Origin of the sequence: Streptomyces sp. NPDC089919 (assembly GCF_040684615.1) — a bacterium.
Classification (GTDB): Bacteria; Actinomycetota; Actinomycetes; order Streptomycetales; family Streptomycetaceae; genus Streptomyces.
On the sequence record NZ_JBFBGK010000007.1, the window covers coordinates 1 to 54,235 of the forward strand.

Annotated in this window: 51 protein-coding genes, 1 tRNA gene and 1 riboswitch; of the genes, 25 read left to right on the plus strand and 27 right to left on the minus strand. The window is 73.7% G+C overall.

The genetic code is table 11. The features are described 5' to 3' along the window. Nucleotides 1-293 precede the first annotated feature (293 nt). Both AB0O40_RS04945 and AB0O40_RS04950 read right to left on the minus strand, forming a co-directional pair. Nucleotides 294-899 carry a phosphoribosylanthranilate isomerase gene (locus AB0O40_RS04945; RefSeq protein WP_365035702.1) on the minus strand — a complete coding sequence of 202 codons (606 nt, stop codon included), beginning with the start codon at nucleotides 897-899 and terminating at the stop codon, nucleotides 294-296. A gap of 116 nt (nucleotides 900-1,015) precedes the next feature. Then, nucleotides 1,016-1,300 (minus strand): helix-turn-helix transcriptional regulator, encoded by a 285-nt coding sequence (locus tag AB0O40_RS04950; protein ID WP_365035704.1) that lies wholly within the window; start codon nucleotides 1,298-1,300, stop codon nucleotides 1,016-1,018. A 54-nt stretch (nucleotides 1,301-1,354) separates the two neighbouring features. On the opposite strand from AB0O40_RS04950, the gene map reads away from it, so the two are divergent. Together map and AB0O40_RS04960 are read left to right on the plus strand one after the other, a co-directional pair. Further along, a complete protein-coding gene (gene map, locus AB0O40_RS04955; RefSeq protein WP_365035706.1) occupies nucleotides 1,355-2,122 on the plus strand; it encodes a type I methionyl aminopeptidase in 768 nt (255 codons plus the stop codon). A 54-nt stretch (nucleotides 2,123-2,176) separates the two neighbouring features. After that, complete coding sequence (locus AB0O40_RS04960) at nucleotides 2,177-2,725, plus strand: alpha/beta hydrolase (RefSeq protein ID WP_365035707.1); 549 nt, start codon at nucleotides 2,177-2,179, stop codon at nucleotides 2,723-2,725. Between the two features lie 146 nt (nucleotides 2,726-2,871). Here AB0O40_RS04960 and groL read toward each other — a convergent pair whose 3' ends face one another. From groL to thrC, 4 genes are all read right to left on the minus strand, one after another. Further along, nucleotides 2,872-4,497 carry a chaperonin GroEL gene (groL, locus tag AB0O40_RS04965; RefSeq protein WP_365035709.1) on the minus strand — a complete coding sequence of 542 codons (1,626 nt, stop codon included), beginning with the start codon at nucleotides 4,495-4,497 and terminating at the stop codon, nucleotides 2,872-2,874. A 394-nt stretch (nucleotides 4,498-4,891) separates the two neighbouring features. Next, nucleotides 4,892-5,095 (minus strand): cold-shock protein, encoded by a 204-nt coding sequence (locus tag AB0O40_RS04970; RefSeq protein WP_005315736.1) that lies wholly within the window; start codon nucleotides 5,093-5,095, stop codon nucleotides 4,892-4,894. Between the two features lie 415 nt (nucleotides 5,096-5,510). After that, nucleotides 5,511-5,789, minus strand: coding sequence for a MoaD/ThiS family protein (locus AB0O40_RS04975; RefSeq protein WP_365035711.1), 279 nt, complete (start codon nucleotides 5,787-5,789; stop codon nucleotides 5,511-5,513). Between the two features lie 35 nt (nucleotides 5,790-5,824). Beyond that, nucleotides 5,825-7,102, minus strand: a complete 1,278-nt coding sequence (gene thrC / locus AB0O40_RS04980; RefSeq protein ID WP_365035713.1) for a threonine synthase — start codon at nucleotides 7,100-7,102, stop codon at nucleotides 5,825-5,827. A gap of 17 nt (nucleotides 7,103-7,119) precedes the next feature. After that, nucleotides 7,120-7,270: riboswitch (SAM riboswitch) on the minus strand. Between the two features lie 219 nt (nucleotides 7,271-7,489). Between thrC and AB0O40_RS04985 the strand changes: the two genes are divergently transcribed. Both AB0O40_RS04985 and AB0O40_RS04990 read left to right on the plus strand, forming a co-directional pair. Continuing rightward, the gene (locus AB0O40_RS04985) at nucleotides 7,490-8,443 is read left to right on the plus strand and encodes a glucosyl-3-phosphoglycerate synthase (RefSeq protein WP_365035715.1); all 954 of its coding nucleotides are present in this window, start codon (nucleotides 7,490-7,492) and stop codon (nucleotides 8,441-8,443) included. Between the two features lie 9 nt (nucleotides 8,444-8,452). After that, nucleotides 8,453-9,868 carry a trehalose-6-phosphate synthase gene (locus tag AB0O40_RS04990; protein WP_365035717.1) on the plus strand — a complete coding sequence of 472 codons (1,416 nt, stop codon included), beginning with the start codon at nucleotides 8,453-8,455 and terminating at the stop codon, nucleotides 9,866-9,868. Between the two features lie 180 nt (nucleotides 9,869-10,048). On the opposite strand, the gene otsB is transcribed toward AB0O40_RS04990, so the two are convergent. Then, nucleotides 10,049-10,894: a trehalose-phosphatase gene (otsB, locus tag AB0O40_RS04995; RefSeq protein WP_365035719.1), complete on the minus strand. Its 846-nt coding sequence runs from the start codon at nucleotides 10,892-10,894 to the stop codon at nucleotides 10,049-10,051. A gap of 143 nt (nucleotides 10,895-11,037) precedes the next feature. On the opposite strand from otsB, the gene AB0O40_RS05000 reads away from it, so the two are divergent. Next, nucleotides 11,038-11,307: a DUF3263 domain-containing protein gene (locus tag AB0O40_RS05000; protein ID WP_365035721.1), complete on the plus strand. Its 270-nt coding sequence runs from the start codon at nucleotides 11,038-11,040 to the stop codon at nucleotides 11,305-11,307. A gap of 28 nt (nucleotides 11,308-11,335) precedes the next feature. Here the strand turns inward: AB0O40_RS05000 and AB0O40_RS05005 are convergent, their stop codons facing one another. Next, nucleotides 11,336-12,613, minus strand: a complete 1,278-nt coding sequence (locus AB0O40_RS05005; RefSeq protein ID WP_365035723.1) for an extracellular solute-binding protein — start codon at nucleotides 12,611-12,613, stop codon at nucleotides 11,336-11,338. A gap of 195 nt (nucleotides 12,614-12,808) precedes the next feature. Between AB0O40_RS05005 and AB0O40_RS05010 the strand changes: the two genes are divergently transcribed. The 3 genes from AB0O40_RS05010 to AB0O40_RS05020 all read left to right on the plus strand — a co-directional run bounded on the left by AB0O40_RS05010 (nucleotide 12,809) and on the right by AB0O40_RS05020 (nucleotide 15,951). Further along, nucleotides 12,809-13,741: an ROK family protein gene (locus tag AB0O40_RS05010; protein ID WP_365035938.1), complete on the plus strand. Its 933-nt coding sequence runs from the start codon at nucleotides 12,809-12,811 to the stop codon at nucleotides 13,739-13,741. Then, entirely contained in the window at nucleotides 13,741-14,892 is a 1,152-nt protein-coding gene (nagA, locus tag AB0O40_RS05015) for an N-acetylglucosamine-6-phosphate deacetylase (RefSeq protein ID WP_365035725.1), read from the plus strand. The genes AB0O40_RS05010 and nagA overlap by 1 nt, the downstream gene beginning before the upstream one ends. A 132-nt stretch (nucleotides 14,893-15,024) precedes the next feature. Continuing rightward, nucleotides 15,025-15,951 (plus strand): 1-phosphofructokinase family hexose kinase, encoded by a 927-nt coding sequence (locus AB0O40_RS05020; protein WP_365035727.1) that lies wholly within the window; start codon nucleotides 15,025-15,027, stop codon nucleotides 15,949-15,951. Nucleotides 15,952-15,978: 27 nt separating this feature from the next. Here the strand turns inward: AB0O40_RS05020 and AB0O40_RS05025 are convergent, their stop codons facing one another. Together AB0O40_RS05025 and cdgB are read right to left on the minus strand one after the other, a co-directional pair. After that, complete coding sequence (locus AB0O40_RS05025) at nucleotides 15,979-16,962, minus strand: CBM35 domain-containing protein (protein WP_365035729.1); 984 nt, start codon at nucleotides 16,960-16,962, stop codon at nucleotides 15,979-15,981. An 80-nt stretch (nucleotides 16,963-17,042) separates the two neighbouring features. After that, complete coding sequence (gene cdgB, locus AB0O40_RS05030) at nucleotides 17,043-18,713, minus strand: diguanylate cyclase CdgB (RefSeq protein WP_365035731.1); 1,671 nt, start codon at nucleotides 18,711-18,713, stop codon at nucleotides 17,043-17,045. 354 nt (nucleotides 18,714-19,067) lie between these two features. On the opposite strand from cdgB, the gene AB0O40_RS05035 reads away from it, so the two are divergent. After that, a complete protein-coding gene (locus AB0O40_RS05035; RefSeq protein ID WP_365035941.1) occupies nucleotides 19,068-19,604 on the plus strand; it encodes a flavin reductase family protein in 537 nt (178 codons plus the stop codon). A 190-nt stretch (nucleotides 19,605-19,794) separates the two neighbouring features. On the opposite strand, the gene arfB is transcribed toward AB0O40_RS05035, so the two are convergent. Then, entirely contained in the window at nucleotides 19,795-20,223 is a 429-nt protein-coding gene (gene arfB, locus AB0O40_RS05040) for an alternative ribosome rescue aminoacyl-tRNA hydrolase ArfB (protein WP_365035733.1), read from the minus strand. Between the two features lie 188 nt (nucleotides 20,224-20,411). Between arfB and AB0O40_RS05045 the strand changes: the two genes are divergently transcribed. Beyond that, nucleotides 20,412-20,987: a TerD family protein gene (locus tag AB0O40_RS05045; protein ID WP_365035735.1), complete on the plus strand. Its 576-nt coding sequence runs from the start codon at nucleotides 20,412-20,414 to the stop codon at nucleotides 20,985-20,987. A 123-nt stretch (nucleotides 20,988-21,110) separates the two neighbouring features. Beyond that, a complete protein-coding gene (locus AB0O40_RS05050; RefSeq protein WP_365035737.1) occupies nucleotides 21,111-21,632 on the plus strand; it encodes a GNAT family N-acetyltransferase in 522 nt (173 codons plus the stop codon). 100 nt (nucleotides 21,633-21,732) lie between these two features. Here the strand turns inward: AB0O40_RS05050 and AB0O40_RS05055 are convergent, their stop codons facing one another. Both AB0O40_RS05055 and AB0O40_RS05060 read right to left on the minus strand, forming a co-directional pair. Then, nucleotides 21,733-23,097, minus strand: coding sequence for a M1 family metallopeptidase (locus tag AB0O40_RS05055; RefSeq protein WP_365035943.1), 1,365 nt, complete (start codon nucleotides 23,095-23,097; stop codon nucleotides 21,733-21,735). Between the two features lie 471 nt (nucleotides 23,098-23,568). Then, nucleotides 23,569-24,117 carry a heme-binding protein gene (locus AB0O40_RS05060; RefSeq protein ID WP_365035739.1) on the minus strand — a complete coding sequence of 183 codons (549 nt, stop codon included), beginning with the start codon at nucleotides 24,115-24,117 and terminating at the stop codon, nucleotides 23,569-23,571. A 435-nt stretch (nucleotides 24,118-24,552) separates the two neighbouring features. On the opposite strand from AB0O40_RS05060, the gene AB0O40_RS05065 reads away from it, so the two are divergent. The 5 genes from AB0O40_RS05065 (at nucleotide 24,553) to AB0O40_RS05085 (ending at nucleotide 29,524) form a co-directional block, all read left to right on the plus strand. Then, the gene (locus AB0O40_RS05065; RefSeq protein ID WP_365035741.1) at nucleotides 24,553-25,932 is read left to right on the plus strand and encodes a sensor histidine kinase; all 1,380 of its coding nucleotides are present in this window, start codon (nucleotides 24,553-24,555) and stop codon (nucleotides 25,930-25,932) included. Continuing rightward, the gene (locus tag AB0O40_RS05070; RefSeq protein ID WP_365035743.1) at nucleotides 25,929-26,552 is read left to right on the plus strand and encodes a response regulator transcription factor; all 624 of its coding nucleotides are present in this window, start codon (nucleotides 25,929-25,931) and stop codon (nucleotides 26,550-26,552) included. The genes AB0O40_RS05065 and AB0O40_RS05070 overlap by 4 nt, the downstream gene beginning before the upstream one ends. 43 nt (nucleotides 26,553-26,595) lie before the next feature. Next, a complete protein-coding gene (locus AB0O40_RS05075; RefSeq protein WP_365035745.1) occupies nucleotides 26,596-27,186 on the plus strand; it encodes a DUF6461 domain-containing protein in 591 nt (196 codons plus the stop codon). A 248-nt stretch (nucleotides 27,187-27,434) separates the two neighbouring features. Continuing rightward, nucleotides 27,435-28,946, plus strand: coding sequence for a M4 family metallopeptidase (locus AB0O40_RS05080; protein WP_365035747.1), 1,512 nt, complete (start codon nucleotides 27,435-27,437; stop codon nucleotides 28,944-28,946). A 77-nt stretch (nucleotides 28,947-29,023) separates the two neighbouring features. Further along, nucleotides 29,024-29,524: a hypothetical protein gene (locus AB0O40_RS05085; RefSeq protein WP_365035749.1), complete on the plus strand. Its 501-nt coding sequence runs from the start codon at nucleotides 29,024-29,026 to the stop codon at nucleotides 29,522-29,524. An 89-nt stretch (nucleotides 29,525-29,613) separates the two neighbouring features. Here the strand turns inward: AB0O40_RS05085 and AB0O40_RS05090 are convergent, their stop codons facing one another. Further along, on the minus strand, nucleotides 29,614-30,282 hold the full coding sequence (locus AB0O40_RS05090; protein ID WP_365035751.1) for a pentapeptide repeat-containing protein: 669 nt from the start codon (nucleotides 30,280-30,282) through the stop codon (nucleotides 29,614-29,616). 140 nt (nucleotides 30,283-30,422) lie between these two features. Here AB0O40_RS05090 and AB0O40_RS05095 point away from each other — a divergent pair, with 140 nt between their 5' ends. The 3 genes from AB0O40_RS05095 (at nucleotide 30,423) to AB0O40_RS05105 (ending at nucleotide 33,249) form a co-directional block, all read left to right on the plus strand. After that, on the plus strand, nucleotides 30,423-31,613 hold the full coding sequence (locus tag AB0O40_RS05095) for an FAD-dependent oxidoreductase (protein WP_365035753.1): 1,191 nt from the start codon (nucleotides 30,423-30,425) through the stop codon (nucleotides 31,611-31,613). 105 nt (nucleotides 31,614-31,718) lie between these two features. Further along, nucleotides 31,719-32,723 carry a zinc-binding dehydrogenase gene (locus tag AB0O40_RS05100; RefSeq protein WP_365035755.1) on the plus strand — a complete coding sequence of 335 codons (1,005 nt, stop codon included), beginning with the start codon at nucleotides 31,719-31,721 and terminating at the stop codon, nucleotides 32,721-32,723. Nucleotides 32,724-32,778: 55 nt separating this feature from the next. Continuing rightward, nucleotides 32,779-33,249 (plus strand): GNAT family N-acetyltransferase, encoded by a 471-nt coding sequence (locus tag AB0O40_RS05105; RefSeq protein WP_365035756.1) that lies wholly within the window; start codon nucleotides 32,779-32,781, stop codon nucleotides 33,247-33,249. Nucleotides 33,250-33,639: 390 nt separating this feature from the next. Here AB0O40_RS05105 and AB0O40_RS05110 read toward each other — a convergent pair whose 3' ends face one another. The 3 genes from AB0O40_RS05110 to AB0O40_RS05120 all read right to left on the minus strand — a co-directional run bounded on the left by AB0O40_RS05110 (nucleotide 33,640) and on the right by AB0O40_RS05120 (nucleotide 35,934). Continuing rightward, nucleotides 33,640-34,455, minus strand: coding sequence for an aminoglycoside phosphotransferase family protein (locus AB0O40_RS05110; RefSeq protein ID WP_365035758.1), 816 nt, complete (start codon nucleotides 34,453-34,455; stop codon nucleotides 33,640-33,642). After that, on the minus strand, nucleotides 34,455-35,111 hold the full coding sequence (locus tag AB0O40_RS05115) for a LysE family translocator (protein WP_365035759.1): 657 nt from the start codon (nucleotides 35,109-35,111) through the stop codon (nucleotides 34,455-34,457). Before AB0O40_RS05115 ends, AB0O40_RS05110 begins: the two co-directional genes overlap by 1 nt. Nucleotides 35,112-35,202: 91 nt before the next feature. Next, a complete protein-coding gene (locus AB0O40_RS05120) occupies nucleotides 35,203-35,934 on the minus strand; it encodes a thioredoxin domain-containing protein (protein WP_365035761.1) in 732 nt (243 codons plus the stop codon). 170 nt (nucleotides 35,935-36,104) lie between these two features. Here AB0O40_RS05120 and AB0O40_RS05125 point away from each other — a divergent pair, with 170 nt between their 5' ends. Next, a complete protein-coding gene (locus AB0O40_RS05125) occupies nucleotides 36,105-37,520 on the plus strand; it encodes an FAD-dependent oxidoreductase (RefSeq protein WP_365035763.1) in 1,416 nt (471 codons plus the stop codon). A gap of 78 nt (nucleotides 37,521-37,598) precedes the next feature. Here the strand turns inward: AB0O40_RS05125 and AB0O40_RS05130 are convergent, their stop codons facing one another. The 3 genes from AB0O40_RS05130 to AB0O40_RS05140 all read right to left on the minus strand — a co-directional run bounded on the left by AB0O40_RS05130 (nucleotide 37,599) and on the right by AB0O40_RS05140 (nucleotide 41,330). Beyond that, nucleotides 37,599-39,329, minus strand: a complete 1,731-nt coding sequence (locus AB0O40_RS05130; RefSeq protein WP_365035764.1) for a VCBS repeat-containing protein — start codon at nucleotides 39,327-39,329, stop codon at nucleotides 37,599-37,601. 165 nt (nucleotides 39,330-39,494) lie between these two features. Beyond that, nucleotides 39,495-41,186 (minus strand): VCBS repeat-containing protein, encoded by a 1,692-nt coding sequence (locus AB0O40_RS05135; protein WP_365035766.1) that lies wholly within the window; start codon nucleotides 41,184-41,186, stop codon nucleotides 39,495-39,497. Between the two features lie 70 nt (nucleotides 41,187-41,256). Then, nucleotides 41,257-41,330 (minus strand) — tRNA-Thr (locus tag AB0O40_RS05140). Nucleotides 41,331-41,513: 183 nt separating this feature from the next. On the opposite strand from AB0O40_RS05140, the gene ugpC reads away from it, so the two are divergent. The 3 genes from ugpC (at nucleotide 41,514) to AB0O40_RS05155 (ending at nucleotide 44,042) form a co-directional block, all read left to right on the plus strand. Continuing rightward, complete coding sequence (gene ugpC, locus AB0O40_RS05145; protein ID WP_365035768.1) at nucleotides 41,514-42,602, plus strand: sn-glycerol-3-phosphate ABC transporter ATP-binding protein UgpC; 1,089 nt, start codon at nucleotides 41,514-41,516, stop codon at nucleotides 42,600-42,602. A 218-nt stretch (nucleotides 42,603-42,820) separates the two neighbouring features. Beyond that, the gene (locus AB0O40_RS05150; protein WP_365035770.1) at nucleotides 42,821-43,234 is read left to right on the plus strand and encodes a hypothetical protein; all 414 of its coding nucleotides are present in this window, start codon (nucleotides 42,821-42,823) and stop codon (nucleotides 43,232-43,234) included. 43 nt (nucleotides 43,235-43,277) lie between these two features. Further along, complete coding sequence (locus AB0O40_RS05155) at nucleotides 43,278-44,042, plus strand: nucleotidyltransferase family protein (protein WP_365035772.1); 765 nt, start codon at nucleotides 43,278-43,280, stop codon at nucleotides 44,040-44,042. 98 nt (nucleotides 44,043-44,140) lie between these two features. On the opposite strand, the gene AB0O40_RS05160 is transcribed toward AB0O40_RS05155, so the two are convergent. Beyond that, nucleotides 44,141-44,974 (minus strand): hypothetical protein, encoded by an 834-nt coding sequence (locus AB0O40_RS05160; RefSeq protein WP_365035774.1) that lies wholly within the window; start codon nucleotides 44,972-44,974, stop codon nucleotides 44,141-44,143. Between the two features lie 235 nt (nucleotides 44,975-45,209). Continuing rightward, a complete protein-coding gene (locus tag AB0O40_RS05165; RefSeq protein ID WP_365035776.1) occupies nucleotides 45,210-46,778 on the minus strand; it encodes a DoxX family protein in 1,569 nt (522 codons plus the stop codon). A 174-nt stretch (nucleotides 46,779-46,952) separates the two neighbouring features. Between AB0O40_RS05165 and AB0O40_RS05170 the strand changes: the two genes are divergently transcribed. Beyond that, nucleotides 46,953-48,485 carry a hypothetical protein gene (locus AB0O40_RS05170; protein ID WP_365035778.1) on the plus strand — a complete coding sequence of 511 codons (1,533 nt, stop codon included), beginning with the start codon at nucleotides 46,953-46,955 and terminating at the stop codon, nucleotides 48,483-48,485. Between the two features lie 16 nt (nucleotides 48,486-48,501). After that, a complete protein-coding gene (locus AB0O40_RS05175) occupies nucleotides 48,502-49,149 on the plus strand; it encodes an NUDIX hydrolase (protein ID WP_365035780.1) in 648 nt (215 codons plus the stop codon). A gap of 65 nt (nucleotides 49,150-49,214) precedes the next feature. Here the strand turns inward: AB0O40_RS05175 and rlmB are convergent, their stop codons facing one another. From rlmB to AB0O40_RS05200, 5 genes are all read right to left on the minus strand, one after another. After that, a complete protein-coding gene (gene rlmB, locus AB0O40_RS05180) occupies nucleotides 49,215-50,171 on the minus strand; it encodes a 23S rRNA (guanosine(2251)-2'-O)-methyltransferase RlmB (RefSeq protein WP_365035781.1) in 957 nt (318 codons plus the stop codon). 98 nt (nucleotides 50,172-50,269) lie between these two features. Beyond that, nucleotides 50,270-51,667, minus strand: a complete 1,398-nt coding sequence (cysS, locus tag AB0O40_RS05185; RefSeq protein ID WP_365035783.1) for a cysteine--tRNA ligase — start codon at nucleotides 51,665-51,667, stop codon at nucleotides 50,270-50,272. Nucleotides 51,668-51,824: 157 nt separating this feature from the next. After that, nucleotides 51,825-52,322, minus strand: a complete 498-nt coding sequence (gene ispF / locus AB0O40_RS05190) for a 2-C-methyl-D-erythritol 2,4-cyclodiphosphate synthase (protein WP_365035785.1) — start codon at nucleotides 52,320-52,322, stop codon at nucleotides 51,825-51,827. Continuing rightward, entirely contained in the window at nucleotides 52,312-53,076 is a 765-nt protein-coding gene (ispD, locus tag AB0O40_RS05195; protein WP_365035787.1) for a 2-C-methyl-D-erythritol 4-phosphate cytidylyltransferase, read from the minus strand. Before ispD ends, ispF begins: the two co-directional genes overlap by 11 nt. Before the next feature lie 368 nt (nucleotides 53,077-53,444). Continuing rightward, nucleotides 53,445-53,927 carry a CarD family transcriptional regulator gene (locus tag AB0O40_RS05200; protein ID WP_003953493.1) on the minus strand — a complete coding sequence of 161 codons (483 nt, stop codon included), beginning with the start codon at nucleotides 53,925-53,927 and terminating at the stop codon, nucleotides 53,445-53,447. Between the last annotated feature and the right edge of the window lie 308 nt (nucleotides 53,928-54,235).

Sequence of the window (54,235 nt, forward strand, 5' to 3'; positions counted from 1 at the left end):
GGGCCGCGGCCGGGGGGGGCGGGGGGGGGGGGGCCGCCCCCCCCCCCCCCCCCCCGCGCCCCCCCCCCCCCCGGGTTCCGGGCCCGGGCCCGGCCGCTGCGCGGAGCCAGACCCCACCCCGCCCCTTCCCGAAACCGGTGGGCGGCCGCCCCCGGAGCCCCCGTACCGCCGCTCCGCGACGGTCGCCTCAAACGCCGGCGAGGCTGGGTAGCCGGGCGCAGCCCGGGCCCGCACCGCCGCTCCGCGACGATCGCCTCAAACGCCGGCGCGGCTGGTAAGGGGACGGCCGGCCGTCAGGACGTGCCGTGGGCTGCCCGCAGGAAGGCCGTGATCAGGGTCGGGTCCTTGACGCCGCGGGTGCTCTCGACGCCGCTGGAGACGTCGGCCCCCCACGCCCCCGTCACGGACAGGGCCTCGTGGACGTTGGCCGGGGTCAGGCCGCCGGCCAGGAGCCAGCGGCCGGCGGGCGGGGTGAACTCGGGCGAGGCCCAGTTCCACGGCTTGCCCGAGCCCGGGTCGGGCGCGTCGATGAGGAGCAGGTCCTCGCCGTACTCCCCGCACCGCGCCGCCGCCCGCGAGGTCGCCCGCAGCAACGTACGCCCCGGCGCCCGCAGCGCCTCGTAGAACTCCGGGCCCTCCTCACCGTGCAGCTGGACGCCCCGCAATCCGCTCTCCTCCGTCAGCCGCCGCACCTCCTCGACCGGCTGGCCGCGGAAGACGCCCACGGTCAGGACGTGCGCGGGCACCCGCTCGGCCAGCCGGCGCGCGGTGGCCGCGTCGGTCTGCCGGGGGCTGGCGGCGAAGACGAAGCCGACCGCATCGGCACCGTCGCGGACGGCCACGTCCACGTCGTGCTCGGTGCGCAGGCCGCAGATCTTGACGAAGGGTCGTTCGGTCACCACGGGCACGGGTCCAGTCATGAGCAGGGGCAGGAGTTCAAACCGGGGGTCACGGCCGGACCGGCACCGGCCGGACCGGCAGCGGTCAGGGCCGACACCGGTCAGGCCGACAGCGGTCAAGCCGACAGCGGTTCGGCCGGGGCCTCGTCGGCCGCCGCGGCCTCCGCCGCCGCCACCGCGAGCCGGTCGAGGGAGATGTCCAGGGCCGCGGCCAGGGCCGCGACCGTGAAGAAGGTCGGGGTCGGGGCGCGGCCGGTCTCGATCTTGCGAAGGGTCTCGGCGGAGACGCCGGCCGCCGCCGCGACGTCCGCCATGCTGCGCGCCCCGCGCGCCTGCCGCAGCAGCACGCCGAAGCACTCGCCGCGACGGCGCTCCCAGGGGGTCAAAGGGGTCCTCACCATGCCCGTGATACTAATACCGGTATTGTAATTGGGTCCAGGAGGGGAGCCACAGACATGGTGGAGATCAAGAACGACGCGGCGCTGGCCGCGATGCGCGAGGCCGGCCGGGTCGTCGCGCAGGCGCTGGCCGCCGTACGGGAGGCCGCCGCGGTGGGGGTCTCGCTGCGCGAGCTGGACGGGGTCGCGCGGGAGGTGCTGGCGAAGGCGGGGGCCACCTCCCCCTTCCTCGGCTACCAGCCGGCCTTCGCCCCGGTGCCGTTCCCGGGGGTCATCTGCACCTCCGTCAACGACGCGGTGGTGCACGGCGTCCCGACCGACTACCGGCTGCGGGACGGCGACCTGCTGGGCGTGGACTGCGGGGCCCTGCTCGACGGCTGGGCCGGGGACGCGGCGATCACCTTCAGCGTCGGCACCCCGCGCCCGGGCGACACCGAACTGGTCGCCGCCACCCAGCGGGCGCTGGACGCGGGCATCGCCGCGGCCGTGGTCGGCAACCGCACCGGGGACATCTCGCACGCCGTGGAGAGCGCGGCCACCGCGGCCGGTTGCGGGATGCCCGCCGACCTCGGCGGCCACGGCATCGGCCGGCAGATGCACGAGGAACCGCACCTGCCCAACCACGGCCGCCCGGGCCGCGGCCTCCGGCTCCGGCACGGCCTGGTCCTGGCGATCGAGCCGATGCTGATGGCGGGCGGCGGGGTGGACTACCGCACCGCCCCGGACGGCTGGACCCTGCTGACCACCGACGGCAGCCGGGCCGCGCACATCGAGCACACGGTCGCGATCACCGACGCGGGCCCGCAGATCCTGACCGCCCTCTGACCGCACTGTGAACACCCGTGCGGGCCCCGCAGCCCCCGGTGCCAGAATCCCGGCATGACTACGTTGATCATCCCCGGCTGGGGGAACTCGGGGCCCGGGCACTGGCAGACGCGCTGGGAGCAGGAGCTGCCGGACGCGGTGCGGGTCGGGCAGGCCGACTGGGACCTGCCGCAGCTCGACGACTGGGTGGCGGCCCTGGACGCGGCGGTCGCGGCCTGCGCCGAACCGCCGGTGCTGGTCGCGCACAGCCTGGGCTGCACCACCGTCGCCCACTGGGCGGCCCGCGGCCCGGCGGCCCCGGTGCGCGGCGCGCTGCTGGTGGCCCCGCCGGACGTGGACCTGGTCGACCAGCCCGAGCTGTACGGCTTCCGGCAGGTACCGAGGGAGCCGCTGCCCTTCCCCGCGGTGCTGGTGGGCAGCCGCACCGACCAGTGGATGGGCTTCGATCGGGCCGCCGGGTACGCCGCGTCCTGGGGCGCCGACTTCGTCGACGCGGGCGCGGTCGGGCACCTCAACACCGACGCCGGCTTCGGCCCCTGGCCCGCGGGCGAGGCCCTGCTCTCGGACCTGCTCGCCCGCACCGCCGAAACCCGTACCGCCTAAGGCCCGTACCGCCTGAGGCCCACCACCGGCCCGCGTACCCACCCAACGCCCGAGGGCGGTGTCCCTTCCGTCTCCGGAAGGGACACCGCCCTCGGGTACTGCTGCGGATCACCGATCAGCCGCCTCCGCGAGGAGCCAGGGGCCGATCAGAAGTCCATGTCACCGCCCGGCATGCCGCCCGGGGCCGCAGCGGCCTTCTCCGGCTTGTCGGCGATGACGGCCTCGGTGGTCAGGAACAGGGCCGCGATGGAGGCGGCGTTCTGCAGGGCGGAGCGGGTGACCTTCGCCGGGTCGATGATGCCCTCGGCGACGAGGTCGACGTACTCGTTGGTCGCGGCGTTCAGGCCGTGACCGGTCGGGAGGTTGCGCACCTTCTCCGCGACGACGCCGCCCTCGAGGCCGGCGTTGACGGCGATCTGCTTCAGCGGGGCCTCGAGGGCCAGCTTCACGATCGCGGCGCCCGTGGCCTCGTCGCCGACCAGGTCGGCCTCGAGCTTCTCGAAGACGTGACCGGCCTGGATGAGCGCCACGCCACCACCGGCGACGATGCCCTCCTCGACGGCCGCCTTGGCGTTGCGCACGGCGTCCTCGATGCGGTGCTTGCGCTCCTTGAGCTCGACCTCGGTCGCGGCACCGGCCTTGATGACCGCAACACCGCCGGCGAGCTTCGCCAGGCGCTCCTGCAGCTTCTCGCGGTCGTAGTCCGAGTCGGAGTTCTCGATCTCGGCGCGGATCTGGTTCACGCGGCCGGCGACCTGGTCGCTGTCACCGGAGCCGTCCACGATGGTGGTCTCGTCCTTGGTGATGACGACCTTGCGGGCGCGGCCGAGCAGGTCCAGACCGGCGTTCTCGAGCTTGAGGCCGACCTCCTCGGAGATGACCGTGCCACCGGTGAGGATGGCGATGTCGCCGAGCATGGCCTTGCGGCGGTCGCCGAAGCCCGGGGCCTTGACGGCGACGGACTTGAAGGTGCCGCGGATCTTGTTGACGACCAGGGTCGACAGGGCCTCGCCCTCGACGTCCTCGGCGATGATCAGCAGCGGCTTGCCGGACTGCATGACCTTCTCCAGCAGCGGAAGGAGGTCCTTCACGTTGCTGACCTTGGAGTTGACGATGAGGATGTACGGGTCGTCCAGGGACGCCTCCATACGCTCCATGTCGGTGGCGAAGTACGCCGAGATGTAGCCCTTGTCGAAGCGCATGCCCTCGGTGAGCTCGAGCTCCAGACCGAAGGTCTGCGACTCCTCGACGGTGATGACGCCTTCCTTGCCGACCTTGTCCATGGCCTCGGCGATGAGCTCGCCGATCTGGGTGTCGGCGGCGGAGATGGAGGCCGTCGAAGCGATCTGCTCCTTGGTCTCGACATCCTTCGCCTGCTCGAGCAGGGCGCCCGAGACGGCCTCGACGGCCTTCTCGATGCCGCGCTTCAGAGCCATCGGGTTGGCGCCCGCGGCGACGTTGCGCAGGCCCTCGCGGACCAGCGCCTGCGCCAGGACGGTCGCGGTGGTCGTACCGTCGCCGGCGACGTCATCCGTCTTCTTGGCGACTTCCTTGACCAGCTCGGCGCCGATCTTCTCGTACGGGTCCTCGAGCTCGATCTCCTTGGCGATGGAGACACCGTCGTTGGTGATCGTGGGGGCGCCCCACTTCTTCTCAAGGACGACGTTGCGACCCTTGGGGCCAAGGGTGACCTTGACGGCGTCGGCGAGCTGGTTCATGCCGCGCTCGAGGCCGCGCCGGGCCTCCTCGTCGAACGCAATGATCTTGGCCATCTGAAGTGGTCCTCCAGGACTGGGTTCCCCCCGTACGCCGCTGCGGCGTCAGGGGAATGTGGACTGCTCCGGACCGCGCCAGCGCCCGCGACGGACGGCCTGCGGGCCTTGCGGTTCCTTGCCCCGCAGGCTCGCGGGCCTCACCGACCCGATCCTCGTCTTTATCACTCTCACCCGGAGAGTGCTAACGCCAATGATTAGCACTCGACCCCCTCGAGTGCAAGCGGCTTGGACCACTCCTCGGACCCCTCCGGGGCCCGTCCCAGGTCAGGCCCCCGGGCCCCCGGCGACGCGCCCCGGCGCACGGCGGCCCGGACACGCACGAGGGGCCCGCGTCCCTGTCGGGATGCGGGCCCCTCGTGCGTTGATGCGTGCCGGTCGATCGCGCCGTGCGTCAGACGGCGAGCTTGACCATGTCCGCCTGCGGACCCTTCTGGCCCTGCGAGATCTCGAACTCGACTCGCTGACCTTCTTCAAGGGTGCGGTAGCCGTCCATCTGGATCGCGCTGTAGTGGACGAAGACGTCCGCACCACCGTCGACCGCGATGAAGCCGTAGCCCTTCTCCGCGTTGAACCACTTGACGGTGCCCTGAGCCATGCCTAACTCCCCTATTACTGGCCCTTGCGCGGGGCCGCACTTCGCGGACCCGGGTCAGACCCTGCGCCGTAACGCGCCGACCGCGGCTGAATGTATCTGCACCGACGCTGTCTGCAACAGGTCATTCCGACGAGAATTCAGGACAGGTGGGAATCCTTCAATAACCTGAAAATTCCCGGCATCCTCGGGCAAGTCGGGCCGGATAAATCGCGCCAACAGCCCATACGGTGCACGGACATTGACCCGATGTCGCCCCTGACGGGGGTCGCTCATATGCGCATGGCATGAATGGCGAAGGGGACTACCCCAACCCTACCGCGCCCAATCAACCAGAATCGCCCCCTCCGTTTATCCGGAGGGGGCGATTCAAATGCATATTCGGGGCCGGTGCAAACCCGGCCGCCGGGTGGCGGTATCAGCAGCCGCCCGCGACCGCGGGGATGATCGAGACGCCCGCGCCGTCCGGCGTCGACGTCTGCAGCCCGCCCTCGAAGCGCACGTCGTCGTCGTTCACGTAGACGTTGACGAAGCGGCGCAGCTTGCCGGCGTCGTCCAGGACGCGCGCGGCGATGCCCGGGTGGGACTTCTCCAGGGACTCGATGACCTCGGCGAGGGTCGCGCCCTCGGCGGGCACCTCGGCCTGGCCGCCGGTGTAGGTGCGCAGGATGGTGGGGATGCGGACGTTGACGCTCATGGGCTTGTCGCCTTCCTAAGGAGCTGGGGGTGGTGTCAGGAGGCCAGGCCGGCGGCGCGGAAGGCGTCCAGGCTCGGGCGGATGGTGGCGGTCTGGCCGGTGCCGGAGACCGCTTCCAGGGTCTTGAGGCCGTCGCCGGTGTTCAGGACGACCGTGGTGAGGGTCGGGTCCAGCCGGCCCTCCTCGATCAGCTTGCGGGTGACGCCCACGGTCACGCCGCCGGCCGTCTCGGCGAAGATGCCCTCGGTGCGGGCGAGCAGCCGGATCGCGTCCACGACCTGCTCGTCGTTGACGTCCTCGACGTAGCCGCCGGTGCGGCGGGCGATGTCCAGGACGTACGGGCCGTCGGCCGGGTTGCCGATCGCCAGGGACTTGGCGATGGTGTCCGGCTTCTGCGGGCGGACCACGTCGTGACCGGCCTTGAAGGCGGTGGAGACGGGCGAGCAGCCCTCGGCCTGGGCGCCGAAGATCTTGTACGGCTTGTCCTCGACCAGGCCGAGCTTGATGAGCTCCTGGAGGCCCTTGTCGATCTTGGTGAGCTGGGAGCCGGAGGCGATCGGGATGACGATCTGGTCGGGCAGCTGCCAGCCCAGCTGCTCGCAGATCTCGTACGCCAGCGTCTTGGAGCCCTCGCCGTAGTAGGGGCGCAGGTTGACGTTGACGAAGCCCCAGCCCTCGCCCAGCGGGTCGCCGATGAGCTCGGAGCAGAAGCGGTTGACGTCGTCGTAGTTGCCCTCGATGCCGACCAGCTCGCCGCCGTAGACCGCGGCCATCACGACCTTGCCCTGCTCCAGGTCGTGCGGGATGAAGACGCAGGACCGGAAGCCGGCGCGGGCCGCGGCGGCGCCGACGGCACCGGCCAGGTTGCCGGTGGAGGAGCAGGAGAGGGTGGTGAAGCCGAAGGCGCGGGCCGCCTCGACGGCGATCGCCACGACGCGGTCCTTGAAGGAGTGCGTCGGGTTGCCGGAGTCGTCCTTCACGTACAGCTTGCCGGTGACGCCCAGCTCGGCCGCCAGGTTGCGGGCGTCGACGAGCTTGGTGAAGCCGGGGTTCAGGTTGGGCTTGGCGGCCACGTCCGCGGGGACCGGCAGCAGCGGGGCGTAGCGCCAGATGTTCTCGGGGCCGGCCTCGATGCGCTTGCGCAGCGTCTCCGGGTCGCCCAGCGGCAGCTCGTACGCCACCTCGAGGGGGCCGAAGCACTCGGCACAGGCGAAGAGCGGGCCGAGCTCGAAGCGGGTGCCACACTCGCGACAGGACAGCGCGGTGGCGGGACCGAGGTCGACCGAGAGGGGGGTAGCAGACTGTGAAGCCATGATGGCGAGGCCCTTTCTCCTCATCTTCCCCACGGCGCACTTCGCCGCGAGACGGAATTGGCACCTTCCCTAGCCGGGGCCTCGCTGCTGTTGCGCAGATCGCGAGTACCGACTGGAGGGTTGCCGGGGCTTCAACGGGCCGTGTCCCTCTGCCCCTCTGGATGAGCGGTATGGCTCCGGGGGCCTTGCGGCGCACCCGGGCGTTTGTGCGCGGAACGACCCCGACATGCGACGGTCATCCGCGTTGTTCAAGACTGTAACCGAAGGGAAGGGCGGTTGAGACAGCCGTCCGAAACGCGAGATGGATGACGAATCGGGCGCCGGGCGGGGCCCGCGCGCCCGTGCGCATCCGTCCCGCACCCGATGCCGAGACAGGGAGTTCTGACCGTGCTGGATGAGGTGGAGCGCTGGCTGGCCGGCCGTTCCTGGTCGGCGGCCGACCGTACGCTCGACCAGCTGGTGGCGGCCAAACGGGCGAGCGGCAGCACCGTCAGCGTCGTGCTGCCCGCGCTCGACGAGGAGGCGACGGTCGGCGCGATCGTCGAGGTGATCCGGCGCGAGCTGGTCGAAGGCGTGCCTCTGGTGGACGAGCTGGTGGTGATCGACTCGGGCTCCACCGACCGGACGGCCGAGGTGGCCGCGAAGGCCGGCGCCCGGGTGGTGCACCGGGACGCGATCCTGCCGCGGATCCCGGCGCTGCCCGGCAAGGGCGAGGTGCTGTGGCGCTCGCTGCTGGTGACCACCGGGGACGTGGTCTGCTTCGTCGACGCGGACCTGCGGGACTTCTCCGCGCAGTTCGTGTCGGGGATCGTCGGCCCGCTGCTGACCGACCCCGGGGTGCAGTTCGTCAAGGCGATGTACGACCGGCCGCTGGGGGACGCGCCCGGGCAGGGCGGGCGGGTGACCGAGCTGGTGGCCCGGCCGCTGCTGAACCTGCACTGGCCGCTGCTGGCGGGCTTCGTCCAGCCGCTGGGCGGCGAGTACGCGGTGCGCCGCTCGCTGCTGGAGCGGCTGCCCTTCCCGGTCGGGTACGGCGTGGAGCTGGGCCTGCTGGTGGACGCGCTGCACACGGTCGGGCTGGACGCACTGGCCCAGGTGGACGTGGGCGTACGGCTGCACCGGCACCAGGACGGGCAGGCGCTGGGGCGGATGGCGGCGGCGATCTACCGCACCGCGCAGCTGCGGCTCTCCCGCGGCCACCTCGTGCGACCGGTGCTGACGCAGTTCGAGCGGGGCGAGTCGGGCTTCGAGCCACGGACGCACGCGGTGGACACGGAGGAGCGTCCACCCATGGTCGAGATCGAGGAGTACACACGTTTGAGCGGGCGCGAGGCGGGCTAGGTTCGCGGCATGGCTGCCGCTTCCCACGACCCCGTCCACGCCCCCGCGGCCCCGGCGCCGCAGGTGCTCGTCGCGGCCAACCGCGGCCCGCTCTCGTACGCGCTCGACGCGGACGGCACGCTCACCGCCCGGCGCGGCGGGGGCGGCCTGGTCTCGGGGCTGTCCTCGGCGCTGGCCGAGCGGCCGGGCTCGCTGTGGGTGTGCGCGGCGCTGGGCGAGGGGGACCGGGAGGCGGTCCGGCGCGGGGTGTCCGAGCCGGGTGTCCGGATGCTGGACATCGACCCGTCGGTCTACGACGACGCGTACAACGGCATCGCGAACTCCGTGCTGTGGTTCACCCACCACGGCCTGTACGACATCCCGCGCGAGCCGGTCTTCGACGCGGAGTTCCGGCGGCGCTGGGAGTCCTACCGGGCCTACAACCAGGCCTTCGCGGACGCGCTGGCGGCCGCGGCCGGCGAGGGCGCGGCGGTCCTGATCCAGGACTACCACCTCTCGCTGGCCCCGGGGCTGCTCCGGGCGGCCCGCCCGGACCTGCGCATCGGGCACTTCACGCACACCCCGTGGGCGTCCGCGGACCAGCTGGCGATGCTGCCGGCGGACGTCCGCGAGGAGCTGTACCGGGGGATGCTCGGGGCGGACGTGCTGGGCTTCCACACCTCCGACTGGGCCGCGGCCTTCACCGCCGGGGCCGAGGGCGCGGGCGGCCTGGGCCGCACCCGCGTGGCGGTGCATCCCCTGGGGGTGGACGGCGACGAGCTGCGGGCGCTGGCGCACCGGCCGGAGGTGGACGAGAAGCTGGCCGCGCTGCGGGCGGAGGTCGGCTCCTGCCGGACGGTCCTGCGGGTGGACCGGACCGAGCTGTCCAAGAACATCGTCCGGGGCCTGCTGGCCTACCGGGAGCTGCTGGTCACCCGGCCGGAGTGGCGGGGCCGGGTGGTCCACCTGGCCTCCGCCTACCCCTCGCGGCAGGACCTGGCCGTCTACCGCGACTACACGGCCGCGGTGGCCGCGCTGGCCGCGGAGATCAACGCGGAGTTCGGCACGGCCGGCTGGCAGCCGGTGCACGTCTCGGTCAAGGACGACTTCGCCCGCTCGCTGGCGGCGTACCGGCTGGCGGACGTGGCACTGGTGAACCCGGTCCGGGACGGGATGAACCTGGTCGCCAAGGAGATCCCGGTGGTGTCGGAGGCGGGGTGTGCGCTGGTGCTGTCCACGGGGGCGGGGGCGTACGAGGAGCTGGCCGCCGACGCCCTGTGCGTGAACCCGTACGACGTCTCGGCCACGGCCGTCGCGCTGCACGAGGCCCTCTCGATGCCGGCCGGCGAGCGCGCCGACCGCACCAAGCGCCTGGCGGCGGCCGCCGTCGCCCTGCCCCCGGCCGCCTGGTTCGCGGCCCAGCTGTCCGGCCTCCTGCCGTCGTAGCCCCGCGGCACCGTCTCCCGGGGCTCCGCCCCGGACCCCGCGCCTCAAACGCCGGCGGGGCTGGAAATCCAGCCCGTCCGGCGTTTGAGGACACCTGCGCGGAGCGCAGGTACGGGGGATCCGGGGGCAGCGCCCACCGGTTTCGGGAAGGGGCGGGGAGGGGACGGCTCCGCGCAGCGGCTACGCCACCGCGGCGGCCAGGGCGGCCAGGAAGGCGACGACGGCCGGGGGGCCTGGAAGGACCAGGTCGGCCCGGTCGGCCAGCTCCGTGACCTCGGTGCTACCGCTGCACACCAGCAGCCCCGGCAGGCCGTCACCGCGCAACTTCTCGACCGCCGAGAAGGCGGCCAGGTCCCCCAGGTCATCCCCCGCATAGACGACAGACGTGGCACCCGTCTCCGCCAGGTACTCAGCCAGCGCCACGCCCTTGTCCATGCCCGGCGGGCGCAGCTCCAGGACCGCCCGACCGGGCTCCACGATCAGGCCGTGCCGCTGCGCCAGCTCCAGCAGCGGCCCGCGCAGCGCCTCGAAGGCGGCCTGCGGGTCGGCGGCCCGGCGGGTGTGGACGGCCACCGCCTGGCCCTTCTCCTCGATCCAGGTGCCCTGCCAGGCCCCGATGGAGTCCAGTACGCCGGGCAGCTCGGCGCGGACCGCGGCCACGCCCGGGTGCGGGGCGGGCGCCTGGACCGTGCCGGAGACGGCGTCCCACCGCTCGGCGCCGTAGTGGCCGAGCACGGTCAGGTGCTCCAGGCCGGGGACGCCCGCGAAGCCGCCGTACCGCACCGCCACCCCGGCCGGGCGGCCGGTGATCACGGCGACCGAGCGGACCGCGGGGGCCAGCGCGGACAGCGCCGGGACGGCACCGGGGTGCGCCCGGGCCTGGTCGGGGTCGGGGACGATCTCGGCGAGGGTGCCGTCGAAGTCGAGGGCGACCACGGCGCGCGCCGGGTCGCCGAGCAGCGCCTCGAGGGCGTCGCGGCCCGCTCGGGTGGTGGGCGTCGGCAGGGCGTGCGGTGGACTCACCATATGAACGACCCTACCGGGGCCCGGGTGGCCCCGCGGGGCGGTTTCCGGCCAGCCGCCACCGCCCTTCGAGGGGCCCCGCCTGAGCCCGTGGACCCCCGCCGGGCCACCCGGCTCCTGTCGGCGGCCGCCGATAGTGTGGAGGTATGACGGACCAGGACCCCGCGCCCGAGGAGGGCGGCGCCGCGGCCGCGCTCTCGGAGCGCGAGGCCGCCGTCCTGGCGTACGAGGGCCGCGGCTGGCCCGGCCCGGGCGCGAAGGAACGCGCCATACGCGAGGGCCTGGGCATGTCCCCGGTCCGGTACTACCAACTGCTGAACGCCCTGCTGGACGATCCGCGGGCGCTCGCCCACGCCCCCGTCACCGTCAACCGGCTGCGCCGGGTCCGCGAGGCCCGCCGGACCGCCCGCCGCTGAAGGCGGCCGGTCCGGGCGGGCGCCGGGGTCAGCGGTCCTGGTCGGCGGCCCGGGCGGCGGTGGCGATGGCCTCCAGCGTCTTGCCCGGCTTGGCGTCGTCGGAGACGGCCTTGCCGATGGACTTCTTGACGTTCTCGCTGACCCCTGCCCAGGACTTCTTGCCGACCGGGTAGAGCCGGGCGTCGGGCAGGGCGGCCAGGAACTCCTTGAGGCCGGCCGCCTTGGGGTCGGTGGTGGACTGCATGGCGCGGTAGCCGCTGTTGGTCACCGGCAGCAGGCCGTAGGTGGTGGTGAAGGCGGTGACGTTCTTCGCCTCGTACAGGAAGTCCAGGAAGGCGCCGGACTCCTCGCGGTGGCCGTTCTTGAAGGCCATCACCCAGTCGGCCACGCCCATGGCCGGCTTCTCGTGCCCGTCGGCGGTGGGCATGACCGCCATGCCGAAGTCCACGCCCTTGTCGGCCGCTTCCTTCATCAGCTTGGGGTGGCCGTTGAGCATGCCGACGTCACCGGCGGCGAAGGCGTCGAAGGCGGCCTGCCGGTTCAGCTCCCAGGGCTTGACCGGGCCGGTCAGCCCGGGCCGGACCAGGTGCTCGCGCAGCCAGTCGAAGGTCTTGACGTTCTCCGGCGAGTCGATGGCGTAGCCCTCGTCGCTGTCGGTGTAGCCACCGCCGCCGGCCAGCATCCACTGCATCGTCTCGGCCTGCGCCTCCTCGCGGCCCAGCGGCAGCGCGAAGGGGGTCTTGGCCACGCCCTTGAGCTTCTTGGCGTCGCTCTCCAGTTCGTCCCAGCTGGTGGGCGGCTTGGCGATGCCGGCCTGCTTGAAGAGGTCCTTGTTGTAGAAGAGCAGCCGGGTGCTGGAGACGAAGGGCATGCCGTACTGGACGCGCTTGACCTTGCCGGCGTCGGCGAGCGGGCCGAGGAAGTCGGCCTGGGTGGCGACGGAGAGCAGGTCGTCGGCGGTGTAGAGCTTGTCCGCGGCCGCGTAGTCGGCGTAGGCGCCGATCTGCGCGATGTCGGGGGCCTCGTCCTTCTTGACCAGCTCGGCGACCTTGGCGTCCACCTCTTCCCAGGAGTAGACGCTGACGTCGACCTTGATGCCGGGGTGGGCCTCGGTGAAGGCGTCGGCGAGGTTCTTCCAGTACGTCCGGGAGGAGTTCCCGGGACCGTCTCCGTAATCGGCCGCGACGACCTTGAGGGTCACGTCGTTGTTCCCGGTGGCGCTTCCGCATCCGGTCAGCGTCGCGGTCATGCACAGTGCGGCGCCGGCCGCGGCCAGGCTTGCTCTACGGCCCTTCGCGGTGCCCATCACAGCGGTATCCCAACATCGTCGTTCCACTTCCACTTGTCCTCGTAAGGTCTACACCACTCTCACCCCGCCTTTACAGGGAGGGCGGGGCAAAAAAGAGGCCCAAGGACCTCTTTTGTATGGCGGGTCAACAATCCCCCTCAGTGGACTAGACCTTTCCCCGTCCGACACGCGAGACTGTCCTCTGTGAAACCCGTGAAACACGTCATCGCCCTCGATGTGGGCGGCACCGGGATGAAGGCCGCCCTGGTCGGGGCGGACGGCACGCTGCTGCACGAGGCGCGCCGCGCCACCGGCCGCGAGCGGGGCCCCGACGCCGTCGTCGAGTCGATCCTCGAGTTCGCCGCCGAGCTCGCCGCCCTCGGCCGGCAGCGCTACGGCGAGAGCGCCGCCGCGGCCGGCGTCGCCGTACCCGGCATCGTCGACGCCGAGGCGGGCATCGCCGTCTACGCCGCCAACCTGGGCTGGCGGGACGTCCCCATGCGGCAGCTGCTCAGCGCCCGGCTCGACGGCATCCCCGTCGCACTGGGCCACGACGTGCGCACCGGGGGCCTGGCCGAGGGCCGGATCGGCGCCGGCCGCGGGGCCGACCGCTTCCTCTTCGTACCGCTGGGCACCGGCATCGCCGGAGCCATCGGGATCGCCGGCGCCATCGAGGCCGGCGCGCACGGCTACGCCGGCGAGATCGGGCACATCGTGGTCCGCCCCGGCGGCCCCGCCTGCGGCTGCGGGCAGCACGGCTGCCTGGAGACGCTGGCCTCCGCCTCCGCCGTCACCCGCGCCTGGGCGGCCGCCTCCGGCGACCCCGAGGCGGACGCCGCGGACTGCGCCAAGGCCGTCGCCTCCGGCGACCCCCGGGCCGTGGCCGTGTGGGGCGAGGCGGTCGGCGCCCTCGCCGACGGCCTGGTCACCGCGCTCACCCTGCTCGACCCCCGGACGCTGATCATCGGTGGCGGGCTGGCCGAAGCGGGGGAAACCTTGTTCACACCACTGCGGACGGCCGTCAAGGAGCGCGTGACGTTCCAGCGGCTGCCCCACATCGTTCCGGCGGCCCTCGGGGACACCGCCGGATGCCTGGGCGCGGGCCTGCTCGCCTGGGACCTACTCGCCACGGAGGTATCCGCCTGATGGCCGGAAGCGCAGTCAGCACCGTTCTCTCCGGCGCCCGGGTCGTGCTGCCCACGGGCGTCGTCGAGAACGGCCGGGTGATCGTCGCGGGCGACCGCATCGCCGGCAGCGCCCCCGAGGGCACCCCGGTGACCGACCTCTCGGGCCACTGGGTGGTACCGGGCTTCGTCGACATGCACAACCACGGCGGCGGCGGCGCATCCTTCACCTCCGGCACCCCCGAGGAGGTCCTGAAGGGCGTCCGCACCCACCGCGAGCACGGCACCACCACGCTGATCGCCTCCACCGTCACCGGCGAGCTGGACGAGCTGGCCCGGCGGGCCTCGCTGCTGGCCGAGCTGGTGCAGCAGGGCGACCTGGCCGGCATCCACTTCGAGGGCCCCTTCATCTCGCCCTGCCGCAAGGGCGCGCACAAGGAGGACCTGCTGCGCGACCCGGACCCGGCCGAGGTCCGCAAGCTGATCGACGCCGCGCACGGCGCCGCCCGGATGGTCACCCTCGCCACCGAGCTGCCCGGCGGCCTGGACTCCGTACGCCTGCTCGCCGAGCACGGCGTGATCGCGGCGATCGGGCACACCGACGCCTCGTACGAGCAGACCGTCGAGGCCATCGACGCGGGCGCCACCGTCGCCACCCACCTCTTCAACGCGATGCCCGGGCTGGCGCACCGCGAGCCCGGCCCGATCGCCGCCCTCCTGGAGGACGAGCGGGTCACCGTCGAGCTGATCAACGACGGCACGCACCTGCACCCGGCCACCGTCGAGCTGGCCTTCCACCACGCCGGCGCCCACCGGGTCGCGCTGATCACCGACGCGATGGACGCGGCCGGCTTCGGCGACGGCACCTACCACCTCGGCCCGCTGGAGGTCGCGGTCAAGGACGGCGTCGCGCGGCTGGTCGAGGGCGGCTCCATCGCCGGCTCGACGCTGACCCTGGACACCGCCTTCAAGCGGTCGGTGACCGTCGACGGCCTGCCGGTCGAGTCGGTGGTCCAGGCGATCTCCGCCAACCCCGCCAAGCTGATCGGACTGTACGACCAGGTGGGCTCGCTCGAGCCCGGCAAGTACGCCGACCTCGTCGTGCTGGACTCCGCCTTCGACCTCAAGGGAGTCATGCGGCGCGGCGAGTGGATCGTGAACCCGCTGGCCTGAGCCCCTTTCCGACGGCCGACCGGATGTTCCCGGGACGGCGTGCGGAGCCTTCCGGTCCGGGGTACTGGGCCGCGGCGGCCTCCGTGCGGCATGATCCCGCCTCTGGGGGCCGTCACTTGGGGGTATGCGCACATGATCCTGACCGTCACGCTGAACGCGGCGCTGGACGTCACGTACCACGTGCCGCGGCTGCGGCCGCGCGCCTCGCACCGGGTCTCCGGCGTGTGCGAGCGGCCCGGCGGCAAGGGCGTCAACGTCGCCCGCGTGCTGGCGGCCCTGGGCCACGAGGTGGTGGCCACCGGCTTCCTCGGCGGGCCGGTGGGCGAAACGGTCCGCCAGGGGCTGGCGGGCTCGGCGGTGGCCGACGGCTTCGTGCCCTGCGCCGGCACCACCCGGCGCACCCTCGCCGTGGTCGACGAGGCCGACGGGGACACCACCCAGTTCAACGAGGCCGGCCCGGTGATCTCCCCGGCCGAGTGGGCGGCCTTCCAGGTCCGGTACGCCGACCTGGTCCACGAGGCCCGCGCGGTGGCCCTGTGCGGCAGCCTGCCGCCCGGCCTGCCGGTGGGCGCGTACGCGGCCCTGGTGCGCACCGCGCGGGCCGCCGGGACGCCCGTCCTGCTGGACACCAGCGGGGAGGCGCTGCGGCGCGGGGTGGCGGCCCGGCCGGACCTGATCAAGCCGAACGCCGCGGAGCTGGCCGAGCTGACCGGCTCCCGGGAGCCGCTGCCGGCCACCCGCGACGCCCGCCGCCGGGGCGCGCACGCGGTGGTGACCTCGCTGGGCCCGGCCGGACTGCTCGCGGTCACCGGCCAGGGCACCTGGGGCGCGGCCCCGCCCGCCCCGCTGTCCGGCAACCCGACCGGCGCCGGTGACTCCGCGGTCGCCGGCCTCCTCTCGGCCCTCGCCGAGGACCTGGACTGGCCGGCCCGCCTGACCCGCGCCACCGCCCTCTCCGCCGCCACCGTCCGCGCCCCCACCGCGGGCGAGTTCGACCGGGCGGTCTACGAAGAGCTCCTGGCCACCGTAAAAGTGACGGCGGGCCAGCCCGTGGGCTGACCCGCCGTCACCGGGCGTGCGGGACCGTCAGCTGTTGATGGGGGCCAGCCAGACCCGGTCGATGATCGCGTCGCAGGAATTGCCCTGCTCGCAGGAGACCTTGATGGTGTTGGTGCCCTTGTTGAGGGTCACCTGCCCCCAGGTGTTGGTCCAGCCCTTCTCCCAGTCGCCCGCCGGGGCGCCGGAGTAGTTCTTCATGTTTATGGGCTTGGTGACGGAGACGCCGTTGACGGTGACCGTCGCGTTGGCGTCGGTACCGGGCACCGAGTAGGTCATCCGGAGCTTGTAGTCGCCCTCGGCCGGGGCGTCCACGGTCCAGGTGAGCGAGGCGCCGACGGCGTTGAAGCCGCCGACGTACTTGCCGTCGGCGGACTGGGCGCCCTTGATGTCGGACTGGACCGTCGCGCCGCCCGCCAGGGTCAGGCCGGAGCCGGAGGCGGCGTCCGCCTTCGGGAGGGCGCCCTTGTCGGTGTCCTTGCCGGTGTCCTTGGTCGGGTCGGTCTTGCCGGGGGTCGCCGGGGCCTGGCTGACCTTGTCGCTGGGGCCCTCGGCGCCCTTGTCCTTGCCCTTGTTGTCTGTGATCAGAGCCACACCGATACCGATGACCACGGCGCCGACCACGGCCACCGCGGCGATCAGCAGACCGCGCCGGCTCCGGCCGCCGCCGTGCCCGGGCTCGGGCGCGTACTGCTGCGGGGGCTGCTGCCCGTACCCCTGCTGCGGGCCGCCGTAGCCGGCGCCCAGCGTCTCGGGGGCGGGGTAGTGGGCCTGCTGCTGCGGCACCTGGCGCGGGGCGGCCGGGCGGCGGTCGCCGACCGTGCGGACCTGGTTGTACGAGGTGCGCGGCACGCCGGGCTGACCGCCCACCGTGGGACCGCCGGGGTAGCCGTAGCTGCTCTGCGAGGGCGGAGTGGCACCGGCGGCCTGGCCGTCCGCGTAGAGGTAACCGAACGGGTCGTCGTCTTCGGGCGCATTGGCGCCGTTGTTCGGGCCGTTGTTCGCGGGCGTCATCGCAGGTCCATCCTTTCGACCCACGGGAGCCTACCTCGAACAGGCGCTCTCCCGAGCGCCCGATGGGCTGAGAAGGAGCCTCAGCCCGCCCTCCGGTGGGCCTTGGAGCGGGACCTCTTCTCGATGTACATCCGCTGGTCGGCCGAGCGCAGCACCTCGTCGGCGGACATTCCGCAGCTGGCCCAGCCGATGCCGAAACTGGCCCCCACCCGCACCGCACGGCCGTCCACCCGGATCGGCGGGATGATGGCGTTGCGCAGCCGCACCGCGAGGTCCGCGGCGTCCGCCGCACCGAGCCCGTCCGCCAGGACGACGAATTCGTCACCACCCAGCCGGGCGACGGTGTCACCGTCCCTGACGCCCGTCGTCAACCGGCGGGCCACCTCGATGAGGACCGCGTCACCCGTGTGGTGCCCGAACCGGTCGTTGATCGACTTGAAGCCGTCCAGGTCGCAGAAGAGCACCGCCAGGCCCTTGGTGCCGTCGTCGATGTCGGTGGCCGGGGCGACGGTGTGGACGTGGTGGTCGTAGGGGCCCGCCTCGGCCGCCGCGGGCTGGTCGAAGGGGTCCGGGTAGCCGTCGGGCGGGAAGCCGTGCTCCCCCGGCCGGCCGTCCTCCGGGCGCCCCTCGAAGGCCGCGTCCAGGGCCTCGACGGCGGTGGCCCGCACCGACTGCGGCCGCCGGCACAGCCGCGCGGAGAGCCGGGAGCGCAGCTCGGCGCTGTTGGGCAGGCCGGTGAGGGAGTCGTGGCTGGCGCGGTGGGCGAGCTGGAGCTCGTGCCGCTTGCGCTCCTCGATGTCCTCGACGTGGGTGAGCAGGAAGCGGGGCCCGTCGGCGGCGTCCGCGACCACCGAGTTGCGCAGCGAGACCCAGACGTACGTGCCGTCCCGGCGGCCCAGCCGCAGCTCCGCCCGGCCGCCCTCGGCGGAGGTCCGCAGGAGGGTGCCGATGTCCTCGGGGTGGACCAGGTCGGAGAAGGAGTAGCGGCGCAGCACCGAGGCCGGCCGGCCCAGCAGCCGGCACAGCGCGTCGTTGGTGCGCAGCAGGCGGCCGTGCTGGTCACCGCCCATCTCGGCGATCGCCATCCCGCTGGGCGCGTACTCGAAGGCCTGCCGGAAGGACTCCTCGCTCGCCCGCAGCGCCTGCTGCTCGCGCTCCAGCCGGACCAGGGCCCGCTGCATGTTCGCCCGCAGCCGGGCGTTGCTGATCGCAATGGCCGCTTGGAAGGCGTACATCTGGAGCGCTTCGCGGCCCCAGGCGCCCGGCCGGCGGCCGTTGCGCGGTCTGTCCACCGAAATGACACCCAGAAGTTCCCCGCCGGACGCATACATGGGGGCGTAGAGCCGGTCCTCGGGGTGCCATTCGTCCTCGAAGCGCGGATCCGGGCCGTCCGTGTGCCATTGGGGTACGTCGTCCTCGATGAGCACCCAGCCCTCGGTGTGCGGGATGAACCGCAGGCCGTCCCAGCACTCGCCCATCGACAGGCGGCGCTCCCAGGAGGCGCGGGAGCCGACCCGGCCGGTGATCAGGGCTTCGGCGGAGGCGTCACCGGCGAAGGCGGCGACGACGAGATCCCCGTCGGGGCGTACGAGATTGACACAGGCGAGTTCGTAGCCGAGGCCCACGACGATGCCGTCCACGACGGTCTGCAGAGTGTCCGCCAGGCTCCGGGCCGTGTTCAGTTCGGCCACCACCTGGTGCAGCTGCCGCAGGGTCGCAAGACGGACGTACGGCTCCGACTCGGTCTCCATTGCTCGCTCTCCCCGAGACCTCGACAGCAACTCCAGGTTTGTCATCGGCGTTTCGTTGCGGTGTCCATTCCACTGAATCACAGTGAGCTGTTCCGCCGGTACACAGGGTCAACAAATCTTGCCCTCTGTGACTCAAGTCACATCAGATGAAGAAAGGCGGGTGTCTCGGGGGCTCCTGACTGGGAGCGCTCCCCCTCGTTTCCGGCGGCAAACGATACGCCGCTGGACCTAGGCCGGGGCTCCGCCGCGGCTAGGGCCGGGGCCCGATGTGGCGCGCGGGTGGCCGAGACTAGCGTCAAGGACGTGTTGAAGACGAGACCCGTACCGACTCCCCCGCCGACCGCCGCACCCGTCGTGCCCGCCACCCCTCATGCTGAGGGAGTGAGCAATGACGAGTTCCGCGCCGCGATGGCCCGGCTGGCCGCGGGCGTGGTGCTGATCACCGCGCACGAGCCGGCACTGACCGACGACGGCCCCCGCGGCGAGGACGTCGGGATGACCGCGACCGCCTTCATGTCCGTCTCCCTGGACCCGCCGCTGGTCCTGGTGAGCCTGCGGGAGGGCTCCCGGATGGACGACCTGCTGGCCGAACAGCCCCTGTGGGGCGTCTCCCTGCTGGCCGAGAGCCAGCGGCAGGTGGCCGGCCGGTTCGCCATGAAGGGCCGGATCAGCGACCGGCTGCTCTTCGCCGACCTGCCCTCGACGCGCGGCGAGGTCTGCGGGGCGCCGCTGATGGACGGGGCGCTCGCGACGCTGGAGTGCCGGACCGAGTCCCGGGTCCCGGCCGGGGACCACACGCTCGTCGTGGGCCGGGTCCTGACGGCCGCCCTGCCCGCGGGCGAGGGCGCACCGCTGACGTACTTCCGCGGGAAGTACCGGACGCTGGGCTGAGCGCGTCTCGTACGGGCGTACGGGACGGGCGTCGTGGACGCGCGTACGGGACGGGCGTCGTGGACGCGCGTATGACACGCAGGTCCGGAACGTCCGTACTGGACGCACGTACTGGACGCACGTACCGGACGCGCGTATGAGACGTACGTGCGTACGGGGGCGGCGGGGCGGCACGGGGGTGCGCCCCGCCTCAGCCCCAATCGCGGCCGGTGCGGCCGCGCTTCGTCTCGCCGCGGGCCTTCTTCTCCCGCAGGCGGCGTTCGTTGATACCGCGGGGGATCTTGGTCGCCCGGCGCGGCTTGGGCGGCGGGGCGGTGGCCTCCGCCAGCAGCGAGGCGAGCCGCACCAGGGCCATCTCGCGGTTGCGCCACTGCGAGCGGTGCTCCGAAGCGCGCACGCTGATCACCCCGCCGGTCAGCCGGCCGGCCAGCCGCTCCAGCGCCCGCGCCTTCCACACCTCGGGCAGCGCCGTGGTGGCCCCGAGGTCGAACAGCACCTCGGCCGCCGAGTCGGAGGTGTTGACGTGCTGTCCGCCCGGTCCCGAGGAGCGCGAGAAACGCCACTGGAGCTCGGCCTCCGGAAGGACGACCGAACCGCGGATGACATGAGGACCAGGCATGGCCCCTATGATCCCGCCCGGCCGCCGCCGCGTCACCCTCTTTTGACGCGGCGCCGCGGCCGCCGCGACCGCCCGGGAACCGGCCCGCCCCCTCGCCGCGTTATGCACATCAGCGGTACTTTGACCGGCGCACGGTCATGGTCCCGGTCGAGGGACCGTGGCCAAAGGACGAGGAAAGGGACATCCCCATGCCAGTAAGCCTGTCCAAGGGCGGCAACGTCTCCCTTACGAAGGAGGCTCCGGGCCTCAGCGCCGTCACCGTCGGCCTCGGCTGGGACGTCCGCACGACGACCGGTGTCGACTTCGACCTCGACGCCTCGGCGATCGCGGTCAACCCGACGGGCAAGGTCGTCTCCGACGGCCACTTCGTCTTCTTCAACAACAAGACCACCCCGGACCAGACCATCGTCCACACCGGTGACAACCGCACCGGCGAGGGCTCCGGCGACGACGAGGCGATCAACGTCAACCTCGCCGGCCTGCCGGCCGACGTGGACAAGATCGTCTTCCCGGTCTCCATCTACGACGCCGACTCCCGCGGCCAGAACTTCGGCCAGGTCCGCAACGCCTACATCCGCGTGGTGAACCAGGCCGGCGGCGCCGAGATCGCCCGCTACGACCTCTCCGAGGACGCCGCCACCGAGACCGCCATGGTCTTCGGCGAGCTCTACCGCAACGGCGCCGAGTGGAAGTTCCGCGCCGTGGGCCAGGGCTACGCCTCGGGCCTGGCCGGCATCGCCCAGGACTTCGGCGTCAACGTCTGATCCGGTACGGGCGCCAGCCCGTGCCCGGGGCGCGCGAAGGCGCCCCGCCTGCTCCGTGAAGCCCCCTCCGGCCGTCCCCGGAAGGGGCTTCACGGCTTCCCGGCCGCGCGCTACGGTGCGTAGATGATCATCCAGTCCCTCGTCCCGGTGGACGGCGAGCTGCCCGGTCCCGTGCTCACCGAGGTCGCCGCCCTGTACGCCACCAACCACGCCTTCTTCGAGCTGAGCGGGGACTTCCCGGACCCGGACCGGATCACCGTCGAACAGGTCGCCAAGGCCCTCGCCGACGAACTCGCCCCGGCCGGCACCGAAGTGCTGCTGGCCCGCTCGGCCGGCCGGCTGGTCGCCCTCGCCGCCGTCCTCGACCGGCACCCCGCGGCCGACGACCCCGACCCGTGGATCGGGCTGCTGCTGGTCGACGCCACCGCGCACCGCCGCGGGCACGGCCAGGAGCTGGCCCGGCGCCTCGAGGACCGGTACCGCGCCGCCGGCCGCACCGGCGTCCGGCTGGCCGTCCTGGACGGCAACGACCGCGCGCTGGCCTTCTGGACCGCCCAGGGGTACGTCCCGCTGCGGCGGGCCGAGGACCGCGAGCGGGGCCGGCCCTGCACGGTCCTGCGCAAGGACCTCGCCGCGGCTGGTTAGCCGCGGGGGGCCTGCGCCAGGACCTCGTCGCGGCTGGTCAGCCGCGGTGGCCTGCGCCAGGACCTCGTCGCGGCTGGTCAGCCGCGGGGGCGGGACGGCCTCAGCGCTCGTCGGGTTTGCCGTCCCCGCGCAGCCACACGTCCCAGACCTCCGAGAGGTCCCGGCCGGTGGCGCGCTCCGCGTACGCCGTGAACTCCTCGGTGCTCGCGTTCGCGTGCCGGTGGTCCGCGGTCCAGCCCCGGACCATCGCGAAGAAGGCCTTGTCGCCGGCCGCCTGCCGGATCTTGTGGAGGACCATCGCCCCCCGGTAGTACACCGGGTCGTCGGAGATGTGCTCCGGGCCGGGCGGGTCGGCGGGCGGGAAGGCCCAGTAGTCGCCGTCCGCCTCCGGATCGGCCTCGGTGTCCTCGTCGTAGAAGGCGTCGAAGCGCTCCTGCGCGGTGAGCCCGCCGTGGTCCTCCTCCCACAGCCACTCGGCGTAGGTCGCGAAGCCCTCGTTGAGCCACATGTCCTTCCAGGTGCGGGGCGTCACCGAATCGCCGAACCACTGGTGGGCCAGCTCGTGCACCAGCAGGTCCACGTCGGGCGCGCCCGCGAACAGCGGCCGCGTCTGGGTCTCCAGGGCGTAGCCCAGCGCGCCGTCCCGCTCGACGATCGCGCCGGTGGCGGCGAAGGGGTACGGCCCGAACCGGCCCGCGCCCCAGGCCACCACCTCGGGGATCCGGTCCAGCACCGGCCCGGCCTTCTTCGCCAGCCCCGGGGTGACGGCGGTGTAGACGGGCACCCCCGCCTTGTTGTCGGCCGTCGTGGTGCGGACCGTGTACCGGCCGATCGCGAGGGTGGCGAGGTAGCTGGCCATCGGCTCGGCGCTGTGCCACCGGAAGGAGGTGTGCCCGCCGTTCTCGGTACGGGACTTCAGCACGCCGTTGGAGACCGCCTCGTACCCGCGGGGCACGGTGATCGCGACGTCGTACGCGGCCTTGTCGGCGGGGTGGTGGTTGCCGGGGAACCAGGCCATCGACCCGACCGGCTCGCCCACGGCCAGCGCGCCGTCGTCGGTCTCGATCCAGCCCTCCTCCGAACCGTCCGGGTCCTCGACGGTCTTGGGCACGCCGGAGTAGTGCACGACGGTACGGAAGGTCCGGCCCTTGGCCAGGTCGTCGGCGGGCCGGACCACCAGCTCCTGGCCCGACCGGCTGAAGCGGGCGCCCTTGCCGTCCACGTCGACGGAGTCCACGTCCATGCCGTCGAGGTCGAGGTGGAAGGAGCTGAGCGCCTGCTGTGCGGTGGCGGTGATCTCGGCGGTCCCGGTCAGCTTCCCGCTGCCCGGCGCGTAGTCGAGCGTGAGCCCGTAATGAACGGCGTCGTACCCGCCGTTCCCCGCCTTGGGAAAATACGGGTCCCGCAACCCCGCCGCCCCCGGCATCCCCTGCACCCCACCCCCGGTACACCCCGCCACCGCCATCACGAGCACGGCGAGCAGGGCAGTCGGACGAGCAGCGACACGGGCGAGATCCACCCCCCGATCCTAAGCGCGCGCCTTACGTGGCCGCCTTGCCGGAACGGGGGGCCGGGCGCGCCCGAAGGGCGGCGGGGAGTGGCAAACCCAGCCCCGCCGTTCCCTTACCCAGCCCCGCTGAGGAGTGGCAAACCCAGCCCCGCCGGCGATTGAGGCGCGGGGTCCGGGGCGGAGCCCCGCCGTCCCCCGTACCAGCCCCGCCGGCGATTGAGGCGCCGGGGCTCCGGGGGCAGCGCCCACCGGTTTCGGGATGGGGGTCCCCCCGGACGGAGTCTGGGGGAGGGCGGGGAGGGGACGGCTCCGCGCAGCGGCAACCGGCGGCGGCCGTCCGTGGTGTGTGGGGCCCCGCGCCCCACGCACCACGAACGGCCTCGGGAGGCGTACCGGCCTTCGGCCGAGGGCGAGGCGGCCGGCCGACTACTTGGTGACGGCCGCCACGCCCGCCTGGGCGAACTTCTCGTCCAGGTCACCACTCGGCGCACCGGCCACACCGATGCCCGCGATCGGCGCACCCTTGGCCTGGACGGGCGCGCCGCCGGCGAGGAAGAGCGTGCCGGGGATGTCCTTCAGACCCGGGTTCTGGGCGAGCCGACCGGCCAGCACGGAGGTCGGGGCGTTCCAGGAGACGGCCGTGAAGGCCTTCCGCTCCGCGGACTCCGGGGACTGCGGGCCGGCACCGTCGCCGCGCAGGGTGACGACCGTGTTGCCGTTGCGGTCGACGACCGCCACCGAGACCCGCTGGCCCTCCTTCGCCGCGGCGTGCAGCGCGGCCTGGGCGGCCTTGGTGGCCGCGTCCACCGACAGGTGGGTGCTGGTGACCAGGCCCTTGGCGTCGGCGGTGACCGCGGCCGGCTGGACCGGGGCGGCGGGGGCGGCGCTGGCGTTGACGGCGCCGAAGGCGACCGCGCCGACGACGACGGCCAGACCGGTTCCGGTGATCACACGGTTGCGAATGCGGGATGCCACGACGACTCCTCTGGTCAGTGTCCGGGGACTGCCGCCGCTCTCCTGCGGCTGCCCTTCGATCCTCGCCCGGCCCCTGCCCCCGGGCCGTCGACGTACCGGCTGCCTCCGCCGCACCCCGCGGCCGACCCGCGGGTCAACCGATCGGTTGATGCGGACGCCCCACCAGGGGGCACGATGGAAGGCACACCAGGGCTCGGGCCCCGTGCCCGCGGGCCCGCCACGGCCCGGCCCGCCGGACCGTACGTACGGACGGACCGGCCAGGCAGGCAGGAAGCCGGACGGGACGTCGGACCGGGCAGGCAGCCGGACCGGTCGCCAGGCCGAGCGGGCAGGCAGCCGGAGGGACGGGTCGCCGGGCCGAGACGGCCCGACCACCACCGGCACCACCGCACGGCACGAAACCGCACGACACGACGGACAGAACGGCAGCGCCACATGGCACGACGCGAGCACGCGGAACCGGCGGGGACCGACGCTCCGGGAAGCCGGCCCGGGCCCGGCCCCCGCCCCGCCACGGCGGACGCCGGCGCCGCCCGGCCCGCGCCGGGAGCGGGTACCGTCGCCCCGGCCGTGGCCGACGAGCGGGACGGCCGGGGCCTGGCCGTCATCCTCCACGGGGCGTTCTTCGCCCTGCTCGGAGCCTCGCTCTGGCGGTTCCTGCTGCGCCACCCGGGCGACCCCCGCACCCCGTGGATCATCGCGCTCAGCATCGCCCTGGCCCTGCTGTACGTCCTCGGCCCGGCCGCCGGCACGGTCACCGGCCTCGGCGGCGGCCCGGGCACCGGAGGCGGAACCAGGGGCGGCGCCAGAGGCACCGGCCTAGGGGTCCCGTCCCGCCCCCGCCCCGTCCGCCTCGCCCTCGTCGTCGTCTGCTGGGTCGTCCTCGTCCTGCTCGCCCCCAGCTTCGCCTGGTGCGCCGTACCGCTCGTCTACACCGCGCTGCGCACGCTGCCCGCCCGGGCCGCCGCCGTGCTGGTGGGGCTCCTGACAGCGCTGGTCGTGGTCGCGCAGCTGCAGCTGGCCAGCGGCCCCTTCGACCCGAACCTGCTGCTCGCCCCGCCCGCCGTCGCGGCGCTGGCCACGGCCGTCTTCATGCACATGGAGCGGCAGGCCGGCCGCCAGCGGGCGCTGATCGACGACCTGATCCGCACCCGCCGCGAGCTGGCCGCCACCGAGCGCCGCGAAGGCACCCTCGCCGAGCGGCAGCGGCTGTCCATGGAGATCCACGACACCCTCGCCCAGCACCTCTCCAGCCAGCAGATGCTGCTCCAGGCCGCCGACCGCACCTGGGAGGCCGACCCCGGCACCGCCCGCCGGCACGTCCGCACCGCCACCGACATCGCCGCCCGCGGGTTGGCCGAGGCCCGCCGGCTGGTGGCCGACCTGGCCCCGCCGGAGCTGGCCGGCGGGGCGTCGCTGCCCGAGGCCCTGCGCACCCTGGACGCCGGGCCCGGGGTCACCGTCCGCTTCCACCTCGAAGGCGCCCCCACCGACCTCCCCGCACGCACCCGCTCGGCGCTGCTGCGCATCGCGCAGGGCGCGCTGGCCAACGTCCGCGAACACGCCGGTGCCCGCACCGCCGCCCTGACCCTGTCCTTCCTGGGCGACCAGGTGGTGCTGGACGTGGCCGACGACGGCCGGGGCATGACCGAGGGCGGCACGGCCGACGGCGCCCCCGACGACCCGCTGCGCGGCCACGGCCTGCCCGCCATGCGGGCGCGGGTCGCACAGCTCGGTGGCACCCTGACCGTGGAGTCCACCCCCGGCGAGGGCACGGTCCTCTCCGCCTCGATCCCCCTGGAGCCCCACCCATGACCACGATCCTCTTGTGTGACGACCACGTCGTCGTACGGGCGGGACTGCTCGCCCTGCTCGGCAGCGAGCCCGACATCGAGGTGCTGGGCGAGGCCGGCAGCGGCGAGGAGGCGGTGGCCCTGGCCGACCGGCTGCGGCCGGACGTGGTCCTGATGGACCTCCAGCTCGGCCCCGGCATCGACGGCGTCGAGGCCACCCGCCGCATCACCGCCCTGCCGGGCCGCGCCCCGCACGTCCTGGTCCTGACCACGTACGACACCGACGCCGACATCACCCGCGCCATCGGCGCCGGCGCCACCGGCTACCTCCTGAAGGCCGAGCGCCCCGAAGAGCTCTTCGCCGCCATCCACTCCGCGGCCCAGGGCCGCACCACCCTCTCCCCGCCGGTGGCCACCCGCGTCATGGCCCAGATGCGCGGCACCCGCCCCACCCTGACGGACCGTGAACTCGACATCCTCGCCCAGCTCGCCCACGGCCTCGGCAACCGTGACATCGCCCGCGCCCTCTTCATCAGCGAAGCCACCGTCAAAACCCACCTCGGCCGCATCTACGACAAACTCGGCGTGGACACCCGAGCCGGCGCCGTAGCCGTAGCCAAGGAACAACGCCTCCTGAGCTGACCCCTCGGTCCCGATGTCGGTGGGGCGTGACAGCATCCACCCCATGACGAGCTCACCCGTGGTCCGCGGCCTGGAACTGTTCCGGGTGGGCGACTTCCCGATCTACACGCTGACGTTCGTCCGGGAGCTGAGTCCGGCCGCGCTCCTCACCCGCATGGGCGTCGATCCGGAGTCCGTCTCGCTCCGCGACACCGCCGCCCTGGCGAACGACTTCGACGACGACTTCTACGACGACGAGGAACCGGTCGTCACCACCGGAGTCGAGGGCGCCTGGACGTGGGCGTGGGAGCAGGGCGGCGTCCACGGGCTGGAGGAGCGCATCCTGAGCGCCGTCTCCGCCGGCACCGAGGCCGTCGTCCTGCACTACAACGAGAAGCCGATGCACTGGTTCAAGTACGCGGTCGACGGCGAGGTCGTCGTGGACTTCGACACCCTCGACGAGATCGCCCCGACGGGCCAGGACCCGGCCCGCCTCGACGCCCACATGCGCCCCCTGGGCCTCGTACCCGGCGCCTGGCCTCCGCTCCACAGCGTCCTGTCGCTCCTGGAAAACGCCTTCGACATCCGCCTGACACACCCGCGCGAGGCCGACACCCCCCGCATGACCGGCAGGCTGTCACCCCTGTCGAAGTGAAGCGGGCTACGGACTCCAGTCACGCCCCGTCCGCCCCCACCCGCCCAAAGCCCCCGAGCCAGGCCCGCCCGCCCAAACCGAGGCCCCCTCGCGCCCCCGTCCCCACGCCCCCGCCCCACCCCCCGCCGACAGAATCCGGACACCCGGGTTCGCCTGTCGGACATCTTGGGGTGGGGAGGCTGTCGGTGGCTCGGGTTCCGGGGGACGCTCCACCCGCATGCCCCCCACGGCCCAGCGAAGGAGCCCGCGTGTCACGCACGCCGAAGTCCCGCACTCGCACCGCCGCCCGCAGCACCTCCCCCCGCCTCCGCGCGACCGCGCGGACCACCGCCCTGGCGCTGGTGGCCGCGGCCGCCCTGGCCGGCGTACCGGCGCAGGCGCAGACCCACAGCGCCCTCGACGCCGACGCGTCGGCCCTGCGGCTCGGGGCCGGCCAGCGGCTCGTCCTCCGGGACACCGTCCGGACCCCCGACGGCACCGTGCACGTCCGCTACGACCGGACGTACGCCGGGCTGCCCGTGCTCGGCGGCGACCTGGTCGTGCACCGGCACCCGGACGGCCGGCGGACCACCACCTGGGCCGGTCCGGCCCGGCTCGCCCTCGGCACCACCCCGGCCGTCGCCGCCCCCGCCGGGGCCCGGCCGGTCGTCCTGGCGCTGCCCGGCAGGGCCCCGGCCCTGGCCTTCGAGCAGCGGACCGCCGGCGCCCGCCCCGACGGCACCCCCACCGAGCTGCGCACCCTGACCGACGCCCGCACCGGCGCCCTGCTGCGCAGCTACGACGCCACCCCCGCCGGCACCGGCTACAGCCAGTACAGCGGGACCGTCACCCTCGGCACCTTCTTCAACGGCACGCTCTACGAGCTGCACGACAGGAACCGCGGCGCCCAGAAGACCTACGACGCCCACGGCAGCAGCAGCCCCGCCCTCGGCACCCTCTTCACCGACGCCGACAACACCTGGGGCAACGGCTCGCAGAGCAACCGGCAGACCGCGGGCGTGGACGCCCACTACGGCGCGGCCGCCACCTGGGACTTCTTCCGCGGGATGTTCGGCCGCAACGGGGTCCGCGGCGACGGCCGCGGCATCGCCTCCCGGGTGCACGTCGGCCCGGCGAACGGCAACGCCTGGTGGTCCGACTCCTGCGGCTGCATCAGCTACAGCGACAGCCCCAACGGCCGCCCGTACATCTCCCTCGACATCGCCGGCCACGAGATCTCCCACGGCGTCACCTCGGCCACCGCCAACCTGACCTACGCGGGCGAGCCCGGCGGGCTCAACGAGGCCACCTCGGACATCTTCGGCAGCGCGATCGAGTTCGCCGCGGACAACCCGACCGACCTCGGCGACTACCTCATCGGCGAGCGGGTCGGCGGCACGCCGGTCCGGAGCATGGACCGCCCCAGCCGCGACGGGGTCTCCCCCGACTACTGGTCCGCGGGCATCGGGAACACGGACCCGCACTACGCCTCCGGGCCCGCCGAGCACTTCTTCTACCTGCTCGCCGAGGGCAGCGGCCCCAAGACGATCAACGGGGTGGCCTACGACTCGCCCACCTACGACGGGTCCAAGCTGCTCGGCATCGGCCGGGACGCCGCCACCCGCATCTGGTACCTGGCCCTGACCACCCGGATGACCTCCTCGACCAACTACGCCAAGGCCCGCGTCGCGACCCTGTCCGCCGCCGCGGACCTCTACGGCAGCGGCTCGCCGCAGTTCAGCGCGGTGGCCGCCACCTGGTCCGCGGTCAACGTGCACTAGCCACGGCCGGGCCGCCCCCACCGCTCACGGGCCGCGCGAGGACGAGGTACCGCGCGGCCCGTGACACCATCGGATACGTGCTCGACATCGGCTACTCCCTCTCCAGGCGCTTCCCCGACCCTCCGCAGACCGACTACCGGTCCGCGGACGTCCACGCGCTGCGCCACGACCTCTTCTGCGGCGACGTCTACCTCGCCGACGTGAAGGCGGACCGCGAGGTGTCCACAGCCTGGGGATGGGTGCCCGTGCTCGACTTCGCCTGGGCGCTGTGCGACATCGTCGAGCAGCTGGACCAGGACCCGCGCGGCAGCCGCTCCTCGCAGCGGCAGTACGCCGAGCTGGACTTCACCGAGTCCACCGACCGGATGCTCTTCGAGCGCCGCTTCGGGTGGGTGGACATCGAGGCCGACTGGATGGACGCCGAGGAGCCCCCGCTGACCTTCAGCCACCGGCTGCTGCGCCGGGAGGCCCGCGACTTCCTGCACGACCTGATCGCCGACCTCACCGACATGCACGAGGGCCTGGCCGACAACCCGCACCTGTGGACCCTCCAGGCCCGCTTCCCCCGCGTGGCCTGACCCCGGCCCCGGCCCGGAGCCCCGTACGGCCCCGGGCGCGGCCCCGGCACCCCGTACGAACCGGGGGCGCCCCCGGGCGCGGCCCCCGCTCAGGACTCCACCCGCACCCCCAGCTGTGCCGCCAGGGCCGGTGCCAGCTCCGTCAGCTGCACCGGGCTGATCACCGCCCCGGCCAGCCGCTCCACCCCGCGGGCGATGTCCAGCTCGGCCACCGCCCGCAGGTCGACCTCCGTCATCCGGGCCCCGGTGAAGTCCACCCGGCGCAGCGAGCAGTCCCGGAACTCGACCCGCTCCAGGACCGCGTCCCCGAAATCGGCCTCCACCAGCACGCAGCCCTCGAAGACCACGTCCCGCAGCCGGGCCTTGCGCAGGTTCAGGTAGTCGATCTTGCCGCCCCGGACCAGCACCCGCTCCAGGACCGCGCCGTGCAGCTGGGTGCCGCCCAGCCGGGCGTCCGTCAGCTCCACGTCCCGCAGGGTCGCCCCGGACAGGTCCGTGCCGACCCCGCGCACCCCCTCCAGTACGGAGTCCAGCAGCCGGGCCTTCTCCAGTCGCGTCCCGTCCAGCGCGCACCCCCGTAGCGCGCAGTCCATGAACCGCGATCCGGTCCCCTCCTCCCCCGCCAGGTCCGTATCCGTGAACTCGAGCGCGTCGTAGTCGCCGTCCGGCTCCAGGCCGCCGCCCGGCCAGGCGGCCAGCTCCGGCAGCTGCACCTGCGGCCGCCGGGCCGCCTTCGTCTTCCCGTCCTTGCGCACCATCCCCCCATCGTGACCCAGGCCACTGACAACGCCCCGCCGCCCGCGGATCCGGGGCCCGTGTCACGTTCCGCCGCCCCGTCCTGTCCTGTCTCCGACAGCGCGACCGCAGCCGCCCCGCGGCCCGTACGAAGGAGCAGGACATGCAGCAGCTCACCGTCATCGGCGGCGGATTCGCCGGGCTCGTCGCGGCCGTCGAGGGCGCCGAGGCCGGCGCCCGGGTCCGGCTGTACGAGGCGCACGGCACGCTCGGCGGCCGCGCCCGGACCGCCACCGGCGGGTACGCGACCAACGAGGGGCCGCACGCCTTCTACAAGGAGGGCCCGCACTGGACCTGGCTGACCCGCCGGGGCCTGACCGGCCCGGTGGCGAAGGTCCCGCTGCGGGAGGCGGCCCGCCTCAAGGTGCACCGGGACGGCAAGCTCGGCTTCCTGCCCCCGGCGGCCGCCCTGCGGCTGGCCCGCCGGCCGGCCGCGGCGGCGCCCGTGGACCTGGACTTCCACAGCTGGGCCGCCGCCCAGGTCGGCGAGCGCGAGGCCCGGGCGGTCGCCAACTCCCTGGCCGTGGCCCTCTTCCACCACGACATCGGGAGCCTGTCGGCAGCCTTCGTGCAGGAGCGGCTGCGCCGGGTGGTGAGGTTCCCGCCCGAGGCCACGTTCGTCCGGGGCGGCTGGCAGCAGGTCGTGGACCGGCTCGCGGCCCACGCCCGCGGGCTGGGGGTGCACATCGAGACCGGCGCGCGGCTCACCGAACTCCCGCTGGACGACGGCCCGGTGGTGGTGGCCACCTCGCTGGCCGCCGCCCGGAGCCTGCTCGGCGACCCGTCGCTGACCTGGGAGAGCGGCCGCACCGTCCTGGTCGACCTGGCGCTGCGGGTGCGGCGCGGCGACCCGTACGCCGTCTCGGACCTGGACGCGCCGGGCTGGATCGAACGCTTCACCGCGGCGGACAAGACGCTGGCCCCGGCCGGCGAGTCGCTGGTCCAGGCGCAGTTCCCGGTGGCCCCGGGGCAGGGCAAGGCGGTCGGGGTCGAACGCGCGGAACGCCTCCTCGACCTGGGGTTCGCCGGCTGGCGGGAGCGCGTGCTGTGGCGCCGCACCGCGCTGGCCGCGGGCCGGACCGGCGCGGTGGACCGGCCGGGCACCACCTGGCGCGACCGCCCGGCGATCGACCGCGGCGCGGGCGTCTACCTCGCCGGTGACGAGGTGGCCGCGCCGGGCGTGCTGAGCGAGGTCTCCTTCAACAGCGCCGTCGAGGCGGTCTCGCTGGCGATCCGGGCGACCGGGACCGGCCGGAGCGGGCGGTGGACCGGGGTTGACCTCAAGCGGGCTTGAGGATGTTGGCTCGTGCTCGGAGCGGGGCCCGTACGCGCGGGCCCCCGCGCCGCCGCCAGCCGCCGTCCGTCGCAGCCGCCACGGGCCCGTCCCCGGGAGCACGTCATGCACGCCGTCCGCCTGCACGCCTTCGGACCCGCCGAGAACCTCTCGTACGAGAAGGCCGAGGACCCGGTCCCCGGCCCCGGGCAGGTGCGCATCGCCGTCGCCGCGGCCGGGGTGCACCTGCTCGACACGGCGGTGCGGGAGGGCCACCAGGGGCCGTTGCCCGCGCTGCCCGAACTGCCGACCGTGCCGGGCCGGGAGGTGGCCGGCACGGTCGACGCCCTCGGCGCGGGCACCGACCCCGGCTGGCTGGGCAAGCGGGTGGTCGCCCACCTCGGCCCGGTCCCCGGCGGATACGCCGAACTGGCCGTCACCGGCGCCGAACGGCTGCACGAGATCCCGGCCGGCCTGGACGAGGCGGCGGCCGTCGCCATGATCGGCACCGGCCGCACGGCCCTGGGGATCCTGCAGTTCGCCGCGCTCGGCCCGGACGCGGTGGCGCTGGTACCGGCCGCCGCGGGCGGCATCGGCACCCTGCTCGTCCAGTACGCCAAGAACGCCGGCGCCACCGTCGTCGGCCTGGCCGGCGGCCCGGCGAAGACCGCGGCCGTCACGGCCAACGGCGCCGACCTGGCGGTGGACTACCGGCTGCCGGACTGGCACCGGCGGGTGGCCGGCTTCCTCGGCGACCGGCCCGCCACCGTCGTCTTCGACTCGGTCGGCGGGGACACCGGCCGACTCGCCGTCGACCTGCTCGGCCCCGGCGGGCAGCACCTGGTCTTCGGCTGGTCCGGGGGCGGGCTGCTCGACGGCGGCCCGCTGACCTTCACCGAGGAGGAGCTGACCCGGCGGGGCATCACCTCCGAGATCGTGCTCGGGCCGGTGATGCTGGCCCGGGCCGGCGGGCCCGACCCGCTGCGGACCCTGGAGACCCGGGCGCTCGCCGAGGCGGCGGCCGGCCGGCTGGTCCCCGCCGTGCAGCGCTTCCCGCTCGGCGCGGCGGCCGCGGCGCACCGGGCGCTGGAGGGACGGGCCACGATGGGCAAAGTCGTACTGGAGCCCTGACCGCCGGGCCCGGACAGGCCCGCTGGTGGTCCGGGCCGGCCCCTACCCTGAGCTCATGATTCGTACCGCAACCCCCGCCGACGTCCCCGTCATCCACGCGCTGGTCCGCGAGCTCGCGGAGTACGAGAAGGTCCCGCACGAGGCGCAGGCCACCGAGGAGCAGCTGCACGACGCGCTGTTCGGGCCCTGCCCGGGGGCGTTCGCGCACATCGCGGAGACGGCGGAGGGCGAGGTGGCGGGCTTCGCCCTGTGGTTCCTCAACTTCTCGACGTGGAAGGGCGTCCACGGCATCTACCTCGAGGACCTGTACGTCCGGCCCGAGCACCGCGGGACCGGGCTGGGCAAGGCGCTGCTGCTGGAGCTGGCGCGGATCTGCGTGGAGCGGGGGTACGGGCGGCTGGAGTGGGCGGTCCTCAACTGGAACGAGCCGTCCATCAAGTTCTACGAGTCCCTGGGCGCCCGCCCGCAGGACGAATGGACCGTCTACCGCCTCACCGACGAAGCCCTCACCACCCTCGCCCCCTGACCCACCGAGCCCGGCCCGCCCTCCGGCCCTCCGACCGGGCCATTCCAGCCCCGCCGGGGCAACTTCAGCCTCGCCGGCGTTTGAGGCGCGGGGTCCGGGGCGGCGCCCCGAAACCTGGGCCCCGCCCGCCCTCTGCGTCCCGCTGCACCGGGAACACCCCAGCCCCGCCGGGCACACCCAGCCCCGCCGGCGATTGAGGCGCGGCTCCCGGGCCCGCGCCCGGCCGCTGCGCGGAGCCAGCCCCACCCCGCCCCTTCCCGAAACCGGTGGGCACCGCCCCCGGATCCCCCCCACCGCCGCTGCGCGACGGTCGCCTCAAACGCCGGCGGGGCTGGTTAGGGACGGCAGGGGCGGGAGGGCCCGGTAGGGGCGCGTGCGGTGGGGCGGGGGTTACCGGCGCAGGAGGGTGGTGGCCACGGCGAGTTGGGCCGGGGGGAGGGGGTCGTCGTCCTCCAGGGACCACAGGAGGTTCTGGAGGACGCGGGCCGCGGTCCAGGCGGCGGCGCGGGCCCGGTCCAAGGCCAGGGCTTCCGTCAGGAGGTCGAAGCGCCAGGCCACCGCACCCGCATCGAAGCGGTTCACCAACGCCGGCAGCAGGTCGAAGCCCGGATCCCCCGCCAGCGGCTTGGGGTCGATCGCCAGCCACCGCTCCCGCCCGCCCGCCAGGACGTTGTCGTAGTGCAGGTCCCAGTGCAGCAGCCGGTCCCCCGGTTCGCCCGCCACCTCCGCCGCCGCCCCCGCGCAGTCCAGCAGTACCGCCCGCGCCGCCGGGTCGCGGACCGTCCGTGCCGCCGCCGGTACCTCGGCCAGCATCGCCTCGGTCAGCGGTCCCAGCCGGCGCAGGCCCGGTGGGGCCGGCCGGGCCGTGAGCCGGGCCAGCAGCCCGGCGATCACCCCGACCGCCGCCCGGACGTCCGCCAGCGCGGACAACGGCCGCTCCGCGTCCAGCCGTTCCAGCAGCATCGTGCCGCTGGCCGGGTCGTCCGCCAGCAGCCGTACGCACCCCTCGCCGTCCCAGGCCCGCAGGGCCACCGGCTCGCCCGCGGTCTCCTCGTCGGGCGGCTGCAGCTTGAGCACGGCCGGGGTGCCGCCCGCCCGCACCACGACCGGCAGCACCTGCGCACAGGCCCCGGACCGCACCGGCCCGTCCGGCCGCAGCCCCCAGCGGTCCAGGAACTCCCCGGCCCCGGCGGGCAGCCGGGTCATCAGTCCGCGCGCCCGGTGACGGCGACCGTGGCGCCCAGGCCGATCATCGCCAGGCCGCCGGTGCCGCCGAGGGCCGACATGCGGCGGGGGGAGCGGCCGAGCCAGTCGCGGGCGGCGGAGGCGGCCAGGCCCCAGGTGCCGTCGGTGAGGAAGGCCTGGAGGGTGCCCGCGAGGCCCAGCACCAGCATCTGCGCGATGACGTTCCCCGCCTCGCGGTCCACGAACTGCGGCAGCATCGCGGTGAGGAAGATGATGCTCTTGGGGTTGGTGACGCCGACCAGCGTGCCCTCCCACACCCGCCGGGCGGTGCTCACTTCGGGCCCCTCGGCCGCGGCCGTCCCGAAGGCCTCGGTCACCGGCCGCCTGCCCCAGTTGGCGCGTACCGCCTTGACGCCCAGGTAGACCAGGTACGCCGCACCAGCCAGCTTGATCACGGTGAAGAGCAGCACCGACCGCTCGACGAGGGTGCCCACGCCCAGCGCCACCGCGATCACCAGCAGGTAGCTGCCGAGGCCGTTGCCGAGCACGGACGCGAGCGCGGCCCGCCGGCCGTGGGCCAGCGCCCGGCCGACGATGAAGAGCACGCTCGGACCCGGTATGACCACGAGGACGAAGGACACGGCGCAGAAGGCGAGGAGCCGGTGGAGGTCGACCATCCCCCGATCATCCCCGCCGTACCCGCACCCCGCCAGAGGTTTCCGCCGCTCAGGCCCCGGTGGTGGCGGTTCCGCGGGCGGAGCCGGACCCTCAGCCGATCCCGGCCGCCGCCAGCGTCTTCTTGAAGGCCCCGGCGTCGAACATCGAGCGGTCGTCCTTGCCCAGCGGCTTCCCGTCCAGGAGGACGAGCGGGGTGCCCTCGGCGCCGGTGGCCTCGAAGGCCCGCTCCGCGCGCCGCGCCCAGTCCTCGTACGCGTGGCCGGTGACGGCCTTGTCGAAGGCCGGCGAGCGCAGGCCCGGGATGCGGTCCGCGATCTCCAGCAGGCGCTCGTCGGTGAAGGCGCCCTGGGGCTGGCTGGCGAAGACGGCCGCGTGGTACTCGGCGAACCGGCCCCGGTCCACGGCCGCCCGCAGCGCGTTGACCGCCTTGAGCGAGCCGCTGCCGCCCTGGTCGAGGAAGGAGGCCAGCAGGTACTCGACCTTCACCTTGCCGTCCAGCGCCGCCGTCAGCAGCGCCTCGCCGCCGGTCCCCTCGAAGATCCGGCAGTAGCCGCAGTGCGGGTCGACCAGGACCTGCGCCGTCCGGGGCGCGTCCGGCGCGCCGACCACGATCTTCGCGTCCTCCACCCGCGCCGGCAGGTTGGCCAGCTGCGCCGCGATCGGGCTGGTCCGGATCTCCCCCTGGGAGGCCTCCGACCGCCCGCCCGAGGAACAGGCCGCCACCGAGCCGGCCAGCGCCGTCACCGCGACCGCCGCGACCAGGGCCCGGCCCGCGGTCCGCCGGGATCCCGCGCGCGAGGAACGGCGTACGAAGGGGAACATCGGCGTGAACCTCTCAAAAGGTGGCAGATCACTTCGACGCTAACCCGCCCCGACACCGCCCCCGGACCGGCGAAAGTCCCTGGCCAGAGGACACAAGGCCCAGAAATCCCTACCCGTTCCCTACACGCTGCCCCGTGCACCGCACGCCGGTGGAGGTGTACGAACAGCCCATGACACGCGCGACGACCCCGACCCCGCAGCCGGTCAACGGCGGCATCTCCTTCTGGTTCGCCCAGGACGGCCTGCCCGCCCCCCGCGAGCCGCTGCCCGGCGACCGCACCGCCGACGTCTGCATCGTCGGCGGCGGCTACACCGGCCTGTGGACGGCCTACTACCTCAAGCAGGCCGCCCCCGGCCTGCGGATCACCGTCCTCGAGCAGAAGTTCTGCGGGTACGGCGCCTCCGGCCGCAACGGCGGCTGGCTCTACAACGGCATCGCCGGCCGCGACCGGTACGCCAAGCTGCACGGCCACGAGGCCGCCGTCCGCCTCCAGCGCGCCATGAACGCCACCGTCACCGAGGTCGTCGAGACCGCCGACAAGGAGGGCATCGACGCCGACGTCCACCAGGGCGGGGTCCTCGAAGTCGCCTACACTCCGGCGCAGTTCGCCCGCCTCAAGGAGTTCCACGCCGACGAGGTCGGCTACGGCGAGGACGACCGCGAGCTGTACGGCGCCCGCGCCACCGCCGCCCGGATCAAGGTCAGCGGGGCCGTCGGCTCCTCCTGGACCCCGCACGGCGCCCGCATCCACCCGGTCAAGCTCGCCAAGGGCCTGGCCGACGCCTGCGAGCGGCTGGGCGTCACGATCCACGAGTCCACCCCGGTCACCGAGATCGCCCCGGGCCGCGCCGTCACCCCGTACGGCACCGTCCGCGCCCGGCACGTGCTGCGCTGCACGGAGGGTTTCACCGCCGGCCTCAAGGGGCACAAGCGCGCCTGGCTGCCGATGAACTCCTCGATGATCGTGACCGATCCGCTGCCCGCCGAGGCCTGGGAGGCCATCGGCTGGAACGGCCGCGAGACCCTGGGCGACATGGCGCACGCCTACATGTACGCCCAGCGCACCGCCGACGACCGGATCGCCCTCGGCGGCCGGGGCGTCCCGTACCGCTTCGGCTCGCGCACCGACAACGACGGCCGCACCCAGCCCGCCACCGTCGAGGCGCTGCGCGAGATCCTGGTGCGCTTCTTCCCGCAGCTGGCCGGCGCCGGCATCGCGCACGCCTGGTCCGGGGTGCTCGGGGTACCCCGCGACTGGTGCGCGACCGTCACCCTCGACCGGGCCACCGGCCTCGGCTGGGCCGGCGGCTACGTCGGCAGCGGGGTGGCCACCGCCAACCTGGCCGGCCGCACCCTGCGCGACCTGGTCCGCCAGGACCTCGGCGAGGCGGGCCCCACCGACCTCACCGAGCTGCCCTGGGTCGGCCACCGGGTCCGCAGCTGGGAGCCGGAGCCGTTCCGCTGGCTCGGGGTGCACGCGCTGTACGCCGCGTACCGCGAGGCGGACCGCCGGGAGGCCGCCGGCCTCAGCGCGGCCACGGCCCCGCTGGCCAAGCTGGCCGACCGGATCTCCGGCCGGCACTGAGCCCCCGCGGACCGCCGGGAACGGCACCGGGCCGGGCCCCCTGGAGGACCCGGCCCGGCAACCGGCGTGCACCGCCGGCTAGATCAGCAGGTCACCCGCGGCCCAGCCGCCGGAGACCTTCACCCGCGCCGCGAAGGGCGCGGCGGCCTTGCCGGTGCCCTTCAGCAGCCACAGCCGGCCCGAACCGTCCCGGGCCAGCAGGTCCGCCCGGCCGTCGGAGTTCATGTCCCCCGACACCACCAGCGCGTCGTACGAGGACCAACCGGTCGCCACCTTCAGGCGCTTGGCGAACGGCGCCGCGGCCTTGCCGGTGCCCGGGTACAGCCAGGCCGTGCCGGCCGCGTCCGTGGCCACCAGGTCCGGCTTCCCGTCACCGGTCAGGTCGGAGGCGCCGGCCAGGGCCTTCAGGCCCGCCCAGTTCCCGCCGGTCTTCACCCGGGCGTCGAAGGGCGCCTTCGGCTTGCCGGTCCCCGTGTACAGCCACAGCGCGCCCGAGGGCTCCCGGGCGATCAGGTCCGGCTTGCCGTCCCCGGTCAGGTCACCCGCGCCGACCAGCGCGTCGTAGACGTTCCAGCCGCCGCCGACCTTCTTCGGCTCGTACAGGCCGCCGCCCGTGTCGTCCGCGAGGTCGTAGTTCCACAGCACGCCGGCCTTGTCCCGGCCGACCACCGGCCCACCGGTGCCCTGCACCAGCAGCGGGGAGAGCTTGGTGACGGCGGTGTAGCGCTGCCAGCTCGGGTCGCCGGTGTCCGAACGGCCGAAGATCCCCGGGGCCTTGCCGCTGCCCTGGTGCATGTTCAGCACGCCCGCGGTGTCGCGGCGCAGCAGCACGTACCGCTCGCGCACCGGGGTGCCGCCCTTGACGCCGAAGGAGGCCTGGCCGCCGGCCTCGCTCCAGCCCGCCGTGTAGACGTTGTACTGGGCGGCGGCGTCGATCTTCCAGTTGGGGCTCTTGGCATCGGCCTTGAGCTTGTAGGTGATCGTCACGTCACCGGGCTTGACGTCGCAGGTCAGGCCCTCCCAGGTCAGTTCGCCGCGCTTGACGGTGCAACCGCTGGCGCCCGCACCGCCCTTGACGGAGACCAGCTCGACCTTCAGCTCGTCCGGGTCCCACTGCCGGTAGGGGCGACTGGCCGAGAAGCCGAGGGAGAGCACGCCCTTGTCGATGGCGTGGATCGTGACGGTGTGCCGCACCGAACCGCCCGCGGGCACGTCCGGGGTGGTCAGCAGCACCTTGTTCTTCTTGACGTGCTCGGCGGTCAGCACCCGCACGGTGTGCGCCTCGACCCGGCCCTTGACCGGCGAACTCGCCGAGAGCTGGGCGGCCTTGACGGCCTTGTCGATGCTGGTGCCGCGCGGCGCGTAGGCCACGCCGAAGTGCAGCTTCGTGTCGTCCTTGACGTTCTCCCCGGCGGAGACCGCGGGGCCCACGTAGCCGTTGTCCTCGCTGGTCGGGCAGAGGAAGACGCCCTTGACGCGGGGCGCGGGGGTGCAGTTGGAGTCCACCGTGGCGGTCATCCCGGCGGGCAGCCCGCCCTTGGCCCAGGACGCGTCGGTCAGCGGCGCCTTGGACAGGGCGTAGACGAGGGTGCCGTCCGGGGTGCCCGTCAGCAGGTCCGGGCGGAGGGCGACCGCGGTGCCCTGGCCGGGCGGGATCACGTGGTCGAGGTAGGTGAAGGAGTAGCCGTCCTCGGCGGCGAAGGCCGTACCGGGCGCCAGCGTCCCCGCGGCGACCAGCGCCGCGCCGCCTCCCAGGACACCCCCGAGGACGCCGAGGCGGCGTACGCCCCGGCCGATGAAATCGCGCATGTTCGCGCTCCACACATGAGTCGGCAGAGTGCCTGCCGCGGCAACGTCATGTTCCCCGCATGACGTGCGCGGACCGTACAACACCGGCTTCTGTTACAAAGTTTCAGCCCCCCGCCCACCGGTCGGGGACCGGCGGACGAGGGGCTGGGGGCACCGCCCTCCCCGCTAGAAGAGCAGGTTGTACTGCTTGAAGCCGGTCGCGGCCTTGACCCGGGGCGCGAACGGCGCCGCCGCCTGGCCGGTGCCCTTGTAGAGCGAGAGCACCCCGGCCGCGTCGCGGGCCAGCAGGTCGGCCTTCCCGTCACCGTTCAGGTCGCCGAAGCCGACCAGCGCGTTGAACGCGTTCCAGCCCCCGCCGACCTTCACCCGCGGGGCGAACGGCGCCGCCGCCTTGCCGGTACCGGGGTGCAGCCACAGCACGCCCGTCTTGTCGCGGGCGAGCAGGTCGGCCTTCCCGTCCCCGGTCAGGTCGTTGCCGCGGGCCAGGGCGCCGTACTGCTGCCAGCCGGTGCCCACCTTGGTGCGCGGGGCGAAGGGCGCGCTCGAGGTGCCCGTGGCCCGGTACAGCCACAGCACGCCGCTCGTGTCGCGGGCGACCAGGTCAGCCTTCCCGTCACCGGTCAGGTCCGAGGTTCCGACGAGGGTGTCGTACACGTTCCAGCCGCCGCCGACCTTGAGCCGGGACCGGAACACCGCGCCGGAGGTGGTGCTGCGGTGGTACCAGAGCACGCCCGCCCTGTCCCGGCCCACCGCGCCCTGGCCGGTGCCCTGCACGGTGACCGGGGCGAGGGTGGTGAGGGCGGTGTAGCGGTTCCAGTCGAAGGTGCCGCCGAGCAGGTTGTCGAAGAACTCGCCCTTGGCGCGCCCGTCGTACCCGACGACGTCGCCGGTGGCGGTCCGGGCGAAGAGCTTGTACCGCTGGACGACCGGGACGTCGCTGCGCACCGCGAAGGCCGAGGTGGCCTGCGGGTTGCCGGTGTCCCACTGGTACACCTGGTACTTCGCGGTGGCCGTCAGCTTCCAGGCGGGCGCGGCGGCCTCCGAGGCCCAGGTGTAGGTCAGCGTGTAGTCGCCCGGGGCCGTGACCGTGCAGCGCGCGGTGGCGCCGTACGGCTCGCCGGTGGAGTGGTCGCAGGCCGGGGCGGGGGCGCCGGTCGAGGAGACGGCCGTGACACCGCCCTTGAGCTCGCCCTGGTCCCAGGCGCGGTAGCCGGGGGCCGGTTCGAAGAAGACCTGGAGCTCACCGGCGTCCACGGCGTGCAGCGTGACGGTGTGCTGCACCGAGGAACCGGCGCTCACGCCCGGGGTCGTCAGCGCCAGCTTGTTCTGCGCGACGTGGGCGGCCGACTTCACCGTCACCGTGCGGGCCGCGTGCCTCCCGTCCTCGGGGCGGGCGGCGGCCGTCTGGGCCTGCTTGATGCCGGTCGCGACGCTCTCGCCGCGCGGGACGTACACCACGCCGTAGTAGGCGGTGGTGCCGTGCGCGGCCGAGGCGGCGGGCACCAGCTTCGGGCCGAAGAGGTTCCAGTCCTTGTAGTCGCACAGGTAGACCCCGGCGACCCCGGCCTTGGCGGTGCAGCCGTTGGCCTCGGCCTTGAGGCCGGCGGGCGCGCCGCCCGCGGTCCAGGCCGCGTCGGTCAGCGGCTTCCTGCTGACCGCGTAGACGAAGGTGCCGTCGCCGCCCGACCCGCTACCGCTGACGGAGCTGGGCTGCAGCTCGGCCCAGCCCTCGCCGGGCATCACGGAGTAGTTCCGCACACCGTCGAAGGCGAACGTCGGATCGGAGTCGGCCACCGCCGCCCCGGCCCCCGCCAGCAGCAGCGCCACCGCGCCGCCCACGGCCGTCATCCTGCGCATTTCCGTCCCCCCACATGGTGCTGTTCATGACGGAAGGCCCCCGCCACCAGGGCGGGGGCCTTCCTGAAAGAGCCGCCTGTCGGAATCGAACCGACGACCTCAAGATTACAAGTCAAGCGCTCTAGCCGACTGAGCTAAGGCGGCACGTCCCGTGCAGTGTACCCAGGTCGCGCGGGGAGGTCGTCAGGAATATCACGGGCCCGGGAGGGCTGACAGACGGGCCGCCGCCGGGGTAGCGTCACCGGAAAGTCCGCACAGTGGACTAGACCCATCCTTCCTTTACTCGGATCGTCCGGCACGTTCCTGCCGGTGAAGGGACGCATCACCATGGCTTCCGTCACTTTCGACCGCGCGACCCGGCTCTACCCCGGAGCCGACAAGCCCGCCGTCGACGCCCTCGAGCTCGAGATCGAGCACGGCGAGTTCCTCGTCCTCGTCGGCCCCTCCGGCTGCGGCAAGTCCACCTCCCTGCGCATGCTCGCGGGCCTGGAGGACGTCAACGGCGGTGCGATCCGCATCGGCGACAAGGACGTCACGCACCTGCCGCCCAAGGACCGGGACATCGCGATGGTGTTCCAGAACTACGCGCTGTACCCGCACATGTCCGTCGCCGACAACATGGGCTTCGCCCTCAAGATCGCCGGCGTCGACAAGGCCACCATCCGCAAGAAGGTGGAGGAGGCCGCGAAGATCCTCGACCTCGAGCCCTACCTCGACCGGAAGCCCAAGGCCCTCTCCGGCGGCCAGCGCCAGCGCGTGGCCATGGGCCGTGCCATCGTCCGCCAGCCGCAGGTCTTCCTCATGGACGAGCCGCTGTCGAACCTGGACGCCAAGCTCCGCGTCTCCACCCGCACCCAGATCGCGGGCCTCCAGCGCCGCCTGGGCATCACCACCGTGTACGTCACCCACGACCAGGTCGAGGCCATGACCATGGGCGACCGGGTGGCCGTGCTCAAGGACGGCCTGCTCCAGCAGGTCGACACCCCGCGCAACATGTACGACCGGCCGGCGAACCTCTTCGTCGCCGGCTTCATCGGCTCCCCCGCGATGAACCTCGTCGAGGTGCCCATCGCCGACGGCGGCGTGAAGTTCGGCGACGCCGTGGTGCCGGTCTCCCGCGAGGCGGTCTCGGCCGCCGCGGACAAGGGCGACAAGACCGTCACGGTCGGCATCCGCCCCGAGCACTTCGACCTCGTCGAGGAGGGCGGCCTGGCCGTCACCGTCAACGTCGTCGAGGAGCTGGGTGCCGACGGCTACGTCTACGGCAGCGCGCAGGTCGGCGGCTCCGAGAAGGAGCTCGTGGTCCGCGTGAACGGCCGCCAGGTGCCCGAGAAGGGCGCCACCGTCCGCGTGGTCCCGCGCGGCGGCGAGACGCACGTCTTCTCCACCTCCACCGGTGCGCGCCTGTCCGACTGACCCGGACACGCGACAGGAGGGGCGGCCCCGGCACGGGGCCGCCCCTCCGGCCGTTCCCGGGGGCCCGGGCCGGCTGCTCTTGTCTGACAAATACCCCGCCACACCGGGCGGTTTCGATCCCCGTGCGTCAACACCCCATTCGAAAGACGCCGTCGAACCATCCCCCGACAGGGTGACTAAATGTCGCCAAATCTTCACCGAGCGCTACTCTCGCCCTCGTGACCCACACTGCCCGCCGTATCGGCCGATCCCTCGCCCTGGTCCTGCCCGTCGTCCTGGTCCTCTCCGGGACCCTCGCGGTCACCATGGTCCCCTGGGCGGACAATTCCCCCTCCCAGGTCCTCACGGCCTCCTCCGAGGACGTCTCCGTCCAGGCCAAGTCCCGCGCCCCGCAGGACGTGTTGCGCGACCGCCTGCTCGGGGAGCTCCAGGAGACCAAGGACCCGGGAGCCGTCCTGACCCACCTCCAGAAGGAGGTGGACCGCCGGCCCTCGCTGGCGGCCTACTGCGGCGGCATCGCCCGCGCGCTGGGCCGGGCGGCCGTCGGCATCTACGGGCCCACCAAGGCGCAGACGTACGCCCGCCCGGTGTGCGACACCTCCTTCGCCTCCGGCGTCGCCTCCTTCGGCTGAGCCCGGTCCCACCCGTCCGGACGCCCCGCATAGGCTGCGGGGCATGACGGCAGACCCCTCAGCCACCGCAGCAGACCCCGCGGCCGCGTTCCCCGCCGCCCCGACCCAGGCAGTCGTCCTGGCCGGCGGACAGGGATCGCGGCTGCGTCCGTACACCGACGACCGGCCGAAGCCCATGGTCGAGATCCCCGGCACCGGCGTGCCGATCATCGGCCACCAGCTGGCCTGGCTGGCCGCCGAGGGCGTCACCGACGCCGTGGTCTCCTGCGGGCACCTCGCCGAGGTGCTCCAGGACTGGCTCGCCAAGGCGGACCTCCCGCTGCGCGTGACCACCGTCGTCGAGACCGAGCCGCTGGGCCGCGGCGGCGGCCTCAAGTACGCCGCCGCGCACCTGCCGCACCCGGACCGTCCCTGGTACGCCACCAACGGCGACATCTGGACCCGCTTCTCGCTGCGCGAGATGGCCGCCTTCCACGAGGAGCGGGCCGCCACCGCCACCCTCGCGCTGGCCCGCCCGCGCATCCCGTGGGGCGCGGTGGAGACCAACGAGTTCGGCCACGTCCTCGACTTCATCGAGTCCCCGCCCTCGCCCTACCTGATCAACGCGGGCGTGTACGTGTTCTCCGCGGAGTTCGCCGAGCTGCTGCCGGACCTCGGCGACCACGAGCGCAGCACCTTCCCCCGGCTGGCGCGCGAACGCCGCCTGGCGGGCTTCCCGTTGCCGCAGGGGGCCTACTGGCGGGCGATCGACACCGCCAAGGACCTCACCGAGGCCGCGAAGGAACTGGCCGCCCAGCGCGGCGCCTGAGCCCCTTCCCGGGGCCGTGCCCGCACGCACCCGCCCCCTCCCCACGGCTGCGCCCCGCCGACCCGACCGGTCGGCGGGGCGCGCTGCCGCGGGGCCCGTCAGCTGCCCGTGCACACCGCGAACGCGGCGACCTGCTGCTGGTCGTTCGTCTGGTTCATGCTGGTGACCCGCCAGCCGTTGTTCTCGAAGGTGGACTGCACCAGCACGGTCCCCGGACCGGCGCCACCGCCGCCGGTGACCTGCTGCCCCGGCGGGCACTGCACCCAGGAGGTGCCGGTGCCGCCCCACTTGGTCACCGGGCCCGACCGCCCGGGGACGAGGTGGTGGGGCGCCGCCGAGCAGACCACGAACGGCTCCCCGGTCCTCGGCGCCCCGGTGTCGTTGAGGTACGCGGCCTCCCACGCGTTCAGGTTCTGGAGCGAGTTCTGCAGGACCATGCCCTGCGACTGCCCCCGCCCACCGCCGCCGGTGGGCACCTCGCCGGCCGGACAGCGCTGGTGCAGGTACGCGACCTCGAGGGTCTGGACCGTGACGGGGCTGCCGAAGACCTGGTGGTGGGCGTTCGGGGAGCAGACCACGGTGGCCGAGATCGTCCCCGAGTTCAGGGTGTCCTCGTTGTTGCCCGTGACGATCCAGTCCCGGCCGCTCGCGTAGGAGCTGGAGATGGTGAACCTGAACCACTTGGGGGAGGTGGTCATCCCGCCCCCGGTGGGCGTCTGACCGGCCGGGCAGGTGGCCTTGGCGGTGCGCAGCACCCGGATCTCCCACGGGACGTCCACCGGGGCTCCGGTGACGTAGGTGAGGGATTCGGCGGCCCGCGCGGCGCCGGGGCCGGGATGCGGGGCGGGTTGTCGTCCCTGGGCCGCGGCGGTGCTGCCGCACAGGGCGAGGAGCGCGGCGGCGGCCGTCAGGAGGGGGCGGGTGGGGCGCATGCGGCACCTTCCGGAGGTTCGGGGGTACGGGCGCCTCCTGGATAGCCGAGCCCGCGCCGCCCGCCACGGCCGTACTCCCGCCGCCCCGAGCAGAATCGCTCCGCCCTCACCCGGTCGGGGCGGAGCGGGGGCGCGAGCCCGGGGAGCGCGGCAGGGCCCGGCGCGCGGGGTGCGCGCCGGGCCCTGCCGTGTCCTTCCTGCGTCCTGCCGCCGGCGTCGTACCGCCGGCCCGGGCTCAGCCCAGGACGCCGCCCAGCAGGCCGCCGTTCCCGCCGCCGGTGCTGCCGCCCGGCTTGGACGGCTCCTGGCTGCCGCCGCCCGAACCGCCGGTGCTGCCGCCGGTGCCGCCGGAGGAGGTCGGGCCGGAGGAGGTGGCCGGCGGCCGGGTCGTGGACCGCCGCGGCTTGGTGGCCGTACCGTCGCGCCCCGCGCCCTGGGTGGCGGTCGGCGACTCGGCGCCGGTGGTGGCGCTCTCCCGGACCTTCCCGGGCTGCGTCCGGGAGGACTTCGGGGCCTTGGAGGCCTCGGCCGACGGCTCCGCGGTCCTGGCCGTCTTCGTACCGGTCCGGTGGGCCTTCTTCGGCTCCGTCGGCAGCGGCGAGCCCGGCAGGTAGTTGCTGGGCGCGTCGTCCGGGCCGGGGACCGTCACCACGGTGGTGGACCGGACCGCCCCGCCGAGCAGCGAACCGAGCAGCAGGGTCACCCCGACCACGATCGTGGCCATCAGGGCGCCGCGGCGCAGCACCCGGCGGCGCAGCTCCCACAGCGCGGAGCGCGGCCCGAGGGTCCGCCAGGCCTCGCCGGCCAGCCGCCCGTCCAGGGAGTAGACCGGGGCCCCGGCGATGATCAGCGGGCTCCAGGCGGCGAGGTAGATGATGTCCGGCGCGTCGTACGCCGGGACGGTCCGCCAGCTGACCGTCATCAGCAGGGCCGCCGACAGCAGCGCCCCGAAGCAGGCGGCGAACCGCTGCCACAGGCCGAAGACCGTCAGGACGCCGACGATCACCTGGAGGAAGGCCACGCTCAGGCCGGCGCCCACCGGGTGCGCCAGCGCGAAGTCCCGCAGCGGCTCGGCCAGCGCCCAGGGGTGCAGCGTGTGCAGCCAGGTGACCATCGAGCCGCGCTCGCCGCCGTCGAAGTAGACGGGGTCGCAGAGCTTGCCCATGCCGGCGTAGATGGAGATGAAACCGAGGAAGACGCGCAGCGGGAGCAGCACGACGCCGAGGTTCATCCGGCGGCCCGGGTAGTACCCCTGCCGCAGCGCCGGGTCGGCGCCCTGGCGGCGGGCGGCGGCGATCTCGGCGGCCGCGGCGGGGCTGAGGTCCGGGTCGGCGGCCCCGTACCCGGGGCCGTAGCCGGAGTCGTAGCCGCCGTACCCGTCGCCGACCGGGGTCAGCAGCTGCGTGTCGTCGTCGCAGTGGCCGCGCTGCTGGCCGATGACCGGCTGCGTCGGGACGGTGTCGTCGAGGAGGTCCACCCGCGGGATGACCTGGGTGGCGCCGGCGTCCCGGGCGTACCCCGCCTCGCGCACGGCCTGCAGCAGCCCGCCGGTGGCCGCGGAGTCGCCGGCCCCCGCCTTGCCGCTCCACACCACGGGCGCCCGCCGCCGCGCCCCTCCCGCCGCCCCGGCCCCGCCGAGTACGGGCATCCTGGCCGGACCGGCGGCCTTGGGCCGCGCCTTCGGAGCGAGCTGCACGCGGAAGCTGGCGTGGTTGACGATGACCTGCGCGGGGTCGCACGGCACCTTGACCATGCTCAGCGCGGGCTGTTCGTCGAACCCTGGCGTTCTGGTGTCCACGCTCATCTAACCGAGTGACGGGTGTTTAGGACACTGCCTTGACACCGCGGATGTGTCCATGCCCCGTCAAGATCCGGCCATCCCTCCCTCTGGGGAACCAGCGTTCCCCTGGAGGTAGTCAACCGGTGTGAGAATCGTGCAAGTTGGTGTGGCTCACGTCATCTGCCAGGGGGGCCGACGATGACCAGTCCTACCCAGAACCCGCCCCGTCGGGGCAACGAACTCCACTTCTCCGACCTGACCGACTACCCGGTGATGGCCCAGGCACTGGACAACCAGTGGCTGCCCGCCGACCTCACCGCCACCCGCCAGCGCCCGGAGGCGGCGGCGGGCCCGACGACCGAGGCGGTGGCCACCGCCGCCGCCGAGCTGCGGCGGGCCCTCGTCAACAGCGGGACCCTGATCGTCAACCGCGCGTTCTTCCTCAACAACGAGGCGCTGTACGCGAACTACCTGCCGGACGCCGACCCGGTCGAGCGCGGCGCCCTCATCCGGCTGCTGGACAGCCGGGCGTTGGTCCCGTACCTGTTCACCGAGCGTGCCGCGGCCGCCGACTTCACCTGGGGGTACGACCCGTCGGTGCACCGCGCCTGGTCCCGGCTCGTGACGGACGACTCCGACCCGGGCCTGGTCCGCTTCGACTGGGACGACGCGGCCAACCTCACCGTCGCCGAGAACATCGGGACCTTCTTCGCCACCACGCTCGGTGGCCTGAAGCACCTGCGCGAAGACCAACTCGCCAAGGACCTCGGCATCTCCAAGGAGCAGGCGGCCGCCATGCAGGACGGCGTCCTGACCGACCTGGCGGTGTGGGCGGCCGGCCAGCGCCGGAGCGCCATCACCCGGAACGCCGTCTACACCGAGTTCCTGACCCGCCCGGGCACCGAGCCGTACCAGAACCTGCTGCGCGAAGGCCCGCACGTGGCCGCCACCAAGCAGCTCGTCGACCTGGCCTACAACCTCGGCGTGCCGCTCGCGGGCGGCGTCATCCCGCTCACCCCGCCCGGCTCGCCGCCGCGTTCGACGCTCCAGGAGCTGCGGGAGGACTCCCGGCCGCGCGCCGAGGACCCGGTGGCACTGGGCCGGCTGCTGCGGGACGTCTTCGCCGACGCGCTGCACCGCGCGGTGGACGGCCCCAACTCGTACGCGGAGCTCTCCCTGGCCGACATCGTGCGGCTGCGCCGGGAGGAGGAGTGGCGGGGGTACGTCGACACGCTGGACTCGTTCCTGCGCGGTGGCTTCCGGGACGGCCGGCTGCCCTCTCCCGAGGAGTTCGCGGCCGGTACCTCCGAGGTGGCGCGCCGGCACGCGCGGATGCTCAAGGCGGCCCGCAAGACCAGCGGCACGGGCACGGGCTTCGCCCGCGAGATCACCAGCACGCTCGTGCTGGAGTCGGCGGGCATCGCCCTGCGGATCACCTCCGGCGAGGGCGCCGAACTGGTGACGGCGGGGCTGGAGACCGTGCTCGCCGTCGCCGGTCCGCTGACCATGCGGCTGGAGTTCCGGGAGAAGGGCGCCCGGGGCCCGCTGGTGCGGCGGCGCGGAGGTCTCGGCCACAGCCTGACATTGCCGACCATGCGGCTGGGCAGTCTCAGGCGGGACTGGGAGGCCATCCTCGGGACGTACCGGGGCGCGGGCGGGCGGATCGAGGAGCGCCGGCCCGGGCCCGTCGCACCACGACAGGCCGACCAGCAGCCAGAAGGGACGTCATGAGCCAGAGGGGGAAGGCATGACCAGAGGTGTCGAACGCTACGAACAGCTGCGGACCGAGCGGCCCGAGCTCTTCCACAACGAACCCGACGGGATCGAGATCCTGACCGACCCCGACGCGGTGGCCGCCGCGGGCGGGGTGCTGTGGGAGGACCAGTTCCTGTTGCTGCTCCGGGACCCGGTGCGCTTCCCCGGCGGCTACGAGGGCACGTACCTGCGCGCCGTCGGCGCGACGAGGGAGCCGGGCTGCGTCGTGCTGCCGCTGCTGCCGGACGGCCGGCTGGTGCTGATCGAGCACTTCCGGCACGCCACCCGGTCCTGGCACTGGGAGATCCCGCGCGGCATGGGCACCGCCGGGCTGGCGGACGACGCCAACGCGGCCAAGGAGCTGGGCGAGGAGATCGGCGCCGGGATCCTGTCGCTGACCCCGCTCGGGGACGTGCACCCGGACACCGGCATGACGGCCGACCGGGTGAGGCTGTTCGCGGCCGTGATCGACGGGATCGGCGCACTGGAGAGGGCCGAAGGCATCCGCTCGGCGCGGCCGGTGTCCTTCGCCGAGGCCGAGGCGATGGCCGCGACCGGGGAGCTGACCGACGGCTACACGCTCGTCACCCTCTACCGCGCGCGGCTCGCCGGGCTGCCGGAGGCCGCCGGCACGTCCTGACCAGGACACGCCCGAGGGCCTGCTCCCGGTACGGCGAGCAGGCCCTCGGGCACATCCGGACGTGGTCAGCCGCGCTTGCGGGCCGCCTCGTAGAGGACGACGCCGGCGGCTACGCCGGCGTTGAGGGACTCGGCGCCGCCGGGCATCGGGATGCGGACCAGGAAGTCGCAGGTCTCGCCGACGAGGCGGCCCAGGCCCTTGCCCTCGGAGCCGACCACGATGACCACCGGGCCGCCGAGCGCTTCGAGGTCCTGGACCTCGTGGGTGCCCTCGGCCGCGAGGCCGACGACGGTGATGCCGGCCTTCTTGTAGTCCTGGAGGGCGCGGGTCAGGTTGGTCACCCGGGCCACCGGCGTACGCGCCGCGGTGCCCGCCGAGGTCTTCCACGCACCGGCGGTCATACCGGCCGCCCGGCGCTCGGGGATGACCACGCCGTGGCCGCCGAAGGCGGAGACGGAGCGGACGATGGCGCCCAGGTTGCGCGGGTCGGTGACCCCGTCGAGGGCCACGATCAGCGGGTCCTGCCCGGCGTCGTAGGCCTCGGCGGTCAGGTCCTCCGGGTGGGCGTACTCGTACGGCGGGACCTGGAGGACCAGGCCCTGGTGGTTGAGCCCGTTGGTCATGCGGTCGAGCTCGGGGCGCGGCGCCTCCATCAGGTTGATGTTGCCGCGCGCCTGCGCCAGCGCCAGGGCCTCGCGGACCCGCTCGTCGTTGTCGATGAACTGCTGGACGTAGAGGGTCGTGGCGGGCACGCCGTCACGCAGGGCCTCGAAGACCGGGTTGCGGCCGACGACCATCTCGCTGGTGCCCTTGGGGCCGCCCCGGCGGGGGGCCGGGCGACGCTTGGCGGCCTGCCGGGCCATGGCGTTGGAGACGCGGTAGGCCTTGTGGCCCTTGCGGTCCTCCGCCTTGGGCGTGGGGCCCTTGCCCTCCAGGCCCTTGCGCCGCTGGCCACCGCTGCCGACCGTGGCGCCCTTCTTGTTGGACGTGCGGCGGTTCCTGCGCTGGCTGTTCCCGGCCATGACCTCTACCTGTTTCGTTGGTGCTGCGATATGTACGTATGAAGAGTGTGCCGCCCGGAGGCCCGGGCGGCACCTGTGAGACCCGGCCGCGGGGCGGGTCAGCGGGGTCCGAGGGACCAGCGCGGACCGCTGGGGCCGTCCTCGATGACCAGGCCGGACTGGCCCAGCTGGTCCCGGATGGCGTCGGCGGTGGCCCAGTCCTTGCGGGCCCGGGCGGACTCGCGCTGCTCCAGGACCAGACGGACGAGCGTGTCGACCGCGCCGTGCAGTTCCTCGCCCCGGTCGCCCTCGCCGGCCCACTGCGCGTCGAGCGGGTCCAGCCCCAGCACGCCGAGCATCGCGCGGACCTCGGCCAGCCGGGCGACGGCGCCGTCCTTGTCGTCCGCCGCCAGGGCGCTGTTGCCCTGCCGGACGGTGGTGTGGACGATCGCCAGGGCCTGCGGGACGCCCAGGTCGTCGTCCATCGCCTCGGCGAAGGCCGGCGGGACCTCGGTGGCCGGCTCGACCGGGCCGGCCTTCTCGACCACGCGCTGGCAGAAGCCCTCGATGCGGGCGAAGGCGGACTCGGCCTCGCGCAGTGCCTCTTCGCTGTACTCGATCATCGAACGGTAGTGCGGGGTGCCGAGGTAGTAGCGGAGCACGATCGGCCGCCAGCGCTGCACCATCTCCCCGACCAGCACGGAGTTGCCCAGCGACTTGGACATCTTCTCGCCGGACAGGGTCACCCAGGCGTTGTGCAGCCAGTACGAGGCGAAGGCGTCGCCGAAGGCCTTGGCCTGGGCGATCTCGTTCTCGTGGTGCGGGAAGATCAGGTCCAGCCCGCCGCCGTGGATGTCGAAGGCCTCGCCGAGGTACTTGTGCGCCATCGCGGAGCACTCGAGGTGCCAGCCCGGGCGGCCCCGGCCCCAGGGCGTCTCCCAGTCGGGCTCGCCGGGCTTGCTGGCCTTCCACATGGCGAAGTCGCGGGGGTCGCGCTTGCCGGTGATGCCCTCTTCGCTGGGCTGCTGGAGCTTGTCGAGCTCCTGGTTGGACAGGGCCAGGTACTCGGGGAAGGAGCGCACGTCGAAGTAGACGCTGCCGTCCGCCTCGTACGCGTGACCGCGCTCGATCAGGCCGCGCATCATCTCGATCATCTCGGTGATGTGCCCGGTGGCGCGGGGCTCGTAGGTGGGCGGCAGGCAACCGAGGGCGTGGTAGCCGTCGTTGAACGCGCGCTCGTTCTCGTAGCCGATGGACCACCAGGGGCGGCCCTGTTCGGCCGCCTTCCGGATGATCTTGTCGTCGATGTCGGTGACGTTCCGGATGAAGGTCACGTCGTAGCCGCGGTACGTGAACCAGCGCCGCAGCATGTCGAAGTTCAGGTACGAGCGGACGTGCCCGATGTGCGGCGGCGCCTGGACGGTGGCGCCACAGAGGTAGATCGACACGCAGCCCGGCACGAGCGGGGTGAAGTCGCGGATCTGCCGGGCGCTGGTGTCGTACAGGCGAATAGTCACGGCAACCAGGGTAGTGGTCCGGCGGCAGTGCCCCGCGACCCTTTCGGGGGCGCGGGGCGGCTTTGTTGCCGGAATGCGTCCGGCGCTCCGGCGGGGGCCAGGAATCCGCTTCCGGTCCGGGCCGGGGCACCGCCCGGAGGCCGCAACCGCCGGGGCCTCAGCCCTGCCGGTAGACCAGCGCGGTGGCGATGGCGGCGAGCCCTTCGGCCCGGCCGGTCAGCCCCAGCCCGTCGGTGGTCGTCCCCGAGACCGACACCGGCGCGCCGACCGCGGCGGAGAGGGCCTTCTGGGCCTCCTCGCGGCGCTTGCCGACCTTCGGGCGGACGCCGATGACCTGCACCGCGACATTGCCGATGGCGAAGCCCTCGGCACGGACGATCCGGGCCGCCTCGGCCAGCAGGGTGACGCCGGAGGCGCCGGACCACTCGGGCCGGGAGGTGCCGAAGTGGGCGCCGAGGTCCCCGACGCCCGCAGCGGAGAAGAGCGCGTCGCAGGCCGCGTGGGCGGCCACGTCGCCGTCGGAGTGGCCGGCCAGGCCGTACTCCTCGCCCTCCCACAGCAGCCCGGCGCACCACAGCTCCCGGCCGCGCTCGAAGGCGTGCACGTCGGTGCCGATGCCGACGAGGGGGATCAGCGGGGTCTGCTCAGTAGGCATCGGTGGCCCTCCTGCGGGCGAGTACGGCCTCGGCGAGGACGAGGTCCAGGGGACGGGTCACCTTGAAGGCCTCTTCGTGGCCGGGTACGAGGAGCACGGTCACGCCGAGGGCTTCCACCATGCCGGCGTCGTCGGTGGCGCCCTCGCCGTCGACGGCGGTCTCCTCGTGGGCGCGCAGCAGGGTCTCCAGGTCGAAGCCCTGCGGGGTCTGCACCGCGCGCAGCCGGGCCCGCTCGGGGGTGGCCACCACGGGCTCGGGCTGGCCCGCCGGGCGCGGCTCGACCTCCTTGACCGTGTCGGTCACCGGGAGGGCCGGCACCACCGCGGGGGCGCCCGCGCGGACCGCGTCCACCACCGCCTCCACGGTGTCGACCGGGACCAGCGGACGGGCCGCGTCGTGCACCAGGACGTCGGTGACGTCCCCGGGCAGCGCCGCCAGGCCCAGCCGGACGGACTCCTGCCGGGTCTCGCCGCCGGGCACGACCAGGATCTCGGTCTTCTCGGGGAGCGCGTGCTCGGCGAGGAGGTTCCGGACGCCGTCCGCGCCGTCGGGCGGGGCGACCACCACGACCACGGAGACGGCCCGGGAGCGCGCCATCGCCCGTACGGCGTGGATCAGCATCGGGGTGCCGCCCAGGGTGCGCAGCGCCTTGGGGACGCCGGCCCCCAGGCGGACGCCCCGGCCGGCCGCGGGGATCACCGCGGCGGTGCGCGCGGGGCGCGCGGTACCCGCGGTGCGGGTTTCGTCAGACATCAATGGCTCCGGGCATGACATCGGTGAAGCGGCCAGGTTTGTGTCCTCGGCCGACGTGGGTATGGCCTGAAGGTGCCGGGCGCGACGCCCTGACCGGGGCCCCTTCCGTGACGACCGGTCGGAGTCGGCTGCCCGAGCCCGGCACGGCACACCGGACGGCGACGTCCGGATACACGAGGTCCGGGTACGCCCGGGCGGGACGGTCCGGGTGCGCCCGGACGGCGGCGTCCAGGTCCGGACCGGTGTCGGGACGGGTGTCCGGACGGACAGGGTCCGGACCTGTGTCCGGATACAGACATGCCGCAGCGCCCGGCGACAGGAGTCCTGTCATCGGGCACCGCGGCACAACTGTTGCGTCTGGACGTGCGTCAGGACGCGAGGACCTCGTCGAGCAGAGCCTCGGCCTTGTCCTCGTTGGTGTTCTCAGCGAGAGCCAGCTCGCTGACCAGGATCTGGCGAGCCTTGGCGAGCATGCGCTTCTCTCCCGCCGACAGCCCGCGCTCACGCTCGCGGCGCCACAGGTCCCGGACCACTTCGGCGACCTTGATCACATCGCCGGAGGCGAGCTTCTCCAGGTTTGCCTTGTAGCGGCGGGACCAGTTGGTGGGCTCCTCGGCGTACGGCGCGCGCAGCACCTCGAAGACCCGGTCCAGCCCGTCCTGGCCGACCACATCGCGAACGCCGACGAACTCCGCATTGTCCGCAGGCACACGAACCGTCAGGTCGCCCTGGGCGACCTTGAGCACCAAGTAGGTCTTGTCCACGCCTTTGATCTGGCGAGTTTCGATGGCCTCGATCAGCGCGGCCCCGTGATGGGGATAGACCACGGTGTCGCCAACCTTGAACGTCATGTGACAGGTACCCCTTCCGTGGCTATCAAGGGTAACACGAGAATGAGCTGTTCTGAATGGCGTTTCCGCAGGTCAGGGCGCATCTCGGGGCTTGACAACAGCAACCGGAACATGCTGGGAGGGGCCCCGGGAGGGGGGTATTCGCAGGTCGGAGCGGCTGTGCGCACGAGGCGAAACGACCACGTTACACCCGCCGGGGGACCGCCACGACGTGATGTACGTCCCGTTTTGCCGGGTTCGAAGCCGTGAAACCGAACTACTCCGTTCGACTGGCGGGCCCCCGTCCCGGGCCAATCCCGAATTGATCA

What these genes read in the sequence shown, in the direction of transcription:
- AB0O40_RS05045 (WP_365035735.1), top strand. Translation starts at nt 20,412, where the DNA reads ATGCCAGTAAGCCTGTCCAAGGGCGGCAACGTCTCCCTTACGAAGGAG.
- AB0O40_RS05160 (WP_365035774.1), bottom strand. Translation starts at nt 44,974, where the DNA reads ATGCGCCCCACCCGCCCCCTCCTGACGGCCGCCGCCGCGCTCCTCGCC.
- AB0O40_RS04960 (WP_365035707.1), top strand. Translation starts at nt 2,177, where the DNA reads ATGACTACGTTGATCATCCCCGGCTGGGGGAACTCGGGGCCCGGGCAC.
- AB0O40_RS05170 (WP_365035778.1), top strand. Translation starts at nt 46,953, where the DNA reads ATGACCAGTCCTACCCAGAACCCGCCCCGTCGGGGCAACGAACTCCAC.
- AB0O40_RS05130 (WP_365035764.1), bottom strand. Translation starts at nt 39,329, where the DNA reads ATGCGCGATTTCATCGGCCGGGGCGTACGCCGCCTCGGCGTCCTCGGG.
- groL (WP_365035709.1), bottom strand. Translation starts at nt 4,497, where the DNA reads ATGGCCAAGATCATTGCGTTCGACGAGGAGGCCCGGCGCGGCCTCGAG.
- AB0O40_RS04970 (WP_005315736.1), bottom strand. Translation starts at nt 5,095, where the DNA reads ATGGCTCAGGGCACCGTCAAGTGGTTCAACGCGGAGAAGGGCTACGGC.
- ispF (WP_365035785.1), bottom strand. Translation starts at nt 52,322, where the DNA reads ATGCCTACTGAGCAGACCCCGCTGATCCCCCTCGTCGGCATCGGCACC.
- AB0O40_RS05135 (WP_365035766.1), bottom strand. Translation starts at nt 41,186, where the DNA reads ATGCGCAGGATGACGGCCGTGGGCGGCGCGGTGGCGCTGCTGCTGGCG.
- AB0O40_RS05000 (WP_365035721.1), top strand. Translation starts at nt 11,038, where the DNA reads ATGACGGACCAGGACCCCGCGCCCGAGGAGGGCGGCGCCGCGGCCGCG.
- nagA (WP_365035725.1), top strand. Translation starts at nt 13,741, where the DNA reads ATGGCCGGAAGCGCAGTCAGCACCGTTCTCTCCGGCGCCCGGGTCGTG.
- AB0O40_RS05125 (WP_365035763.1), top strand. Translation starts at nt 36,105, where the DNA reads ATGACACGCGCGACGACCCCGACCCCGCAGCCGGTCAACGGCGGCATC.
- AB0O40_RS05100 (WP_365035755.1), top strand. Translation starts at nt 31,719, where the DNA reads ATGCACGCCGTCCGCCTGCACGCCTTCGGACCCGCCGAGAACCTCTCG.
- AB0O40_RS05025 (WP_365035729.1), bottom strand. Translation starts at nt 16,962, where the DNA reads ATGACGCCCGCGAACAACGGCCCGAACAACGGCGCCAATGCGCCCGAA.
- thrC (WP_365035713.1), bottom strand. Translation starts at nt 7,102, where the DNA reads ATGGCTTCACAGTCTGCTACCCCCCTCTCGGTCGACCTCGGTCCCGCC.
- map (WP_365035706.1), top strand. Translation starts at nt 1,355, where the DNA reads ATGGTGGAGATCAAGAACGACGCGGCGCTGGCCGCGATGCGCGAGGCC.
- AB0O40_RS04975 (WP_365035711.1), bottom strand. Translation starts at nt 5,789, where the DNA reads ATGAGCGTCAACGTCCGCATCCCCACCATCCTGCGCACCTACACCGGC.
- AB0O40_RS05175 (WP_365035780.1), top strand. Translation starts at nt 48,502, where the DNA reads ATGACCAGAGGTGTCGAACGCTACGAACAGCTGCGGACCGAGCGGCCC.
- AB0O40_RS05200 (WP_003953493.1), bottom strand. Translation starts at nt 53,927, where the DNA reads ATGACGTTCAAGGTTGGCGACACCGTGGTCTATCCCCATCACGGGGCC.
- ispD (WP_365035787.1), bottom strand. Translation starts at nt 53,076, where the DNA reads ATGTCTGACGAAACCCGCACCGCGGGTACCGCGCGCCCCGCGCGCACC.
- otsB (WP_365035719.1), bottom strand. Translation starts at nt 10,894, where the DNA reads ATGGTGAGTCCACCGCACGCCCTGCCGACGCCCACCACCCGAGCGGGC.
- AB0O40_RS05075 (WP_365035745.1), top strand. Translation starts at nt 26,596, where the DNA reads ATGACGAGCTCACCCGTGGTCCGCGGCCTGGAACTGTTCCGGGTGGGC.
- AB0O40_RS05055 (WP_365035943.1), bottom strand. Translation starts at nt 23,097, where the DNA reads ATGGCGGTGGCGGGGTGTACCGGGGGTGGGGTGCAGGGGATGCCGGGG.
- AB0O40_RS05050 (WP_365035737.1), top strand. Translation starts at nt 21,111, where the DNA reads ATGATCATCCAGTCCCTCGTCCCGGTGGACGGCGAGCTGCCCGGTCCC.
- rlmB (WP_365035781.1), bottom strand. Translation starts at nt 50,171, where the DNA reads ATGGCCGGGAACAGCCAGCGCAGGAACCGCCGCACGTCCAACAAGAAG.
- AB0O40_RS05095 (WP_365035753.1), top strand. Translation starts at nt 30,423, where the DNA reads ATGCAGCAGCTCACCGTCATCGGCGGCGGATTCGCCGGGCTCGTCGCG.
- AB0O40_RS05115 (WP_365035759.1), bottom strand. Translation starts at nt 35,111, where the DNA reads ATGGTCGACCTCCACCGGCTCCTCGCCTTCTGCGCCGTGTCCTTCGTC.
- AB0O40_RS05090 (WP_365035751.1), bottom strand. Translation starts at nt 30,282, where the DNA reads ATGGTGCGCAAGGACGGGAAGACGAAGGCGGCCCGGCGGCCGCAGGTG.
- AB0O40_RS04990 (WP_365035717.1), top strand. Translation starts at nt 8,453, where the DNA reads ATGGCTGCCGCTTCCCACGACCCCGTCCACGCCCCCGCGGCCCCGGCG.
- AB0O40_RS05065 (WP_365035741.1), top strand. Translation starts at nt 24,553, where the DNA reads ATGGCACGACGCGAGCACGCGGAACCGGCGGGGACCGACGCTCCGGGA.
- AB0O40_RS05165 (WP_365035776.1), bottom strand. Translation starts at nt 46,778, where the DNA reads ATGAGCGTGGACACCAGAACGCCAGGGTTCGACGAACAGCCCGCGCTG.
- AB0O40_RS05110 (WP_365035758.1), bottom strand. Translation starts at nt 34,455, where the DNA reads ATGACCCGGCTGCCCGCCGGGGCCGGGGAGTTCCTGGACCGCTGGGGG.
- AB0O40_RS05155 (WP_365035772.1), top strand. Translation starts at nt 43,278, where the DNA reads ATGACGGCAGACCCCTCAGCCACCGCAGCAGACCCCGCGGCCGCGTTC.
- AB0O40_RS05020 (WP_365035727.1), top strand. Translation starts at nt 15,025, where the DNA reads ATGATCCTGACCGTCACGCTGAACGCGGCGCTGGACGTCACGTACCAC.
- ugpC (WP_365035768.1), top strand. Translation starts at nt 41,514, where the DNA reads ATGGCTTCCGTCACTTTCGACCGCGCGACCCGGCTCTACCCCGGAGCC.
- AB0O40_RS05070 (WP_365035743.1), top strand. Translation starts at nt 25,929, where the DNA reads ATGACCACGATCCTCTTGTGTGACGACCACGTCGTCGTACGGGCGGGA.
- AB0O40_RS04950 (WP_365035704.1), bottom strand. Translation starts at nt 1,300, where the DNA reads ATGGTGAGGACCCCTTTGACCCCCTGGGAGCGCCGTCGCGGCGAGTGC.
- AB0O40_RS05005 (WP_365035723.1), bottom strand. Translation starts at nt 12,613, where the DNA reads ATGGGCACCGCGAAGGGCCGTAGAGCAAGCCTGGCCGCGGCCGGCGCC.
- AB0O40_RS05105 (WP_365035756.1), top strand. Translation starts at nt 32,779, where the DNA reads ATGATTCGTACCGCAACCCCCGCCGACGTCCCCGTCATCCACGCGCTG.
- cdgB (WP_365035731.1), bottom strand. Translation starts at nt 18,713, where the DNA reads ATGGAGACCGAGTCGGAGCCGTACGTCCGTCTTGCGACCCTGCGGCAG.
- AB0O40_RS05120 (WP_365035761.1), bottom strand. Translation starts at nt 35,934, where the DNA reads ATGTTCCCCTTCGTACGCCGTTCCTCGCGCGCGGGATCCCGGCGGACC.
- arfB (WP_365035733.1), bottom strand. Translation starts at nt 20,223, where the DNA reads ATGCCTGGTCCTCATGTCATCCGCGGTTCGGTCGTCCTTCCGGAGGCC.